This window comes from Desulfallas thermosapovorans DSM 6562 (assembly GCF_008124625.1).
In the GTDB taxonomy this organism is placed as follows: Bacteria; Bacillota; Desulfotomaculia; order Desulfotomaculales; family Desulfallaceae; genus Sporotomaculum; species Sporotomaculum thermosapovorans.
The window spans coordinates 1-57,671 of record NZ_VNHM01000012.1 but is presented as its reverse complement, the minus strand read 5'-3'; the positions used below and the strand labels follow the sequence as shown (position 1 = coordinate 57,671).

50 protein-coding genes, 1 tRNA gene and 1 rRNA gene (1 of these 52 running past the window's edge) are annotated in these 57,671 nt (G+C 49.5%); 32 read left to right on the top strand and 20 right to left on the bottom strand.

Going from position 1 to position 57,671, the window contains the following annotated elements:
• Positions 1-1,104 carry the 5' portion of a sigma-54 interaction domain-containing protein gene (locus LX24_RS10855; protein ID WP_243131711.1) on the bottom strand. Its footprint begins 285 nt before the window's first position, so 1,104 of the gene's 1,389 nt are visible here — the first part of the coding sequence; its start codon is at positions 1,102-1,104; its stop codon lies off the left edge, out of view.
• Positions 1,105-1,287: 183 nt separating this feature from the next.
• Between LX24_RS10855 and LX24_RS10850 the strand changes: the two genes are divergently transcribed.
• Positions 1,288-1,632 carry an Asp23/Gls24 family envelope stress response protein gene (locus LX24_RS10850; RefSeq protein WP_166512180.1) on the top strand — a complete coding sequence of 115 codons (345 nt, stop codon included), beginning with the start codon at positions 1,288-1,290 and terminating at the stop codon, positions 1,630-1,632.
• Positions 1,633-1,660: 28 nt separating this feature from the next.
• On the opposite strand, the gene LX24_RS15180 is transcribed toward LX24_RS10850, so the two are convergent.
• Positions 1,661-1,792: a hypothetical protein gene (locus LX24_RS15180; protein ID WP_279233211.1), complete on the bottom strand. Its 132-nt coding sequence runs from the start codon at positions 1,790-1,792 to the stop codon at positions 1,661-1,663.
• A gap of 418 nt (positions 1,793-2,210) precedes the next feature.
• On the opposite strand from LX24_RS15180, the gene LX24_RS10845 reads away from it, so the two are divergent.
• Positions 2,211-2,822: a tetratricopeptide repeat protein gene (locus LX24_RS10845; protein WP_166512179.1), complete on the top strand. Its 612-nt coding sequence runs from the start codon at positions 2,211-2,213 to the stop codon at positions 2,820-2,822.
• 6 nt (positions 2,823-2,828) lie between these two features.
• On the opposite strand, the gene LX24_RS10840 is transcribed toward LX24_RS10845, so the two are convergent.
• From LX24_RS10840 to LX24_RS10825, 4 genes are all read right to left on the bottom strand, one after another.
• Positions 2,829-4,016 (bottom strand): DNA polymerase IV, encoded by a 1,188-nt coding sequence (locus LX24_RS10840; protein ID WP_166512178.1) that lies wholly within the window; start codon positions 4,014-4,016, stop codon positions 2,829-2,831.
• 185 nt (positions 4,017-4,201) lie between these two features.
• Positions 4,202-6,637 (bottom strand): DUF3536 domain-containing protein, encoded by a 2,436-nt coding sequence (locus LX24_RS10835; RefSeq protein ID WP_166512177.1) that lies wholly within the window; start codon positions 6,635-6,637, stop codon positions 4,202-4,204.
• A 116-nt stretch (positions 6,638-6,753) separates the two neighbouring features.
• Positions 6,754-8,814: a 4-alpha-glucanotransferase gene (gene malQ, locus LX24_RS10830; RefSeq protein ID WP_166512176.1), complete on the bottom strand. Its 2,061-nt coding sequence runs from the start codon at positions 8,812-8,814 to the stop codon at positions 6,754-6,756.
• 289 nt (positions 8,815-9,103) lie between these two features.
• Positions 9,104-9,757 carry a nitrite/sulfite reductase domain-containing protein gene (locus LX24_RS10825; protein WP_166512175.1) on the bottom strand — a complete coding sequence of 218 codons (654 nt, stop codon included), beginning with the start codon at positions 9,755-9,757 and terminating at the stop codon, positions 9,104-9,106.
• Between the two features lie 167 nt (positions 9,758-9,924).
• Between LX24_RS10825 and LX24_RS10820 the strand changes: the two genes are divergently transcribed.
• From LX24_RS10820 to galE, 3 genes are all read left to right on the top strand, one after another.
• Positions 9,925-11,343: a vWA domain-containing protein gene (locus tag LX24_RS10820; RefSeq protein WP_166512174.1), complete on the top strand. Its 1,419-nt coding sequence runs from the start codon at positions 9,925-9,927 to the stop codon at positions 11,341-11,343.
• A 208-nt stretch (positions 11,344-11,551) separates the two neighbouring features.
• Positions 11,552-13,093: a phosphoenolpyruvate carboxykinase (ATP) gene (locus tag LX24_RS10815; protein WP_166512173.1), complete on the top strand. Its 1,542-nt coding sequence runs from the start codon at positions 11,552-11,554 to the stop codon at positions 13,091-13,093.
• Positions 13,094-13,496: 403 nt separating this feature from the next.
• A complete protein-coding gene (gene galE, locus LX24_RS10810) occupies positions 13,497-14,498 on the top strand; it encodes a UDP-glucose 4-epimerase GalE (protein WP_166512220.1) in 1,002 nt (333 codons plus the stop codon).
• 74 nt (positions 14,499-14,572) lie between these two features.
• On the opposite strand, the gene cotE is transcribed toward galE, so the two are convergent.
• Positions 14,573-15,091 carry an outer spore coat protein CotE gene (cotE, locus tag LX24_RS10805; protein WP_166512172.1) on the bottom strand — a complete coding sequence of 173 codons (519 nt, stop codon included), beginning with the start codon at positions 15,089-15,091 and terminating at the stop codon, positions 14,573-14,575.
• Between the two features lie 237 nt (positions 15,092-15,328).
• Here cotE and LX24_RS10800 point away from each other — a divergent pair, with 237 nt between their 5' ends.
• Positions 15,329-17,248, top strand: a complete 1,920-nt coding sequence (locus tag LX24_RS10800; protein ID WP_166512171.1) for an ATP-dependent nuclease — start codon at positions 15,329-15,331, stop codon at positions 17,246-17,248.
• Between the two features lie 73 nt (positions 17,249-17,321).
• Here the strand turns inward: LX24_RS10800 and LX24_RS10795 are convergent, their stop codons facing one another.
• The gene (locus LX24_RS10795) at positions 17,322-17,507 is read right to left on the bottom strand and encodes a hypothetical protein (protein WP_166512170.1); all 186 of its coding nucleotides are present in this window, start codon (positions 17,505-17,507) and stop codon (positions 17,322-17,324) included.
• Between the two features lie 342 nt (positions 17,508-17,849).
• Here LX24_RS10795 and LX24_RS15175 point away from each other — a divergent pair, with 342 nt between their 5' ends.
• The 12 genes from LX24_RS15175 to leuS all read left to right on the top strand — a co-directional run bounded on the left by LX24_RS15175 (position 17,850) and on the right by leuS (position 33,707).
• Positions 17,850-18,530 (top strand): response regulator transcription factor, encoded by a 681-nt coding sequence (locus LX24_RS15175; protein WP_166512169.1) that lies wholly within the window; start codon positions 17,850-17,852, stop codon positions 18,528-18,530.
• A complete protein-coding gene (locus LX24_RS10785; protein WP_166512168.1) occupies positions 18,508-19,911 on the top strand; it encodes a sensor histidine kinase in 1,404 nt (467 codons plus the stop codon). Before LX24_RS15175 ends, LX24_RS10785 begins: the two co-directional genes overlap by 23 nt.
• Positions 19,912-20,465: 554 nt before the next feature.
• Positions 20,466-22,382: a spore germination protein gene (locus LX24_RS10780; protein ID WP_166512167.1), complete on the top strand. Its 1,917-nt coding sequence runs from the start codon at positions 20,466-20,468 to the stop codon at positions 22,380-22,382.
• Positions 22,379-23,476 (top strand): GerAB/ArcD/ProY family transporter, encoded by a 1,098-nt coding sequence (locus LX24_RS10775; RefSeq protein ID WP_166512166.1) that lies wholly within the window; start codon positions 22,379-22,381, stop codon positions 23,474-23,476. The genes LX24_RS10780 and LX24_RS10775 overlap by 4 nt, the downstream gene beginning before the upstream one ends.
• Complete coding sequence (locus tag LX24_RS10770) at positions 23,469-24,728, top strand: Ger(x)C family spore germination protein (RefSeq protein WP_166512165.1); 1,260 nt, start codon at positions 23,469-23,471, stop codon at positions 24,726-24,728. Before LX24_RS10775 ends, LX24_RS10770 begins: the two co-directional genes overlap by 8 nt.
• A gap of 53 nt (positions 24,729-24,781) precedes the next feature.
• The gene (locus LX24_RS10765) at positions 24,782-24,961 is read left to right on the top strand and encodes a hypothetical protein (RefSeq protein WP_166512164.1); all 180 of its coding nucleotides are present in this window, start codon (positions 24,782-24,784) and stop codon (positions 24,959-24,961) included.
• A gap of 308 nt (positions 24,962-25,269) precedes the next feature.
• Entirely contained in the window at positions 25,270-27,189 is a 1,920-nt protein-coding gene (locus tag LX24_RS10760) for a methyl-accepting chemotaxis protein (protein ID WP_166512163.1), read from the top strand.
• Positions 27,190-27,733: 544 nt separating this feature from the next.
• Positions 27,734-28,300, top strand: a complete 567-nt coding sequence (yqeK, locus tag LX24_RS10755; RefSeq protein ID WP_166512162.1) for a bis(5'-nucleosyl)-tetraphosphatase (symmetrical) YqeK — start codon at positions 27,734-27,736, stop codon at positions 28,298-28,300.
• Positions 28,301-28,511: 211 nt separating this feature from the next.
• Positions 28,512-28,868: a ribosome silencing factor gene (gene rsfS, locus LX24_RS10750; protein ID WP_341473571.1), complete on the top strand. Its 357-nt coding sequence runs from the start codon at positions 28,512-28,514 to the stop codon at positions 28,866-28,868.
• A 223-nt stretch (positions 28,869-29,091) separates the two neighbouring features.
• Positions 29,092-29,167, top strand: a tRNA-Ala gene (locus LX24_RS10745).
• 123 nt (positions 29,168-29,290) lie between these two features.
• Complete coding sequence (locus tag LX24_RS10740) at positions 29,291-30,955, top strand: AMP-binding protein (protein WP_166512160.1); 1,665 nt, start codon at positions 29,291-29,293, stop codon at positions 30,953-30,955.
• 265 nt (positions 30,956-31,220) lie between these two features.
• Positions 31,221-33,707, top strand: coding sequence for a leucine--tRNA ligase (gene leuS, locus LX24_RS10735; protein WP_166512159.1), 2,487 nt, complete (start codon positions 31,221-31,223; stop codon positions 33,705-33,707).
• A gap of 156 nt (positions 33,708-33,863) precedes the next feature.
• Here the strand turns inward: leuS and LX24_RS10730 are convergent, their stop codons facing one another.
• Positions 33,864-34,586, bottom strand: coding sequence for an LCP family protein (locus LX24_RS10730; RefSeq protein ID WP_166512158.1), 723 nt, complete (start codon positions 34,584-34,586; stop codon positions 33,864-33,866).
• A gap of 557 nt (positions 34,587-35,143) precedes the next feature.
• On the opposite strand from LX24_RS10730, the gene hisG reads away from it, so the two are divergent.
• The 8 genes from hisG (at position 35,144) to LX24_RS10690 (ending at position 42,232) form a co-directional block, all read left to right on the top strand.
• Entirely contained in the window at positions 35,144-36,019 is an 876-nt protein-coding gene (gene hisG / locus LX24_RS10725) for an ATP phosphoribosyltransferase (protein ID WP_166512157.1), read from the top strand.
• Between the two features lie 206 nt (positions 36,020-36,225).
• Entirely contained in the window at positions 36,226-36,909 is a 684-nt protein-coding gene (locus tag LX24_RS10720) for a rhomboid family intramembrane serine protease (RefSeq protein WP_166512156.1), read from the top strand.
• Positions 36,910-36,948: 39 nt separating this feature from the next.
• Positions 36,949-37,149 (top strand): PspC domain-containing protein, encoded by a 201-nt coding sequence (locus LX24_RS10715; protein WP_166512155.1) that lies wholly within the window; start codon positions 36,949-36,951, stop codon positions 37,147-37,149.
• Positions 37,150-37,392: 243 nt separating this feature from the next.
• A complete protein-coding gene (locus LX24_RS10710) occupies positions 37,393-37,812 on the top strand; it encodes a DUF134 domain-containing protein (RefSeq protein WP_166512154.1) in 420 nt (139 codons plus the stop codon).
• Positions 37,813-37,848: 36 nt separating this feature from the next.
• On the top strand, positions 37,849-38,214 hold the full coding sequence (locus LX24_RS10705; RefSeq protein ID WP_166512153.1) for a NifB/NifX family molybdenum-iron cluster-binding protein: 366 nt from the start codon (positions 37,849-37,851) through the stop codon (positions 38,212-38,214).
• Positions 38,215-38,269: 55 nt separating this feature from the next.
• The gene (locus LX24_RS10700; RefSeq protein WP_166512152.1) at positions 38,270-38,557 is read left to right on the top strand and encodes a DUF5320 domain-containing protein; all 288 of its coding nucleotides are present in this window, start codon (positions 38,270-38,272) and stop codon (positions 38,555-38,557) included.
• Positions 38,558-39,066: 509 nt separating this feature from the next.
• On the top strand, positions 39,067-41,169 hold the full coding sequence (gene acs / locus LX24_RS10695; protein WP_166512151.1) for an acetate--CoA ligase alpha subunit: 2,103 nt from the start codon (positions 39,067-39,069) through the stop codon (positions 41,167-41,169).
• A 10-nt stretch (positions 41,170-41,179) separates the two neighbouring features.
• Positions 41,180-42,232: a phosphotransacetylase family protein gene (locus LX24_RS10690; protein WP_166512150.1), complete on the top strand. Its 1,053-nt coding sequence runs from the start codon at positions 41,180-41,182 to the stop codon at positions 42,230-42,232.
• Positions 42,233-42,302: 70 nt separating this feature from the next.
• On the opposite strand, the gene LX24_RS10685 is transcribed toward LX24_RS10690, so the two are convergent.
• A complete protein-coding gene (locus LX24_RS10685; RefSeq protein ID WP_166512149.1) occupies positions 42,303-42,542 on the bottom strand; it encodes a hypothetical protein in 240 nt (79 codons plus the stop codon).
• A 237-nt stretch (positions 42,543-42,779) separates the two neighbouring features.
• Here LX24_RS10685 and LX24_RS10680 point away from each other — a divergent pair, with 237 nt between their 5' ends.
• A complete protein-coding gene (locus LX24_RS10680) occupies positions 42,780-43,523 on the top strand; it encodes an HAD family hydrolase (protein WP_166512148.1) in 744 nt (247 codons plus the stop codon).
• Between the two features lie 2 nt (positions 43,524-43,525).
• On the opposite strand, the gene LX24_RS10675 is transcribed toward LX24_RS10680, so the two are convergent.
• Both LX24_RS10675 and LX24_RS10670 read right to left on the bottom strand, forming a co-directional pair.
• Entirely contained in the window at positions 43,526-44,866 is a 1,341-nt protein-coding gene (locus LX24_RS10675; protein ID WP_166512147.1) for an ATP-binding protein, read from the bottom strand.
• Positions 44,867-44,909: 43 nt separating this feature from the next.
• Complete coding sequence (locus tag LX24_RS10670) at positions 44,910-45,302, bottom strand: hypothetical protein (RefSeq protein WP_166512146.1); 393 nt, start codon at positions 45,300-45,302, stop codon at positions 44,910-44,912.
• Between the two features lie 145 nt (positions 45,303-45,447).
• Here LX24_RS10670 and LX24_RS10665 point away from each other — a divergent pair, with 145 nt between their 5' ends.
• The gene (locus LX24_RS10665; protein WP_166512145.1) at positions 45,448-46,353 is read left to right on the top strand and encodes an RluA family pseudouridine synthase; all 906 of its coding nucleotides are present in this window, start codon (positions 45,448-45,450) and stop codon (positions 46,351-46,353) included.
• A 57-nt stretch (positions 46,354-46,410) separates the two neighbouring features.
• Here the strand turns inward: LX24_RS10665 and LX24_RS10660 are convergent, their stop codons facing one another.
• From LX24_RS10660 to LX24_RS10635, 6 genes are all read right to left on the bottom strand, one after another.
• Complete coding sequence (locus LX24_RS10660; RefSeq protein ID WP_166512144.1) at positions 46,411-46,725, bottom strand: hypothetical protein; 315 nt, start codon at positions 46,723-46,725, stop codon at positions 46,411-46,413.
• 2 nt (positions 46,726-46,727) lie between these two features.
• Positions 46,728-46,988 carry a hypothetical protein gene (locus tag LX24_RS10655; RefSeq protein ID WP_166512143.1) on the bottom strand — a complete coding sequence of 87 codons (261 nt, stop codon included), beginning with the start codon at positions 46,986-46,988 and terminating at the stop codon, positions 46,728-46,730.
• Positions 46,989-47,004: 16 nt separating this feature from the next.
• Positions 47,005-47,187, bottom strand: coding sequence for a hypothetical protein (locus LX24_RS10650; protein ID WP_166512142.1), 183 nt, complete (start codon positions 47,185-47,187; stop codon positions 47,005-47,007).
• A gap of 54 nt (positions 47,188-47,241) precedes the next feature.
• Positions 47,242-50,019 carry a dynamin family protein gene (locus tag LX24_RS10645; RefSeq protein WP_166512141.1) on the bottom strand — a complete coding sequence of 926 codons (2,778 nt, stop codon included), beginning with the start codon at positions 50,017-50,019 and terminating at the stop codon, positions 47,242-47,244.
• A gap of 147 nt (positions 50,020-50,166) precedes the next feature.
• Positions 50,167-51,156 (bottom strand): putative PEP-binding protein, encoded by a 990-nt coding sequence (locus LX24_RS10640; RefSeq protein ID WP_166512140.1) that lies wholly within the window; start codon positions 51,154-51,156, stop codon positions 50,167-50,169.
• 43 nt (positions 51,157-51,199) lie between these two features.
• Positions 51,200-51,904 (bottom strand): hypothetical protein, encoded by a 705-nt coding sequence (locus LX24_RS10635; RefSeq protein ID WP_243131710.1) that lies wholly within the window; start codon positions 51,902-51,904, stop codon positions 51,200-51,202.
• Positions 51,905-52,035: 131 nt separating this feature from the next.
• On the opposite strand from LX24_RS10635, the gene murJ reads away from it, so the two are divergent.
• Positions 52,036-53,562: a murein biosynthesis integral membrane protein MurJ gene (gene murJ / locus LX24_RS10630; protein ID WP_166512139.1), complete on the top strand. Its 1,527-nt coding sequence runs from the start codon at positions 52,036-52,038 to the stop codon at positions 53,560-53,562.
• A gap of 71 nt (positions 53,563-53,633) precedes the next feature.
• Complete coding sequence (locus LX24_RS10625; protein WP_166512138.1) at positions 53,634-53,933, top strand: ArsR/SmtB family transcription factor; 300 nt, start codon at positions 53,634-53,636, stop codon at positions 53,931-53,933.
• A gap of 73 nt (positions 53,934-54,006) precedes the next feature.
• Here the strand turns inward: LX24_RS10625 and mnmL are convergent, their stop codons facing one another.
• Together mnmL and gap are read right to left on the bottom strand one after the other, a co-directional pair.
• Positions 54,007-54,981, bottom strand: coding sequence for a tRNA modification radical SAM protein MnmL/YtqA (mnmL, locus tag LX24_RS10620; protein WP_166512137.1), 975 nt, complete (start codon positions 54,979-54,981; stop codon positions 54,007-54,009).
• Positions 54,982-55,266: 285 nt separating this feature from the next.
• Positions 55,267-56,355 carry a type I glyceraldehyde-3-phosphate dehydrogenase gene (gene gap, locus LX24_RS10615; protein WP_166512136.1) on the bottom strand — a complete coding sequence of 363 codons (1,089 nt, stop codon included), beginning with the start codon at positions 56,353-56,355 and terminating at the stop codon, positions 55,267-55,269.
• 329 nt (positions 56,356-56,684) lie between these two features.
• On the opposite strand from gap, the gene paaI reads away from it, so the two are divergent.
• Both paaI and LX24_RS10605 read left to right on the top strand, forming a co-directional pair.
• Positions 56,685-57,092 carry a hydroxyphenylacetyl-CoA thioesterase PaaI gene (gene paaI / locus LX24_RS10610; protein WP_166512135.1) on the top strand — a complete coding sequence of 136 codons (408 nt, stop codon included), beginning with the start codon at positions 56,685-56,687 and terminating at the stop codon, positions 57,090-57,092.
• A gap of 475 nt (positions 57,093-57,567) precedes the next feature.
• Positions 57,568-57,671 (top strand): 16S ribosomal RNA (locus tag LX24_RS10605); the annotation flags it as partial.

Sequence of the window (57,671 nt, the reverse complement as noted above, 5' to 3'; positions counted from 1 at the left end):
ACCGGGCCAGTCATACTGCATAAACAACTCCATCACCTCTTTATCCAGTCCGGCAACGGTAGCGTTTAAGGATCTATTTAACTTGGCAATCAGGTGTTCTGTTAAAAAAGGTATATCTTCCTTACGCTCGCGCAGGGGCGGAATCTGGAGCAAAACTACATTTAAACGATAATATAAATCCGCCCGGAATTGCTGGCTCATAATCATTTCCTCCAAATTACGGTTGGTGGCCGCAATTACCCGTACATCCACCGGTACCGGTTTAGTGCCGCCGATGCGCTCAATTTCCTTTTCCTGTAATACCCGTAGCAGTTTGGCCTGCATAGACTTGTTCATATCGCCTATTTCATCCAGGAAGATGGTTCCGCCCTGGGCAATTTCAAATTTACCCAGCTTGCCGCCCCGTCTGGCCCCGGTAAAAGCCCCCTCATCGTAACCGAATAATTCGGATTCCAGCAATTCGGTGGGTATGGAGGTGCAGTTAACCCGTACAAAGGCCCGGTTGTTACGGGGGCTGGCGTTGTGTATGGCATGGGCGAACAACTCCTTGCCCGTGCCGCTTTCACCGGTGATTAATACAGTGGAAGAAGTTTTGGCCACTTTTAGCACTTTTTGCTTTAATCTAAGTACCTGCCGGCTGTGGCCGATAATGTCGTCGAGATGATACTTGGCCCGGCGTTCCTGGTCCAGTTCCGCCCGGTAGTTGGCCAGTTTATTTTCTAACCGTTCAATTTTTTTTACAAACTCCCGGGCCAGGGACATTTCATCCTTAAATATACTTTTACCCAGTACGCCGATGATCCGGCCATCTTTCTCGATGGGTAATCTGGTGACCGGAACCTTTTGGCCTTTATATTCCCAGATATCGCCGAACTGGGGTTGGCCGCTTTTTAATACATGCAGCAAGCGGGTTTGGGGTACTACTTCCTGGATATGCCGGCCAAGCACTTCATCCGGTGTATACCCCAGGAATTCTGCATAACCTTGGTTGATTAACCGAATTATGCCCTGTTCATCAACAAAAATTACCGCCTCATGGGGGTTTTCCACGATGGCCTCCAATATCTCTTCCTTGGTTAAAGAATTATTTTTTTTGGTATTCAATTGAGTCACCCCTTGATGTAACATTTCGATGACTATTACTTTAATCCTTGTTGGCGGAGAAACTAAAATACCCGGCACCGTGCCAATTATGGCCAACTTGTCTGCTTTACATGCAGTATAATTATGGTAAAATGGAGTAACTGATTGACCTGTATAATTTTTAGACCAAAGGAGAGTTTTTATATGAAAGCTTTTTCAACCGAGCAAAACGCCATGGGTGTCATCAGCTATAACGAAGACGTGCTCAAAACCATGACCGGCATGGCTATATCCAGGGTGGACGGTGTGGCCGGGATTGAAGGTTCGGGTAATATACTGACCCGAAAAAACCTGTCCCAAATCAATAAAATTTTTATGGAAGATAAAAAAGTAAACATTGACCTGTCCATTGTGGTGGAATATGGATTACCGCTGCGGGAGACAGCACAAAAGGTACAGCGGGAAGTCAGGGAAATGATTGGAACCATGACGGATTTAAATGTGGGTGCCATAAATATAACCGTTGCGGGGTTGGATATTAAAGATTAGCCCGCCGGGCGGGCCGGTCAGAACATAATCACGATACTTGCGGCCACCGGGTGTTTTTTGCCGTATTCGCTTCCTGAGTTTCCCGTGTCGCCTGGTCAAAATAATATTTGGCGTACCAGAATCCTCCGGCCGCCAGTTCCACCCGCAGTAATACCAGCAAAACCATACCCGGCAGTTGGCAACGACCGGTGTTTTTTTACCATGCGGGTTGTTCCATAACCACCACCTCAATGATTTTATTCACGTTTTAGGCGCATTCCCCTTAGACCGTCTGTTGCCAACGTACCAGCCTTTTGTATTATTAAATCTACTTCACCAAATCTACTTCACCGCCATATCCCATTTTCCCGCCCGGTTGCCGCATGGAAAGACAAATTAACCTCAAATCGTGGTTGATGTATGACTTGTGGCTGCTCAAATGTCAAAAACGGGGTTTATTTGACTTATAAAATATGCTTTTTGACCGGTGGTAAGGTTTGTTATGCAAAAGGTAGTATTTTTACCGTTCGGCGACATTTTATAACATACCGCTAATTTGCTGCGTATTAATGTGAAAACGATGGAGGTGAAAGTGGGTTATGAACAGGCATCTTTTTTTTATCATCACTGCTTGTGTGGTCACCGGTATTACTCCTCTGGTGTTTTCAGAAAGAAATAACATGTTGACTTTTGCTTTGGTAGCCCTGGCGGCGCTATTTATACAAGTCTACTGGCGGGATGTTGTAGTGCAGCTTTTAATTATCCGAGGGGTTTATGCCAATAAAGCAGGTGATCATCAAAAGTTAAAAAACTCTTACTTGCAAATTTATAAACTAATGCCTCACAGCTTTGCCGGTAAAATGGCTATGGGGGTTATATGTTCTTTAGAGAATAATTGGGCCCGGGCTGAGTCTTTTTTCCGGCAGGCTCTGTACTTGCGCCCGGGAAATATATATGTGTCTTTAAACCTGTCAGTGGTGTTGCTGAAAAGGGAACGATACCAGGAAGCGGTCAAACTGCTGAGTATGTTGTTATTTGCCTACCCGCGGTCAGTCATGGCTTATAAAATACTGGCCGAGGCTTACTATCGCTTGGGAGAACTTTATAATGCCAGGAACTGCCTGCTGGCGGCCAGGTTCATCCACCGGCACGACCCTGAGATTGAAGGTTTTTTAAAAACCCTGGAGGAGGAGATCAAAGAGGTGGCATGATGGTAACTATATTTTACTTATGCTTTCCTCTTTAAGGGAAACACCCCTCACAATGGCCCGCTCACCGAAGCGGTCCTTTATTTTATCGCACGCCCGGGCCAGTTTGGACAGGCGTGTTCTCCGGCCGAATATATCGGGTTGAAAATACTCCCGTTTGACCAGATTGCTCAGGGTTACGCCCACCAGACGCACCGCCCAGGCCTCGTGCCAGTGCTTGTATAAAATACGACAGGCAGTGTGATAAATTTCGTCGGGCAGGTCGGTATAATCGCCCATAGTCAGCGATCTGGATAAAAATCGTAGTTGGGTATCCCGCAATGTCAAAACTACGGTACGTCCTGCGTAACCGCCCTGGCGTGCACGCCGGGCCACCAACTCGCATAACTCCAGAAGCACCACTTTTATACTGGAGAAACCCACCAGATCCCGGGGAACCGTCTTTTGCTGGCCGATACTTTTGGAGGTATCCAGGGAAGTGGGTACCACCGGGCTTTGATCAATACCGTTGGCGCAAAGCCAGAGCATTTGGCCGTTTTTGCCCCACCGCTTTTGTAGAATGGGCAGTGGGAAATTGGCCAGTTCACCGATGGTGTGTATGTTAAGATAGTGAAGGTGTCTTTCGTACCTGGGACCGATACCGAATAATTCCCGCACCGGCCTGGGCCAGAAAACCCTTTTAAAGTCATCGTTGCTTTCCAGTATAGTTAAACCATCGGGTTTTTGCACCCCGGCCGCCATTTTGGCGGCCAGTTTGTTGGGTCCGATACCGATGCTGCACAATACGTTCACTTCGGATTTGATGCGCTCCTTTAGCTGGTTGGCGATGCTGCGGGGGGTGCCCCCCAGGTGCAGTATCCCGGTGAGGTCGGCAAAGGCCTCATCGATGGAGAATGGCTCCACCAGGTCTGTGATGTCCCGCATGATGCCCAGTATCCGGCTGGAAATATCTATATACAGCTGGTAGTCCGGTGGAAAGAAGTAACCGCCGGGGCAAAGCTGCCTGGCCTCCCGTACCGGCATACCGGTCTTTACCCCCCGGTCCTTGGCCGGGTAAGAGGCGGCCAGCACTATACCCGTTCTTTTTTCAGGGTCGCCGGCCACAATCACCTCTTTCCCTTGTAGTTCCGGCTGCAGGGCCTGGTGACAGCTGGCAAAGAAACTGTTCATGTCAGCCAATAAAATTACCCGTTTCATAGTTACCACCCAAACAAATGTTTGATTTAATTGTAAGGCCGCCCGTTAAAATAGTCAAGTGGGTATAATTGTCAGCCGGGTGGTACAGGGCTTGTTGGCATACAAAAGCCCAACGTGAAACGTTGGGCCGGGGCTGCTGACAAACAAGTAGATGTGCTTTAGAAACCAATCCTGTTAACTGCCTTTTAATTATCCCTTTGTATTTTCAGTTTTTCGCCCAGGGCGGCAAACCGGCCCACCCAGGCCCAGGTTTCCTCATCCCCTTGTTCCGCCTTGCGCCGCAAGTAGGGATACACTTCATGCAACAGCCGGTAATAGATGTTTTGCACCTTCCACAGATCCACTTCAATGGGCAGTGTGCGGGCCAGGCCGGTCATAGTGTCAAGGTTGCCCAGCAAGTTAAGGTTTGACGGGTCGGCATGCAGGCTTTCAGCCATTTTTTCCAATGTAATTCTGATGACATAGCCCAAGCTGGTGTCATCCAGTTTGATGTCCAGGGTTTTGGCTTCGTTAAACAGGGCATTGATATGCTCAATATCGGGTTCGCTCCGGGTGAAGGAACTGCGCAACTGGGCATTAAGGTTCAACTCGGTGGCGCACAACATGGCCTGGGGCAGGGGTATCCCCAGATCTTTCAAAAATCTCATTAAGGTGGCATGGCGCAGGTAAATCTGTTGGTACTGGTTTTCCAGCTCGGTCAGTGTGGTTTGCATTATTTTGCTTAATATTTTTCGCTGCCGGTCTCGGAAAAGCTGTTTTAATGTAAAAAGGGAACCATTTTTAAAATAACGGTTAAGTAGCAATATAACTTCGGGAAAGTCAGCCCGGTTAAAGGCATCGGTAATTTTTTGCACCAGATCGCGGTACTGTTGTTCGCTGTTAAAGACCTGCACGCTGCAGCTTACATTGTGGTAGGCGAAATAAATCGCCCCGTAGCACAAGATAGCCGATTCCCGGGTTACCATGGAAGTCACCCGCACTTTACCCACAGATAGTTTGGTGGTACCCGCTTTCAAGGTCCGGTTATCCAGTTTTTCTATGTCATAGCAAAAAATGCGGGTATGCTTGTCATAGTTTTCAAAAATGGAACAGATACCATAGTGACCGCCCACCTTGGGCAAATCCACCATGGCCGGGGTAATTTTATGATTATATATATAAGCACCGTCCCGGTATTGGGGATCGTTGCTTTTAGCCCGGGCCAGCATCTCCAAAAACAGGGGCTCCAGCGGGGTGTCGAAAAGATCCCCGGCCAACTGGATTACCCGCCGGGCGTATTGAAGCACCTGTATAGTTTCAATGCCCGATATATCGTCAAAAAACCAGCCGCAACTGGTAAACATCAGCATGGCATGCCGCTGCATTTCCAGCAGTTTGAGCGCCGTTACCTGTTCCTCTGCGTTCAGGGCACCTTTTTTGGCATGGCTGGCCAGAAACTGTTCCACGTTTTCCGGGGAGCGGTCCAACACCACACTGATATAGTCATTACGCGCCGCCCAGGGATCTTTGAACAGCCGGCCGGCGTGTTTTTCGTAGTGGGGGGTCATGGTGTCCCTGAGCCAGTTTAGCGCCCGGCGCAGCGGGGCCCGCCAGGTCTGGACCCAGCCCGGGCGTGTACCGCTGTGGCAGCCGCAATCATCCTGCCACCGGTCCACTCCGTGGGCACAGCTCCAGGCAGTTTGCTCCTTTATTTCCACCTCATGGGTCGGCGGGTGGAGGGCCAGAAACTCTCCATAGTTGGTGATCCGGGCCAAGCGGTTTGATTCTATGTATTCCAGTGCATAAGCCAGCGCCATTTCCCCGTGCCGGTGGTGGTGACCGTAGGTTTCACCGTCGGTGGCGATATGCACCAATTGGGGCCGGTCCGTATGCGGGGAAAAACCCCCCAGCAGCCGGTGGGCAAAACTTTCCCCGTTGGATAGCAGTCCTTCAAAGGCTACGGCCTGGGATATGGGGCCGTTGTAAAAAAATATACTTATCTGGCGCCCGCTTTCAGGTAGGCGTAGCAGATAAGGCATGGTGGGGTCAATACCTTCCGGCCCCACCTCCTGCCAATTACCACCTATAACCCGTACCCGACCGGCCTGGTAAGGTGTTAAAACCGTAAAGCGAATACCTTGCTCGGCCATAATATCAAGGGTTTCCAGATCTACAGCGGTTTCGGGCAGCCACATGCCCTCGGGCTCCCTGCCGAAGCGGTATTTAAAATCCTCAATGCCCCAGTATATCTGGGTATATTTATCTCGCCGGTTGGCCAGGGGCATGATCATGTGATTATAGGCCTGGGCCATGGCAGAACCGTGTCCGGAAAAAAATTGCTGGCTGGCCCGGTCTGCTTCAATGATGGCTTGATAAACCTCGGGATCGCTGGACTCCAGCCAGTCCAGCAGGGTGGGGCCGAAGTTAAAACTGATGCGGGAGTAATTATTGAAAATCTTTCTGATCCAGCCCCGGTCGTTTAAAATACGGGCTGCGGTGTTGCGTGCATAGCATTCCGCATTGATTCGCTCGTTCCAATCATGATAGGGATAAGCCGAATCCTGAAGTTCAACGGCTTCCAGCCAGGGGTTTTCCCTGGGTGGTTGGTAGAAGTGACCGTGAATACATAGAAATCGTTCCATCTCAAACCTCCATTGGGGTCAGGCTTAAAATTTATTAAAGCAACCATAATATTTGTATATATAAATAACTTTTAGGTGACTATAACCGGGAATTGATTCATACCGCAAGTACATATTTATCTCGGGATATGGTATTTTCTTTTTCTTAGCCCGTTTATTACCCGCAGTGCTTTAAGCACCCGGGGCATCCGGGTAAATTCCTCCATATCCGGAGCGGCTTTGCGCCGCCAATTGGGGTATTCGGTGGTGGTGCCCGGGATGTTTTGAGGTGCTTTCTCCAGCCACAAATCCTCCAGGTTTACCAGCAATACCCGGGCCCGGCTGGCGGCCAAATGCTTAAGACAGCCCAGTAATACTTCCCGGTCACTGGCGGTGGGAGCTTTAATCCAGCCTTTGCGGTATAAAAAGTGGGACAGGCCCGTGCGCCGGCGCCGGTTCTCCCTTTGCCAGTACGCCGCAAAGGGAGGCATGTCATGGGTGTTCAGGGCGGCCAGGGAGCGGGCCGGGGGTAAATGCGGCCCCCGGCGAGGTAGCCGGTGTATTTCAAAGGGTAAAATATGCATGCGATATAATTTATGCCGGTTCATTGTTGTGCGAACAACCGCCGGCACGGTACCCAGGTCTTCGCCCACCAGCAGCGTGCGCATACGATGGGATTCCAAGGCTAATATGGCGTAAAATTCCTCGGCCCGGTACTTGACGTACACGCCATCCCGGGCGGACATACCCGCGGGAATCCAGAACAGCCGGTGCAGGCCCATGACGTGATCTAAACGCAGTATGCCGGCATGCCGCATGTGATTGCGCAGGGAGGCGATATAATACCGGTAACCTTGCTCCCGGATGCCTTCGGGATGCAGAGGAGGGAACTCCCAGTTTTGCCCCGAGGTGTTCAGCGGGTCCGGGGGCGCGCCGCAGGCCGCCCCCCGGGCAAAGGCCCGGCCCTCACGCCACACGTCATACCCGGCGCGGTGCACTCCCAGCGGTAAGTCCAGGTATAATCCCGGACCCCGGTGGTTGGCCTGCCCGGCCAGCGCCTGTAATTGTTCATGGGCCAGCCACTGGACATAGGTATGGTAGCGCTCAGCCTCGGGTTCATAATCCCCGGGTTGCAACTCGCCGTTACGCATTCGTTCCGGCCACTTTTGCCAGGTGGCCTGCTGCTTTTCCATGGCGGCCCGAAACCGGGCATAATCCCGGACTGCGGGGTGCTTAATCACCCAGCTTTGCAATGCCTCTTCCCTGACCGGTGTTCTGGCACAGCACTGGGCCAGTAATTCTAAAATACGGCGTTTTACCGCCATGCCCCGGCGGTAATCCACCAGGGGGGCCCGGCGCAGTGCCGCAATCTCACTTTGGAAATCCGGTGCATTAAGCAGCTCCCTTGCTTCCGGGCATATTTTAAGTTCCGGGACGGCGGTGATATTAAGAAAAAACTCGTTCCAAAACAGGCGGCTGGCGGGTGAGTAGGGACTGGGAGAGAAGGGTTGGTCCAGAAAAGCGGCCAGCAGCGGCAGTGTGCCCACCAGACCCCCGCCCAGACTCTGCGTCCAGTGCAGCAGGTGTTCCAAATCCCCAAAATCCCCGGCTGCCCAGCTGTGCTCGGAACGCAGTGCATACAGGGGCAGGAAAACACCCCACACGCGTTTACCAGCCTCTCCCGGGGGCAGGTAGACATGCCTTGGTGCGGATACCAGCAATGTCCGGCAGCTCAGGCCGGGCACGGAAATTACACATTGATGATACCCCGGGGGTAGTTTGCCGGGCAGGGGCAGATGTTTGATTTGGTAAGTGATGCCTTCCAGTGTCGCAGCATTCACCGGGGGCAGTAAGGCCAAGTCGCACGTCCATTCCCTGGTGTCGCCCTGCTCCAGTTCCAGGCGGCACTGGGCCCTTTGGCTGCTGTGGTATGCCGGCAGGCGCAGCTCAATATAACAAAACCGGTCTTCCCAGGCCACCGTCACGGGTTCACAGCACTGCTGCCATTTTTTGAGCCGGCCCTGGCGCAAGGCACCGGGCACGTCGGACAGCCCGGCCACCGGGGCACCCAGTGCCTGCAGTGCAGCCAGCAGTGCTTGCTGCGACGCCTGGCGACGCTGTCCCCCGGCTTCATGGTAAACTGTTTGTAATCCGTACAAACGGGCCAGCTGGCTCAGCGTGTCATAGTGCTTATCCAATAATCTCCCCCCGCAGTTGATGGCATTGTCTGGTGTTACAGGCTGTGTCGCTGTGTTTAATTATGAAAACTATCGATTATTCTGTGCATTTTTACTATCTTTATTATAACTCCGTCGGAGAATACCTCCAGAGTTGCTGGAAAATCTGACAATAGAAAAATGACTGTGGTTTGTGGCTATGCAAATAACAATGTTAAGGACAAAAAAACATTAAAACCCAAGAAAAAGCGCGTTGTTATGCTTTTCCTTGGGCTGTTGTTTGAGGGAACTGATTATCTATGTTCGGCAATTACAGCACGGCCTTTTTGAACTCTTCAATGCCGATGCGTTCGATGAAGCGGGCCGTTCTTTCTCTTTTCTTGGCGTTGGCGGTGTAATAATCAAAACATTTCTTGGCCAGGGCAATGGCCTCCTCGGTGCTTAAATTTTCCGCTATAACGTCACCGATACGGGGGCGACCGCCCGAGTTACCGCCGAAGGTGATGGTCCAGCCTGATTTTCTGCCGAAGGCGCCGAAATCTCTGACATAGCTCTCACCGCAATTCATGGGGCAGCCGGATATACCTATCTTGGTTTTAGCGGGCATGTCCACACCCACAAACATTTTTTCCAGTTCCCCGGCCAGACCCAGGGAATCCTGCTGGCCGAAGCGACAAACCGTGGTGCCGGGGCAAGCCTGCACGTAATGCACACACAGTCCCACGGCCGGTCCCACATACAGCCCCAGTTCCTGCCATACCTCATCAACAATTTCCGGCTTCATGCCCACCAGTGCCAGGCGCTGGGCCGAGGTGATTTTTATAATAGGGATTTGATGCTTCCGGGCTACTTTGGCCACGTTTTCCAGGATATCGGGGGTTATTAGTCCCATGGGTGTTCTGGGCACTATGGCGTAGGTTGCTTTATCGCGCTGAAGAATGGCTCCCTTTGGTTCGTCCGTCATAATTATTCCTCCTTATTTGATATTTAAACTTACGTGTAACTATGATATATTCCAGGTAAGATGTATTTTCCCTGCCCGGTTGATGGCATTTTTATTTGGGATAGAACCTCTGGTGTCGTGTTACATTTGCATCATACTTAGCAGTTTATTTTTAAGTGGGGGATAAAATGGTTGAGACAGGAGTAATGTACACCGGTAAGGAAATAACGCCGGGTGAATTTTTTGGCCAGTTGGCTCGCTTTGTGGCCGTGCTGCGCAGCCTGGGTCTGAACACCGGCACCGCGGAGCTAAGCGATGCAGCCCGGGCACTGGCTGCGGTGGATGTGCTGGACCGGGAACAGTTTCGCCTGGCTTTGCGGGCCACCCTGGTTAAAAGACAGCGGGACGTCCGGGCTTTCGACTTGGCCTTTGATTCTTTTTTTGTCCCGGAAAAGGTTAAAGAACAGCGCCGGCAGCAGGAGGCGGAGGAAGCGGCCCGGCTGGAGCAGTTAATGGAAGACTCCGCCAATGAGTTAAAGGAAGGGGTATCCCGCAGCGGCGGTGATTGGGCCGGTGGGGCTGCCGAGCAGCTCCAATTGACCGGGGAACAGCTTAAAACCTATGCCCGCTTACCCGAAAAGGAGCGGCAGAGAATCAACGACTTGTTGGAAAGCTACCGGGGCAACCCGGTGAACGATCCGTCCAACCTTATTGCCCAGGTAGTGGAGGCTTCCCTGGATTACTGGCGCTATCACCTGAACAGGCGGGATGAGGAACAGGGTCTGGTCACGAGACAGCAGCAGGTGCAGTATACCGGTGATGAAAATGTGGATGAGGTGGTACGTGCAGTATCCCGGGAGCTGGCCTCAGAGCCCGAAGAGTCTTTGCTGGAGAGGGACATGCGTTCCATTGGCGAACAAGATATGCCCCGGGTTACCGTGCTGCTGCGCAAAATGGCCGTCCGGTTGGCCACCGGCCTTTCCCGCCGCTACCGCAGCAGTCGCAAGAAACAGGCCATTGATATCCGCCGTACTGTGCGGGGCAGTGTGCAGTACGGCGGTATTCCGCTGTACCTGCGTTATTGCAGCAAGCGGGTGCAAAAACCCCGGCTGCTACTGATATGCGATGTTTCCGCTTCCATGGCCATGTATGCCCGGCTTATCGTGCAGTTTTTGTACGGTCTGGCCGATGTGGTACGGGATATTGAAACCTTTATTTTTTCCGAGGATTTGGAACGGGTCACTCCCCAACTGCGCAAAAACCTGGGATTTGCAGGCACCATGTCCGCTATTATGGCCCAGAGCGGCCAGTGGGGTAAAACCACCAATCTGGCTCAAGCCCTGCACACATTTTGGGGGCGTTATCATAACCTGCTTACTAAAAATACCTATGTAATTATCGTCAGCGATACCAAGACTCAACAAGCCGAAGACACAGTCCGGCATTTGGCGGAAATGAAAAGACATGTGCGGGATGTGCTGTGGCTTAATACCTTGCCCCGCAGCAAGTGGCGCGACGTAAGTACGGTAGCCCTGTTCAGCCGGGAGGTGCGCATGCTGGAAAGCAATACCCTGTCTCAGCTTGAACGTTCACTGCGCAGCTTATAACTAAAAACGCCGGCATAAATTCGCGATACATGTATACTTAAGTGAAAGGTATGCCAAGCCCGGTGGTGGTAACGCTTTGAGCATTATCACCACTCGTTTTTTACGTATATTATGAATGGTGTATACAATTTTTACCCTATTAGCAGGAGTAAGCATTTATGTGCAGAATTTCATTTATATATAAATAACACCGAGGTGAAATTCGCAAATGAGCTTTTCAAGGAGACCCGTAGTAGCTGCTAAAACCATTAACAACCCCAGTCATCAGGAGTTAAAAGCCCTGGCCCGGGAAGGTAATAAAACTACCAAGTATAATAGTGCCAGTTTTATTTCCTCCGTGCGTAACCGGAGCGCTAAAAAAACCTACATTGTCGAAGACGGGGTGCCCCTGGGTGTAGACCAGCAGGGCATTTCCATTGAGGAAGCCAACCGCATTGCTGATGAAGTGCACGAGTATTTGAAGAAGCAAGAGGTTATCAGGCTGGACCGCCAAATGGGAATGCACCCCGATTTCAGCCTGCATTGCCGTCTGTACATCACCTCCAAATTTGCCCGCATTCCCCTGAAATGGAATATTATGCTCTTCCCGCCGGCCAATCCCGATGCCGAACCTGATTTGGTCAGTATTTATGTGCCCGAATGGCCGGAAAGAGTTATATTTTGCCACCCTCTTTCCTACACCACTTACATTTTGGGTACCGATTATTTCGGTGAAGCCAAAAAATCTTTCCTGCGTATGGCCATGTTCCGTGCCAAAAAAGCGGGCGGGCTTGGTTTTCACGCCGGTAGTAAAGTATTGCGGGTAAAATCAGCGGATAATTCGTTGAAAGATGTGGGTTTCCTCCTATTTGGCCTGAGCGGAACAGGAAAAACCACGCTAACTATGCATGATCATAATTTAACGCCGCCGGAGCAAGCCATCATCAGGCAGGATGATGTGACGATGATGAACCCCCGGGGCTATTGCTATGGTACCGAAAACGGTTTTTATATCAAAACCGAAGGTCTGGACGAGTCCCAGAAGGTATTATATCAAGCGGCACTGAGCCCCGAGGCGATTTTTGAAAACGTAAAGGTGAACGACGACGGCTCCATTGACTTTGACAATAGCGAACTGACTTCCAATGGCCGGGGCGTTATTCGCAGGGAAGATGTTGCAGGTGTTGATAACAGTATCGACCTGGACAAAGCCCACCGCCTGATATTTATCACCCGTCATGACAAGATTGTTCCGCCGGTGGCTAAACTGGATCCCCGCCAGGCGGCAGCTTTTTTTATGCTGGGCGAGTCCGTTGAAACCTCGGCCGGTGACCCCACCAAAGCAGGACAGTCCAAGCGGGAAGTGGGCACCAACCCGTTCATCGTCGGTCCCGAGGGAGAGGAGGGCAACCGCCTGCTGGAAATCCTGGAAGCCAACCCCGACATGGAATGTTATTTACTTAACACCGGCAGCATTGGCATGGGGGGTAACCGTCCGGGGGTTAAAATCAGCATTCATGCCTCCACCACCATTCTCAAGCATATTGCCACCGGCGAAATAAAATGGAAAACAGATCCCGATTGGGGTTACCAGGTGCCGGAATATATCCCCGAACTTGATATGGCCGTTTACGATCCCCGTTCTTATTATAGCGAAGAGGAGTTTGGGGCAATGGTGCAGCAACTAAGGGAGGAAAGGGTCCGGTGGTTGGAAAAATACCCGGAATTAAAACCCGAAATTGTGAACACCATTAAGTGCTTGAATAAATAGCCGGCCGGGTGCGGAAGCCAAAAACTCGTGTATAACATATAGATAAATGAGGAGGGGAGACAGTTGGGTGACATGCATAACTGTCTCCTTATTTTTCCGCTGTGGAACGTTCACCGGTTGCTGTTTGAAAAGCCCGCGTGAGATATGCTTATATATCCACTGGCTTTTTACGGCGCTCACGCGGTTGACATTACACAGGTGCTGGGTGTTGACTTTAGCACCCGCTTTGTCATTATACATAAAAGCAAAAGGCATGAATAATCGACTAATACCAGCGGTTAATTTGGAGGTTTGCATGTCGTTATATTTCGCGGCGATTTAATTCACAGCTGTTCACCAAGCGGCAAGGAGGTGTGTTGTCTGGTTTGGCCTTGCGAGCATGAGGTAAACCGGATTGTTTATGATGAATGTGTTGGTAACCGGAGGTGCCGGGTATATCGGTAGCCATGTGGTAAAAGAACTGCTAAAGCGGGATTACCTGGTGGTCACGCTGGATAATTTGAGTAAGGGTCACCGGGACGCTGTGACCGGCGGGGTGTTCGTGCAGGGGGACTGCGGCGACAGTGTGCTGGTTGGTGAACTGGTCAAACAATACCGAATTAACGCTGTTGTGCACTTGGCTGCGGATAGCCTGGTGGGGGAATCCATGACCAGGCCGGATAAATACTGCCGGAATAACCTGAGTAACGGTGTGGAATTTCTTACTGCTCTGGTGCAGGCGGGGGTGCGGCAGTTTATTCTGTCGTCCACGGCCGCGGTTTACGGCGAACCCGAATATACACCCATTGATGAAGCCCACACCACCCGCCCGATAAATGTTTACGGCGGTACTAAACTGATGTTGGAGCAAATACTGAATTGGTATGAGCAGGCATTCGGGTTGCGTTATGTTGCATTGCGTTATTTCAACGCCGCCGGTGCCGACCCCGAAGGCAATATCGGCGAAGACCACGATCCGGAGACGCATTTGATTCCTTTGATAATGCAGGCGGCTCTGGGCAAACGGGACAAGATAACAATTTACGGCACGGATTATCCCACCCCTGATGGCACCTGCCTGCGGGATTACATTCACGTTTCCGATTTGGCCGTAGCCCATATACTGGCGCTTCAGGCACTTGAGGCGGGCGCCGCTTCCGCTGTATATAATCTGGGCAATGAACGGGGCCACTCGGTGCGCGAAGTGGTGGATGCCGTGCGACGGGTAACAGGGCAAGATTTTACGGTGGAGGAAGGGCCGCACCGGGAGGGCGACCCTGCCGTGCTGGTGGCCAGTTCGCGCAAAATAAAGGAATGTCTAAACTGGCAACCGCGTTACGGTGAACTGGAGGATATCATACGCACAGCCTGGGCGTGGCACAGCAGTCATCCCGGCGGTTACCCCAAAAACAAACCTGGTCGCTAAAACGGCCGGGCATTGTATATAAAAACCGGGTACCGATTCTCCCCAGGAGAATCGGTACCGGCAATCACAACTCATCAAGGCCTTGGCACAACCTTCACACAGAGTTTTGTTTCGCTTATTAACTCAGCGCAAATACGCAGTTCAATGTCCAGTTTGATGCGGTCGTTTTCGATCATGGCCGAAGCCGAAACCAGGGGTTTTTTCCCTGTTATTATTCTAACCTCCAGATTGCCGGTATTGGGGCAATTGAAGTTATCCAGGGGTAATAATTCGTCAAAGTTAAACGGGTATTGCAGCACACTGGTTTCTTTGCCATGTTCGCGTATATACCACATGTGAATTTGGCAATGTCCTTTGGCCCGCAGGGAATTTACCCCGGTACCGGATTCTTCCACCTCCGGTTTTTGCAGTCTTAACCCGATAACCGAACAGCCCATAATCTGGTTGGGCACGCAAACCCGGGGTAGATCAATATAACGGATATATTTAAACGACTTTTGGGCCGTACCGCATACGGTTTTGGTGAAAATCTCCCGGCAGGTATTCCTGGAGCAGGTTATGGCTTTTGCTTCCGTCCCCGCAGCCTCGCTCACCTTTATCCCTCCTGTAAAAGTATTGGTTTTAAAACGTTCAATACGGTATAGATCCTTTCTCGTTGTCCAATTATTCCCTTGTCAAAATATAATATGTTAAAGGCTGTTTAAGTGTGCGAAAACGGGGTGGTAAATACGATTGTGGGCAGGAACGATGAAAAAAGATGTGGAAATTGTATCACAATTGCTTTACCAGTGATAATGTATTAATAGCAGCTTAGGCGGGGAGATGGTTTATTGGATAAAATTGATCTGTTATTGCCAGACGGCGGCACTTATCAAATAGATAACAAACCGGGCCTAACTTACATTATCGGGCCCAATGGTACCGGCAAATCCTATGCACTGAAAAGGTTTGCCCGGGAAAACCTTGATGAGGCGCTTTATATACTGCCCACCCGGGACGATGTGCGGCGCAATTTGGCTCCTGTGGTCAGGCGGGAAGAGGAAGATTTTTTCAGGGAATGGCTGGTCTATGATCAAATTTGCCGGTACTGGAACCGGGCGGTCAAGCAGCCCGGCCTTTTGGCTCTGGCCTTCTCCTTTCTGGAAAGGCTGGGTGTACCCCAGCGGGTATCGGTGAGCGTGGAGGATGGTGAGGTCAAGTTTTGCATGTCCGGCGAAGACGGTTGTAATTTGCCCGCCCGTGATGCCCCTGGATTACTTAATCTACCCCTGCTGGGCATTGCGGTTTATGACCCGGAACGCAAGCTGGTAATCATTGATGAACCCGAGCAATCCCTGCATCCCCAGGCCCAGCATATTTTTGTGCAGGTTTTACGTGAGGTGGCCCGGCTGCAGGATAAACACTTTATTTTAATTACCCACTCGCCCTCTATGGTGGATTTGCGTGATGCCAAAGATTTGGCCAGAATGGTGTTTTTCAGACGCCCCAAAAATTACCTGGTAGAGCGCAAGGTTTTCCAGCTCAGCCCCGAGGACGCCGGACAATATGCCGATCTGTTGCCCAGTTTAACCACCTATAAGAGGGAAGTGCTGTTTGCCGATAAAGTGATTTTAGTGGAAGGCCAGCATGACCGCGATGTATTGACGGCATTGATTGAGTCCGGGGGTTTTCGGGTATCTCTGGCCCGTACCAGTGTGTTGCCCCTGGGCGGGGTGGGTTATATGGCCAGGTACACGGCCTTCTTTAAAGAAATAGGTGTTAAACCCTTTGTAATTTGCGACCGGGACGTGGTATACCCCACGTCGGCCATTCGCTGGTACTGCGGGCGTATGGAGGGAGATAGTTTTGACTGGCGGGGATGGGTTAGCCTGTCTAAAGCCAAGGCCCATGCCCGGGGTTTGCCGGTGGCGGATCAGGGTGACCGGCCCAGTTGGCAGCCCGGTGAGTTTGATATTTTGGACCGCCTGGCCGGTGCGGTGCGGAAGTTGATGAAAAGGGCACTGGAACGGGTGGAGGAGTTTAAGGATGAACTGGTGCCGGTGGAGTCAATGGCCGGTTTACTGGGGGAATTACATAAAAAATGTTCCCCCGGCGGTGATTACCGGGAATACCGGGCCTATCACCTGCTATTGTCCGTTGCTTTGGGTCCCGTGGATTGGCAAAAAACCCCGGTGGCGGATATTTTCAGCCGGTTACGGGAGGCCTATGAACAACTGGCGGAGCAGGCTGACCGCCTGGATATTCTGATCCTGCGGTCCGGGCGGCTGGAAGATATTTATATACACAGCGGGCGCCAGGATTGGTCAAAAACGGAAAAGTCGCTGCGCGAGGCAGCGGACATTCGTACCTATTACCAGGGCAGGCAGGAACAAATAGACGTGGATTATGCGGAGCTGATTGAGCCACTGTTGAGAAAGCGTTTTATCATGCGTTTGAACAATGGTATACCCCACGAGGCCGCCGCCGTGCTATCGGGTAAAATTCACGAAATTTATGACTTTTTGTTTGGAGCGGGAGAGCTGTTCAGGCGTATCCAGCGCCTGGAAAACAGCGGCAAGTTGGAGGAGATATCCCCCGGGGCGCGGGTGGTGTCATATGATACCAAGGCCAGCCCCCCCGAGGTGACTATACAGATACCCCTGCTAAAGGGATACTTATCGCCTGACGGCAGCATTACCTTGAAGGCGGGTGTGCGGCCCGAGGTGTTTAACTTGTTGTATCAGGGACCGGTAAAGAGAGAACCGGTATAAACAGCAACAAACGGCCGCAAGCACTTCGGTAACTGCTACTGTCCGTTTATACCGGCCTTGAATAAATTAATATTTATGCACCGGTATAATAAACTTGAAGCGGCTGCCAAAAACCGTCAACCAGCTGCTCAATGCTGACTTGTTTCCCCATTTGCCGGTAAGTTTGCAAGTAAACCTCCGCCAACCACCTGGAATGGAGGTGATACTGCCGCGGGTTGTCACCATCTATGGTTATTCTGTAGATATTATTCGGTTTCATTATATCCACCTCCGGTTGTTTATATTATACATATTATACATGTAATTATTTAACCGGGCAACTTAATATTTAATTTTTGTGTTTGTCTTAAAGAATGCCATATAGGAACGGGTATGCCATAAATCAGGTACAGCCACGTGCTTTTGGATTGGTAACCGGGGCATTATAAAGGCAGGCTTTTGAGATTTGGGCGGCATTGCATTAAAATATAACCAGCGCGTTAATTTATGTTGAACAGGCCTTGTTAACTATCTGCCGGGTGCCGCAACGGGTAACCGGTGATTTATATTAATATGAAATATATACCTTTCATTTGCCCGGAGGGGCTCGGGGGGCACTACCGTGAAAAAAATTTTTGTGGTGGACGACGACGCTCATATAACCAAAATAATACGTGATTATCTGGTCCGGGAGGGGTTTTCCGTCTGCGTTTTCCCCGGCGCGGACAGCCTGCTGGCGGAACTGGAGCGCGGGATGCCCGATATGTTTATACTGGACATTATGATGCCCGGCATGGATGGGCTGGAATTGTGCAGGGAAATCCGCCGCCGGGGGAATGTACCCGTGATATTTGTTTCCGCCCGGGGTGAGGAAATGGACCGGGTGCTGGGCCTGGAACTGGGCGGTGATGATTATTTGACCAAACCCTTTTCCCCCCGGGAACTGGTGGCCCGGGTGCGAACCGTGCTGCGCCGGACAGGTACGGGAAAGCGCCCGGCGGTGGAGGATGAGGTGCGGGTGGGTGACCTGGTGATTTACCCGGGCCGCCGGGAAGCTGCTGCCGGGACGGAAAGGCTGGAATTAACGGTCAAGGAATTCGACCTGCTGCACCTGCTGGCGGCAAATCCCGGGCAAGCGTTTAGCCGTGAGCAAATCTTGAACCGGGTGTGGGGATACGACTATGTGGGGGACAACCGGGCGGTGGACGACGTGGTTAAGCGGTTGCGGCGCAAGATGAAGGATAGCGGAACCCGGGTCAGGGTAAATACGGTGTGGGGTTATGGGTATAAAATTAACGATTAGGCGAAAAAGTATTGCATTGCGGATAGCGCTTGGTTACCTGGCGGTGATATTGCTCACCGGGCTGCTGGTGGCTTCCTCCTTTTGGCTGCTACTCAGCAGGCACCTGGAGCAGGCGGCCCGGGAGAACCTGCAACGGGATGCCCAAAATTTAGCAGGTGTTATGGATGAGCACCCGGGGGAAGGGTCCGGGCAGCGGGGCATGATGATGCACCGTTTTATGACCTATCACATGCTGGGCCGGGTTATCCAGGGGGAATACCTGCTGGTGAACCGCCGGGGTGTGGTGCTGGAAAGCAGTATTAACGATGAGTTTGTGGGCCATGCACTGGACCCGGAGATGGTGGCGGAGTTGGCTGCCGGTGTTTATGAAGGCCAGGTAACCATGGGTCGGGAACGCTACGTGGCGGTGGCTCGTTACCTGGGCGGTGCCGCCGGTCAGGGCGGCGCGGTGGTGCTGCTCACCAGGGTGGAGAGCCTGGAGGAAATTCAACGGGAGTTACTGGCCCTTTTACTGGCCAGCCTGGTTTTGCCTGTGCTGGTGGCCCTGGGGATTACCGTGTTTTTAGCCCGGCACATTTCCCGCCCGCTTGATTTACTCAAGGAAAAGGCGCAGCTGGTGGCCAGGCGTAACTTTGGCTGGCGGGTGCCGGTGGATACCGGTGATGAAATTGGTGAGCTGGGCCGGGCCATCAATGCCATGGACGAACAGCTGGCGGAATATGACCGCGCCCAGAGGCAGTTTTTCCAAAATGCTTCCCATGAGCTAAAAAGTCCGTTGATGTCAATTCAGGGTTATGCCGAAGGGATACGTGACGGAGTTTTTCATGGTGAAGAAGCGGAGCGCGCTCTGGAGGTTATCGCGCGTGAAACCGGGCGGCTGAAAAAATTGGTGGAAGAGCTGCTTTACCTGGGTAAATTGGAAAGCGACTCGGAGGTTTACAAATTTGAAGACATCGAGCTTGGCGAAGTGCTGGAACAGGCTGCTCAGGCTCAGCAGGTAGTGGCACTGGAAAGAAATATCAAGCTTGTAATGCAGAATTACCCGGATGTCCACCTGCGGGGGGATGGCGAAAAACTGGTGCGGGCTTTTGTCAATTTAATTGCCAACGCGATACGTCATGCCGCGTCCCGGGTTGAGGTGCTGGCCTTGGAACAGGGGAAAGCGGTACAGGTGACCGTGCTTGATGATGGTCCGGGGTTTACCGGTGAAGATTTGCGCCGGTTGTGGGAGCGGTTTTATAAAGGTCCCCGGGGCGGCAGCGGGCTGGGATTACCCATTGCCCGGGCCATTATTGAGGAACACGGGGGCACTGTCCGGGCCGGCAATGCCCGCTGTGGTGGAGCCGAATTGGTGGTGACACTGCCCCGGGCCGGTAATTAACCAAACCTTTACAATAAGTTGTTTGAATTTTTACACGGGGCATATATAATAAGCATATAATTAATATTGTGGCATATATTTATTGAGTCACAATAAACGAGGAGGATTGAGATATGACCAAAGACTTGATTGACCAAATTCTGCGTGACATTGGCCTGGAGAAAATTGAAACAGAGCCCGACGAAGCCAGGCGGGAAGCCCTATCCGAGGGCGGGGAAAATAAAAAATAGGAGGGATTATCGTGTACATCGAAAATAAGTAGCCGGGGGCCGGTTGTAGTATTAAACCGCCCCCGGTTTTATATTTTATTGGGACACCCATACCGCTAACGCGGCACCAGCAGAGGATGAAAATTATCTAGCGCTATTTTCAGATATAGCAAATACATTGCAGGCAATATTGTATAGTCACCCACCGTCAGCTCGGCCGAGGCTGCCCCCGAACTATTCCGCTCAGAATTAGCCACATAATCCACTAACTGCCAGGGTATACTTGATTTGTATCCTTACTGTGAAACGGTGCTATTAAATGTCCCTGATTGCGGAGGTTAGAATATGTTATGGTGGAAAAGGTTGTCCAAGTATCTTTTATACCAGGAACCTCACCCCTATAAGTCCCTTTTTGAGTCCGGTGCCGAGGACCGGGCGGAAAAAGGGGTCGGGAATCAGCAAAAAAACACTGATGCGGCGCCTGAGCAATCGGAACGGGAAGAGATCCCCGGTAGCGAATACGCAGAGCAAAGTAAGTCGGAGCGGGCCGAAAATGCAAAGCCCCGTCGCAATGGCAGTAATGTTCCCAATGGCCGGCGATCCACGCGAAAAAGATCCCGGGGTAGTACTGTCATGCAAGATAAACCTGCCGGTCGGGTGTCTGAAAACCAGGATATAGATGCCATTATACATGAAAAGGTGGAACTGGTTTACGATCTGGAGCAAAACAGGCAAACGCTGGCTAAAATATTCCGGGTGCCCCGGAACAAGGATGTTGTATTCCGCAGCTTAACCATCGGTATTGACCCGCCCGTCAAAGCATTACTGGTCTTTATTGACGGTATCACCAACTCCCAGGTGCAAAACATGGCCATACTGCAGCCTTTAATGCTGTTGTCCGGTATCTTTGTTCATGGCACCGGAGGTGAAACCGGGCCCCGGGTTGATACTTTTTTTAAAGACACCTTTGACCGGGCCAAGGAGGCACTGGTGCCCAACAATCAGGTGACTGTTACCCATACCTATGCCCGGGTGGCGGAAGACGTGCTGGGCGGTAACTCCGCATTGCTTATTGATGGTTATAACCAGGCCCTGTTGTTGGAGACCAAGGGATGGCAGTATCGCAGCGTTACTACCCCCCAGGTGGAGGCTGTCATCCGGGGTCCCCAGGAAGCTTTCACTGAGCAGATCAGGGTCAATACCTCACTGGTGCGGAAAATCATTCACCGCCCTTCCCTGATCACAGAATTTATCAAGGTGGGCAACTCAGCACCCATGCAGTGCGCCATTATGTACCTGGACGATTTGGCCAATCCCGATCTGGTACGGGAGGTCAAGCACCGCCTGGAGTCCGTGAGCGGGGATTTTATGCATGAAACCGGTCTTTTAGAACAAATGATTGAAGACACTCCCTGGTTATTGGTGCCGCAGATACTCACCACCGAGCGCCCTGACCGGGTGGCCGCCAGCTTGCTGGAAGGACAGGTGGCAATACTGGTGGACGGGAACCCCTTTGTTATGGTGGTACCCTGCACATTTTTTGCACTGATGCAGGCGCCGGAAGACGCGTATATCAGGTGGCCGCTGGGTTCGTTTGTGCGCATAATTCGCTATCTGGGATTATTCCTGACGCTGCTGCTGCCCGCCCATTATGTGGCTATAATTGCCTATCACCAGGAGTTTATTCCCACTGACCTGTTGCTGGCCATAACGGGGTCAAGGGAAAAAGTACCCTTTCCCTCTATTGTGGAGGTACTGATAATGGAACTATCCTTTGAGCTGATTCGGGAGGCCGGAATCAGAATACCCGGCACCGTGGGTACAACCCTCGGCATTGTTGGAGCTTTGATTTTGGGACAGGCAGCGGTGGCTGCCAACATCGTCAGCCCAATACTAATTATTGTGGTGGCGGTGACCGCCCTGGGTTCCTTTGCCATACCGAACTATTCCTTTTCCCTGACCGTGAGAGTGCTGCGGTTCTATTACATTATTTTGGGGTCATTTCTAGGTCTTTTGGGTATAATGGTGGGCTTTTTTATCCATCTAGGTGTTACAGCTACCCTGAAATCCTTTGGTGTGCCCTTTTGGGCTCCTGTAGCACCGGTGACCCGCAAAGGGAACGATTATTTTTTGCGAGGTCCCCAGTGGCGGCAGAAGTCCCGGCCCGATTATCTTGAACCCCTGCAAATACAGCGCCAGCCCAAAAAAAGCCGGGGCTGGCGGTATGATAAAGAACCCTGGGGGGGGGCAGGGGCAAATTGAGTCGGCAAAAACCCGTGGTTGGGGTATCCGAAGCGGTGACGTTATTATTCGTTGTTATTTCTGCTAAAATTTTTTTAACCCAGTCCATATTCCTTTACCACAGAGGGATGAATGCAGCCTGGGTAATTCCCATTGTTCTTATGTTTGTCGGCCTGGCCGGTGTGCTGCTATTGGTTGCACTGCTCAACCGGTTTCCCGGCCGGGATTTGGTCCAGGTGGGGGAAGAACTGACCGGGCCTTATATTAACTTTTTCTTTGGTCTTTTTTACCTGGCTGTGTTTGTGCTTGGTGCCGGATTTACCCTGCGGGCGATCAGTGAACACATGGTGGCCGGTTTTTTCCCTGATACGCCCATTAGTTTGGTGGCCGGTTCCTTTATATTAGCCACTATGGTGGTTAGTTACCTGGGCCTGGAAGCGGTGGTGCGTACAGCCAGGCTACTGGTGGGTATACTGCTTGCCACCGGACTGGCGCTGGTGGCGCTAACCGCTCCCCTGTGGAGTTTTGCCAGTCTGTTTCCCATTTGGGGTGCCGGCCCGTTGGAACTTTTCAAGGGCGTCCTGGAAAACACCGGGGTCTATGTATCCATACTGTTACTGGGTATCATTTATCCCTTTTTGCCCGGCAATACGGGAAAAAAGATTGGCTTTTGGGGAGTGGGTATTACGGGAATCATTTCTCTACTGGGGGTGCTGGTACCGATTCTGGTTTTTACATATCCCACGGTTACCGAACTTACCCTGCCCTCCTTTGAAATGGCCAGGATTATAAATATCGGTCGTTTTGGCCAGCGGATGGAAGTGGTTTTTTTACCCATGTGGGTTTTTGCCAATATGATTTACCTGTCGGCTTCACTATATGGCGGTGCCGCAGTACTCTGCCGGCTTTGCGCCCTGGATGATTACCGGCCCTTTGTATTATCCATGGGGGTATTTATCACGGTGGTGGCCTTTATAACCCAGAACGCCCCCCAGGCCACTTACTGGTATCAGGATTATATAATTCGTTATAGTTTTGCTATATTAACCGGTATTGTGTTGTTATTGCTATCAGTGGCTTATTTAAAGTCGCGGGGAGGTGGGCGCGGTGCATAACGTCGAATTGCTTAAAGTACTGCGCAAAGCCCTGGTGGTAATTATGCTTGGTGCTGCATTGCCCCTGGCCGGTTGCTATGATTATTCCGAACCCGATGAAAAGGCCTGGGTACTGGCCATAGGTGTTGACAAGGGGCGGGAAAACAAGCTTACAGTTACGTCGGTGATAGCGGTGCCCAAAAATATTGCCGGGAGTGGCGAACAGGGTGCCTCCGGGGGGGACGGCCAGGGAGTTTTTTTTACTGTTTCCATAGATTCACCTACTGTTTTAAGTAATCTGGAACTAGCCAATACCGTGGTGGACAGGCGGGTTAGCCTCAGTCATATCAAATGGATAGTTTTTTCCCGGGAGCTGGCCGAGGAAGGTATCGGGGAGTACGTGGCCCCGCTGGTGCGTTTTCACCAGTTCCGTCGCTCCTCCCAGTTAATTATATGTGAAGGTCGGGCCGAGGATTTTTTATCCAAAGGGATGCCCAAGATGGAAGACAATGTGGGCAAATTTTACGAGCTTATGCAGCGGGGCTGGCGATTTACCGAGTTTATCCCCTTTGACTCGTTCCATCAATTTTATTATAAATCGGAATCACCGGGGGTGGAACCTATAGCCCCATTGGCCGCCCTGGGTAGTGAGGAACCTGTTTACCCGGATAATTCGCCCAAGCCCAAAGGGCAATACCTGGCCGGGCGTTTACCACGCAAGGGGGGCAGTGAAATAGAAATTATGGGCGGTGCGGTATTTAAAGAAGGCCGGATGGTGGGTACTCTAAACGGTGATGAGGTGGGGGTGCAAAAATTGTTTTTTGGTACTTTAAAACGTACCATTCTAGATGTTCCCGATCCCAATCACCCGGACAATTATATCATAGTCGATGTGGTACCCAGGGAAAAGCCCCGGGTGGATATTACCATTGCCGGGAACCGACCACAAATTAGCATAGATATTAAATTGGAGGGGGGAATTATTTCCCTGCAATCCGGAGAAGACTACGAAATACCGGAACGGTTGCATATCGTGGAAGAGGCTGTGCAAAGGGCCTTTACAGAGGATATAAACAATACCATAGCCAGGAGTAAACAATTAAATGCCGATTTTTTGGGCTTTGGTTTACATGCCCAGAAGCTATTCCCAACCTGGCCGCAGTGGATTGCCTTTAACTGGGAGGATAAGTACCAGGAGGCCGAAATTGTTGTTAATGTTGATTACAGGCTGCGCCGCACCGGCCTGGTACATGAAATGCAACCGCTGAGATAGTGCCCGGGCCTGGTGTGGGCGGAAATGGTGATTGTGCATGGAGGTATTTATCAATGTTTGACCTTTTAATACTACTGGCGGTGACTTTGATTTCAATACATGTGGCCAGCTACGGCTGGTATGCTCTGCATAAAGAAAAAAAACTGCGTGGTGCAGTGGGGGCCTTTGTGGTTGCCGGTGCCACCCTGGCAGCACCGGTGTTGCTAATGTTGTATTATGCCCTGGCCGGCTAAAAAAACCTGTGCCCGGCGGCACAGGTATTTTTTTGGTGAATAAGAAGGAATTAAGAGTTTAATGTCGAAAGATGGCAAATTAGATTGAAATTAGCTGGATAATTTAGGTAGCGGTTAAGCCGGGTCATAATAGGAATTGCCATTTAAGTTAACCGTTCAAGGGGAGGGTTACATGCCGGGGGATAAGTTAAATATGGATTATAAATGACAAAATTCGAAACATAGATTGTATCTAACATTGTACATAGGTTTGTGAGTTATAATGGTTGTTTATAAATATTAATAATGGAAGAGGAGATGTTGGGGACATGAATGTAAGTTTGAAGTTGAAATTAATGATGGTCATAGGTGTTTTATTGTTTGTGGCAGTGGCGGTAGTGGGATATTCTTCAATTTCTGTCATGCGCGATAATTTAAAAACGGAAGCGCAATTGAAGCAAAGAATGTTGGCGGAGGCTTTTGAAAAGCAGGTTGAGCAGTTTCTCTACGATGCCATGGGTATGGTAAAAACAACGGCGCAACTGCCGGATGTTAAAGACGTATCCTCCATACCATTGATTCAGGAGGAGTTTATGGGTGTTCCTTTGGAGGTGGACCGTGAAAAAAGAGATATTCTCAATTTTATTATAGATAATTACGGATATTTTGCTTATATGGAACAAATTACTGCGCCGGGCGCGGGCTATAACATTGTTCTTGAGCCGTGGGAATATCAATTGGACCTGAAACAATTGGACTTTGGTCACCGTAACTGGGCCCAGCAAGCCATATCCAAAATGGATACCCATGTTTCCGAAGTCTATATCAGTTCTTCACTGCAAAAACCTGTTGTCGCCATATCCCACCCGGTTACCGGTGCCAACGGTGAACTGACAGCCGTATTAATGGGCGCTTTGACATTGGAGCGTTTAAGTGAATTTACCAACCAGTTAGTATACGGTAATACAGGCCAGGCTTATTTGGTGGATCAAAACGGAATTATCGCGGCACATAAAAATGCTGCCTATGTGCAGGAAATGAAAGACGCTTCCGGTGTGCCAATGGTCCAGTTGGCCATGCAGGGTAAAACCGGGGAGGGTGAATTTGCTGATCCTTTAACCCAAAAACAGGTTTACGCACATTATATGCCGGTGGCGGATACCGGGTGGAGTTTAGTGGTGCAGCAGGATATTGATGAAATGTATGCTCCCGTACAAGCTGCAATTAATCGTGCTCTATTAATATGCTTGGTACTATTGGCGATAGCTGCTGTTGTTGGCTTTTGGGTAACCAACAATATAACCAGGCCAATTATCCAGTTAAAGAATGAAGCCGGTATTATCGCCCAGGGGGATTTAACGCTGGAATTGAATACAAGCGGTAGCAAGGATGAAATAGGCTCTCTTAAAATAGCGTTTGCTGAAATGGTGAACAACCTGAAAAGCATGATAGTTAATGTTCGAGATAATTCTGATCGATTGGCATCACATAGCCAGGAACTTGCTTCTTCCAGTGAGGAGGTAAGCGCCACCGTGGAGGAAGTGGCCAGCACTACCAGTGAAGTTGCGGCCACATCAACCCAAGGGGCGGAAAATGCCGAAAAAGCAACCGGAGAATCGGAACAAATGCAACATTTAGCCGAGGAAGGAAACCAGGCAGTCAAGGATACGGTGACTAAAATGCATGCTATTTCCGAAGCATCAAAAAATGTTGCCTCAGCCATTAGAAATCTTGGTGAGCAATCGAGCCAAATTGGGGAGATTACCAGCGTGATAACCAATATAGCAGAACAGACCAACCTCTTAGCCTTAAACGCTGCCATTGAAGCGGCCCGGGCCGGGGAACAAGGCCGGGGATTTGCCGTGGTAGCCGAGGAAGTGCGCAAGCTGGCGGAAAAATCAGCGGTAGCCGCCAATGAAATTGCCGGGTTAATAGAAAAAATACAGGTGGGAGTCGGGCAAGCTGTAACCGCTATTGAAGGTAGTGTGGAAGAGGTTAAAGAAGGGGTGCAGGTGGCCAATAACGCCGGTGCTTTACTGGACCAAATTATCAACGCCATACAAAATAATACACTGGTAATTAAAGATATCGCCGGCGGGGCTCAGCAAACTAACGAGGGCATGCAGCAACTGTCCGCATCAAACCAGCAGATAGCGTCCACTGTGCAGCAAGTGTCCGCTGCGGCTCAAGAATTGGCTAATATATCAGCGGAATTGCAAAATACTATTTCGAGATTTAAAATAAATTAGTTATAGATTGTCACAATCCTTAATGGGAACCGGATCAAATTGAAACTAAAGTAAGTTTTGATCAGTTGTTAATTAAATAGTTCTCCTGCGTGGGTTTTTTACATCAAGCCCACGCTTTTTATTCCGGTGGCAGAACGCAGGTCCTGTGGATAACTCTTGCCGCCCTAAAAAGCGTATTTATTCCTCCGCGCAGGTACGGAACAATGAGCGGTTGGCCGGTAACCCGGGTTTATACACAACCATAAACAGTTTATCCACAGGTTTACCCACATTATCAACACCCCGGTATTAAAATTATCCACTTCCCGCGCCGGCGGTTAACACGGCACCTGCGTAAGCAGCGCAAAAAATCAGTTAACGTTGAAATTATAAGTGGATTTTAAGAGGCCTTTCGAACAGCCCGTTCAAGTATAAAGACAATATAATTAAATATGATATAATTTTTATAATCTCAACGGTTGAGCCATCTAATGACAAGCACCGGCACCTCCCGGCTTAAATAAATCATCATTTATTTGATTAAACTTAACAAATGGGGGAAAAAATGCTGCAGCGGGGTTATTTGGAACGGTTACGGGATATGCTTAGTTATAAAAGGTTAAAACACTCGCTGGGTGTACGGGATACTGCGGTTAAGCTGGCCCAGTTTTATGGTGCCGACAGCCGAAAGGCCGCCCTTGCGGGCTTGCTGCACGATTGCGCCCGGGATCTACCAGGGAAGAAATTATTGCTACTGGCCCGGCAGAACCATATACCCGTTGACGAAGTGGATGAGGCCTTGCCGGTTATTTTACATGCTCCTGTGGGGGCATTACTGGCCGGGCGACAGTTTGGTGTGCAGAACCAGGCCGTTTTACAGGCTGTTGCTTTGCATACGCTGGGCGACAAGGATATGACATTACTGGATAAAATAATATTTATTGCAGACAAAGCTGAGCCCGGGCGTGCTTTTCCGGGTGTACAGGAACTGCGGGAAATTATGTGGCGGGACTTGGACCGGGCTATGCTGTGGTGTTTGGACGCTACCATAACAATGTCACTGCGCAATGGTGAATTAATTCACCCCAAAGCTGTAAGTACACGTAACTGGATTAGACTTAAACTATCTTAACAATAGCGTTAGGTAATTTCCATCCTTTTTGCTGGTGTCGGGTTAGCGGCACGGATGTCTAAATTAAAGAAAAGCCTGTTTAGCTTTGGGCTGTGATAAAAGGATGCCTGTTTTACTTGTTTTCTATCACCGGGCAGGAACTTTCAGAACCGGGGCGAATATCAATTATAATACGAAAAAGTATACGAATAATTTTTAGGGGGATTGCTTGTTGATAATTGAACCTGGTGTTCTTGTGCAGTTGGCTGTAGAAGCGGCGGAAGGTAAAAGGGCTATGGATATCACCGTGTTAAACATCGGTGGGGTTTCCGTGGTGGCGGAGTACTTTGTTATTTGCAGTAGTAGATCGCCGGTACATGCCCGGGCCATTGCCGATGCAATTGAAGATAAATTACAGCAGCACAGCGTTGGTCAACCACGCAGGGAAGGGTTCAGGACGGCGCAGTGGGTTTTACTGGACTACGGTTCGGTGGTAATCCATATTTTCCAGGAGGAACAACGCCGTTTTTACAATCTGGAGCACTTGTGGGGAGACGCCCAGGTAGTAAAATCCCCGTTAAGTATGTAACTAATTTGGCGTTGACTTTCAATATTTATTATTTTATAATTATGGTCAGTTCAATATGCTAAAAACTGTGAAGGGGAGTAGTAATATCGCTGTTTACCCCCAGAGAGCCGCCGGTTGGTGCGAGGCGGTGGGTAAGGTGAATGAACTCGCCCCGGAGTTGCCCGGTGGAAAAAAGTACACCGGGACGGCAAGTACCGTTAACACACCAAGTGGTTAAAGTCATGGGGATGTAGCTCAGATGGGAGAGCGCCTGAATGGCATTCAGGAGGTCAGGGGTTCGATTCCCCTCATCTCCACCAACGGCTTTATCAATTAGGGTGGTACCGCGAGAAATACCTCTCGTCCCTTACCGGGATGAGAGGTTTTTATTTTAAATTTTCAGCTTTAATACGTTAATCAGACAAAGAATCAGGGGTGATAACATGAAAAATTTACAGAGTCAAATTACCATGGGCGAGTTGCTGGATCTGTCAGCAGGAAGGTTCCCCCATAATGAAGCACTGGTTTACCCGGACAGGGATCTAAGATATACATACCGGCAGTTTCAGCAGCAATGCAACCGGGTGGCCAAATCATTAATGGCCCTGGGTATTAGAAGGGGCGAACATATTGCTCTGCTGGCCCCCAATATACCGGAATGGGTCATATTGCAATTTGCCTGTGCCAAAATGGGAGCGGTATTGACGTCGGTAAATACCAATTACAAAGTTTTCGAGCTGGAATACTTACTCCGCCAGTCCGATTCCACCACTTTGATTTTTTCCAGCGGTATAAAAGATTCGAACTATGTGGACATGGTATTTGAATTGTGTCCGGAACTGCAGGACAACATGCCCGGGCGGTTGAATTGCAAAAGACTGCCGATACTGAAGAACCTGGTCTATATAGGTGAAGAGAGTCTTCCGGGTGTTTTTAACTGGCGGGATGTATTGGCCATGGGCGATGAAATCACCGATGAAGAACTGGGAGCCAGGCAATCGTCCCTGCAGCCTGGTGATGTAATCAATATGCAGTATACTTCCGGAACCACCGGTTTTCCCAAAGGAGTTATGCTAACCCACAACAACCTGGTGGGTAACGCTTTAAGTGTAGGCAAGTGCATGAACCTGGGTCCCGATGACCGCCTTTGTATACCTGTGCCCATGTTCCATTGTTTCGGCTGTGTTCTGGGCACGCTGACCTGTGTTTCCTATGCCGCCACCATGGTAATGCTGGAATCATTCAACCCGGTGAAGGTGTTGGAAGCGGTGGAGAAGGAGCGGTGTACTGCGCTGCATGGAGTGCCCACCATGTTTATTACCGAGTTGGACGTGCTGGAAAAACAACCCTTTGATACATCCTCCCTGCGCACCGGTATCATGGCCGGATCACCCTGCCCAATTGAAGTGATGAAGGCTGTGGTGGAAAAAATGGGTATGCGGGAAATAGTCATTACTTACGGACAAACCGAAGCGTCACCCGGCATTACCATGACCCGCACCGGCGACCCGCTGGAACTGAGGGTGGCCACAGTAGGAAAAGCGCTGGAAGGGGTGGAAGTTAAGATCGTTGACCCGGAAAACGGCGAAGAGGTGCCCGCCGGTGTCCAGGGTGAAGTATGCGCCCGTGGATATAACGTTATGAAAGGTTATTATAAAATGCCTGAAGCCACGGCTGCTGCCATTGATCAAGAGGGGTGGCTGCATACCGGTGATCTGGGCATTATGGATGAAAACGGTTATCTTAGAATAACCGGCCGGATTAAAGACATGATTATTCGGGGTGGTGAAAATGTTTACCCCCGGGAGATTGAGGAGTTTTTATATACCCACCCGCAGGTTAAAGATGTGCAGGTAGTGGGCGTACCCAGTGAGAAGTACGGGGAAGAAGTTATGGCCTTTATCCAGTTAAAAGAAGGCTCCCGGGTCAGCGTCGAGGATATTAAAAAATATTGTTCCGGCAAAATCGCCCGTTATAAAATACCGGCATATATTCATTTTGTTGATGGCTACCCCACTACGGCCAACGGCAAAGTGCAAAAGTTCAAGCTGCGGGAAATGGGTATCAAGGAATTATCCCGCTATGATAATACGGCAAATCCACTGTAGGGCAGCTTTTAAGCTCCTTAAAGAGAATGTTTAAAAAGTAGGCTTTGGTGCCAGGTGCTCCCAAGGTTGAAGGATTAAAATCTTTCAACTTTGGGAACCACCTAGCACCCGTGTGGGCATCGCAAAAGCCAGCCAACGTAGAAGTTATAAGTGGACAGCCCGGGCTATTTGAACAGCCCCTAAAACTTTCATTAAAGAACATAGTGTGATAATATTGAAATATTGTTGTTATATTACTAACAGTTATAACGTACGGGAGGAAGCAATGAAGGACCGCTATGAATTCAGGGAAATAGAAACCAGGTGGCAGCAAAAATGGGCGGAGCAGGATATGTATGCCGTGCCCGACTTTAGCGATCGCCCTAAATATTATTGCTTGGAAATGTTCCCTTACCCTTCGGGTAAACTGCACATGGGCCACGTGCGCAACTATTCCATAGGCGATGTGGTGGCCCGGTTTAAAACAATGCAGGGATTTAATGTGCTGCACCCCATGGGTTGGGATGCCTTTGGCCTGCCGGCTGAAAACGCGGCCATAAAACACGGCGCACTGCACCCCGCCCGGTGGACCATGGATAACATTGACTCCATGCGGGCCCAGCTTAAGCAATTGGGCATCAGCTATGACTGGAACCGGGAGGTGGCCACTTGCCACCCCGGTTATTATAAATGGACCCAGTGGTTGTTCTTACAGCTTTATCACCAGGGACTGGCCTATAAAAAGAAATCTGCTGTAAACTGGTGTCCTTCTTGCGCCACCGTGTTGGCCAACGAGCAGGTAAAAGAAGGTTCCTGCGAGCGTTGCTCCAGTGTTGTGGAAAAAAGGGAATTGGAGCAGTGGTTTTTCAAAATTACCCAGTATGCTGACCGGCTGCTGGCCGATCTCGATAAACTGGATGGTTGGCCTGACAAAGTTAAAATTATGCAGGAAAACTGGATCGGGCGCAGTGAAGGGGCCGAGATTACCTTCCAAATTGAAGGCATGGATGAAACCATCACGGTATTCACCACCCGCCCGGATACTATTTACGGTGTAACCTATATGGTACTGGCACCGGAGCACCCCCTGGTGGAAAAATTGATCGAGGGTAAACCCCAGGCCGGTGAAATCAGGGAATTTGTGCAAGAGGTGCGCAATTTAAGCGAACTGGCCCGTACCTCCACCGAGGCTGAAAAAATAGGTTTGCTCACCGGTGCATATTGCATTAACCCGGTAAATGGTGAAAAGGTGCCCATACTGGTGGCCAATTACGTGCTGTTGGAGTACGGTACCGGCGCCGTGATGGGGGTCCCGGCCCATGACCAGCGGGACTTTGAATTTGCTCGCAAGTATAACCTGCCCGTGCGGGTGGTTATAGAGCCTGAAGGGGTTACCCTGGATCCCGCCACTATGTCCGAGGCTTACGCCGGCGAAGGATTAATGGTTAATTCCGGACCCTTTAACGGTACCCCGAACCGGCAGGGTATTACTGATGTAATTAAATACCTGCAGGAAAAAGGAGTGGGTGCCGGCCGGGTCAACTACCGCCTGCGGGATTGGCTTATCTCCCGGCAGCGCTACTGGGGCGCCCCCATTCCCATTATTTATTGTGACAAGTGCGGGGTGGTACCGGTGCCTGAAAAGGATTTACCGGTGCTCTTGCCCATGGACGTGGCCTTTAAACCCACCGGTCGTTCTCCGCTGGAGGACCATGCCGGTTTTGTTAATACCACCTGTCCCGCCTGTGGTGCCCCGGCGCGACGGGAAACCGACACCATGGACACCTTCATGTGTTCTTCCTGGTATTACTATCGTTATACCAGTCCCAGGGACGAGGACAATGTTTGGGATCCCGGCAAGGTAAGGTACTGGCTGCCGGTGGATCAGTACATCGGTGGGGTTGAACACGCTATCCTACATCTGTTGTACAGTAGGTTCTTTACCAAGGTGCTGTACGACATGAAATTGATTGATAATGACGAGCCCTTTACCAACCTGCTTACCCAGGGCATGGTGCTTAAAGACGGGGCCAAGATGAGCAAATCCAAGGGTAATGTGGTAAGTCCCGAGGATATCGTGGCCACTTACGGTGCTGATACCGCCCGGCTGTTTATCCTGTTTGCTTCACCCCCCGAGCGGGATCTGGAGTGGAGCGACCAGGGAGTGGAGGGTTGCTACCGCTTCCTTAACCGGGTATGGCGACTGGTGGCGCCGCTGGGCGATACACTTACCTCCGCTGCGCCCCCGGACCGGGCCAGCAATTTGGTGGGGATTAATAAGGATATGCGCCGGGTGACCCACCTGGCCATTAAAAAGGTAACTGAAGATGTGGGCAACCGGTTTAATTTTAATACAGCGGTCAGTGCCATCATGGAACTGGTGAACGCCATGTACCAGTACCGGGATTTACCCGAATGCGACCGCAATGACGGGGTACTGCGCGAGGCGGTGGACGCCCTACTGCTGCTCTTGGCTCCCTTTGCCCCCCACATCACCGAGGAGTTGTGGAATTTAACCGGTCATGAAGGCAGTATTCATGCCCAGCCCTGGCCCCGGTACGATCCCGAGGCCATTGTTGAAGATGAAATCACCATTGTGATACAAATTAACGGTAAGGTTCGGGAACGACTGTTGGTACCTGCGGACATTAAGCCCGATGCTATGCGGGAACTGGTTATGCAGCAGGAAAAAGTAAGGGAACTCATCGGTGACAAAAAGGTGGTTAAGGTGATACCGGTGCCCGGTAAGCTGGTCAATATTGTGGTTAAATAATATCCGGTGGTTCATTTGAGTTCACTATATATGGTTTATGCAATAAAATATGACAATATAAGACGGGTGATATAATACTGAGAAGGGCGGGATTGCTCAAAAAAGCAACCCCGCCCCCTTGACTTTAATAGCGGTAATTTATTTAAAAACTTTATGTCACGAAGTTACATCCATTAAAGTCTGCTGCCATGTACCGGGGGATACCCGGCGATATTTGCGGTTTTCTATTACACAGTCTTGACCCGGCACGGCCTTTTTTTGCAGTACATCAGGTCCCCGGTGTCTAATTACCCGGTAAAATGCCGCTAAATGTTGCGGTGTGATATTGCTGTCCACTTCTTTGCAAAACACCCAAATGATTTCGGGTACTTTAATTAACACGGCAGGTGTCAGCAAGGCACCGGCCAATTGTCTTATTTCGTCCTGCAGGTTTACCGGGCCATCCACATAATTACCCTCAAATACGTCCATTAAAGTTGTGTGCCGGCCAGCCATATATATGGGACCGATAACATTGCTAACGTTAACCAGCGCCTTTTGGTCAATAATAATATAGGCAGTGATGGAACTGCCAAACAATGTTTCCATGCGCCGGATAAGTTTTTGGGGGCCATGCTTTAGATAGTATTCAGCCACAGTAGTCGATTGTCTGGAGTCCAACCATGTGTATACCGGCACCGATATAATGCCGATGGGACCGTCCCGGTTCAACGAAAAAGTTAAGTTGACTGCCTTTAATCTGGTGCCGTCGGTCCAGAAAATGATCACGCTTTCAGGTGTTTCATCGTTATCTTGTCTGGCCAGGGCGCTACCAGGCTTACTTGTGTTAACACAGAGCAACACAAATAGCATCACCGCTAAGGCTTTGATGGGTTGCAAATATCAATATCCCCTTTGCTGCAAAGATCTTGCGCTTCATAATCGGTCCTTTTGAACAGTCTTTGCAAAATAATGGCTGATATTAATATTTATGTGTTTTTTTTAATTTTTTATGCCGGGATAATCAGGTGAAAAACTGAACCGGGGGGTTGGAACTAAAATTTTTTGTACACTGGCCTTTTGAGGAGCGAAACAGGTCCTTGTATAAACGGTCAAAGTCATTGATGGACATGCATATGTAACCATCTGTATTGGCCAGAGAACCATTGACAAAGAAGTTAAAAAAAACATGGTTTTTAGTCAGTGTAACTATGGAAAGCTGGTATTTGTTGGAGAGCATATAGAATCACTCCCTATAAAATATTTTGAAATATTGTTCACTTTATTATTTTATTTTAGTTCATAATAGCCAATTAGTCCATAGTTATTTTAAATAAGTTCAAAATAATTACTGATTAAAATGGCCTTGACACTTTCTTGGCCCGCGTATATACTATTTAAAGTTGCTTTAATATGCTAAATAGATAACGAGGTAAAGTAGGGAGGTTTTTACTGTTATGAGTGCTAAATTGCGACTGGGGTTACCCAAGGGCAGCCTGCAGGAGTCCACGTTCCAGTTGTTTAAAAGGGCGGGGTTCAATATTTCAGTGCGCAGCCGCTCTTATTATCCGTCTATAGATGACCCGGAAATTGAAGTGGTGCTGATGCGGGCACAGGAGATTCCCCGCTATGTAAATGAGGGGGTACTGGATGCCGGCTTAAGCGGGCTGGATTGGATTTTGGAAAATGAGGCCGATGTGGTGGAAGTGGCCGATTTGGCCTATTCCAAACAGACCACCAACCCTATTCGTGTGGTGGTGGCGGTGGCGGAAAATAGCGGTATAAAAACTATAAAAGACCTCGAGGGGAAACGCATAGCTACCGAGCTGGTGCGGCTGACCCGCAACTATCTGGCAAAAAACGGTGTTACGGCCTCTGTGGAATTTAGTTACGGGGCCACAGAGGTTAAAGTACCGCAATTGGTGGATGCCATTGTTGATATTACCGAAACGGGTAGTTCCCTGCGGGCAAACAAGCTCGAGGTGATTGACACCATTTTAGTGTCCACCACCCGGCTGCATGCCAACCACAAAGCTTGGGCCGACTCCTTCAAAAGGGAGAAACTACAGAACCTGGCGGTGCTGCTGCTGGGTGCGCTGCGCGCTGACTCCAAAGTGGGTTTGAAAATGAATCTCCCCAAGGATAAACTGGAAGATATACTGGCTATACTGCCAGCTATGAAACACCCCACGGTATCGCAGCTTATCAACAGCGATTGGGTGGCTTTGGAGGCCGTGTTGGATGAAAAACAGGTGCGCGAATTGATTCCGGCGCTGCGCCGGGGGGGAGCCCAGGATATTATCGAGTATCCACTGAACAAAGTCATTCCTTAAGGATATATCAATGGACGTACTGATAAAGTACAGAGGAGGAGTTTTCATGTCCTTCTCTGTTTTTTTATTGCTTAATATATTAAAATAAAATAGAGAAGTGGTGGAAAAATAATAAATATAGCTTAAAAATGCAATTCCAACTTTCAACTTTCAACACCCGGCACCATAAATTAAAGTAAACTTTTAATCAAAGGGGAGTAGTACATTTGATTCCGCTCAGGGACAGCGTTAAATCACAGTCATTTCCCATAGTGAATTTGACCATCATAGCTCTAAACGTGCTTATTTATCTTTGGGAGGTAAGCATGGAACCGTACCTCCTAAACCAGGTATATTATACCTTTGGTCTGGTGCCGGTCGAAGCGTTAAATGCCGTTTTTACCGGGTCCTCCTTGACACCGGTATTGGTTAGTTTTGTCACTTCCACCTTTATTCACGGTGGCTGGCTGCATGTGATCAGCAATATGCTTTTTCTATGGGTATTTGGCGACAATGTAGAGGACCGGCTGGGACATTTTAAATACCTGCTGTTTTACCTGGCGGCCGGGTTTGCAGGCGGTCTGGCGCATATAATCAGTGACCCTGTTTCCACTGTTCCCGTGGTCGGGGCCAGCGGTGCGGTGGCCGGGGTGCTGGGCGCGTACATTATAGCTTTCCCCCGCTCCCGTATACTGGCCCTGGTGCCCATTATAATTATTTTTACTCTAATGGAAATCCCGGCGGTGGTTTTCATTGCCATCTGGTTTATTTTGCAGTTGTTCAACGGTGTGGCTTCCCTGGGTGGCACCGCCGATACCGTGGCCTATTGGGCCCATATAGGTGGCTTCATCATAGGGGCGGTATTGATAAAAACCATGTCCCCACGGGTACGGGGCTATTTCCGTCCCTAAATATCAAATTCGGCATTTCATTTAAGGAGATGATGTTTTTTGGCCAGACAAATTAGACGTTTATATCGTTCCAGTCGCAATGCCATGCTGGGTGGTGTTTGCGGCGGTTTGGCGGAATACCTTGGTGTGGATGCCGCCCTGGTGCGGTTGGTTTACGTGGTGGTTTCCATAGCTTCCGTTGCGTTTCCCGGTATCCTGGTTTATATAATTGCTTGGCTGGTTATCCCCCGGGATTTCTAACCCTCACCCTTTTTGAAAACACCTTGTAACTCCTTTCCTGTATAGTGTTTCCCAATAAATTACTATTATATCAAATCTTACCATGTCCTACCGCATGCCTACAGGTAATATGCGGCATTTGTTATTTGAATTATGAACAAATGCTTAAAAAATACTTGACATATGTTTATAACTCTATTACTATATTAATCATAAGGGGTATATATTCAAAACAGATTTGGAAGATCAGGAGGGGATAGCGTTGTGCCGCGGCCGCGTAAAAGACGACGGGTAGGGTTTATGCCGAAGGTCACGTATTTCCAGCCGGTGGGGCTTGATGAACAAATCCGGGAAGAGCTCATTACTGTGGATGAAATTGAAGCCTTGCGATTGAAAGATGTGGAGGGGCTGGACCAGGAGGATTGTGCTGAACTTATGGGCGTTGCCCAGAGTACTTTTCAAAGGATTTTAACAGCGGCCAGAAAAAAGCTAAGTACAGCTATTTTGAATGGCAAAGCCATACGCATAGAGGGTGGGGATTATAAACTGGTCCCTTATAAATTGGAGTGCCGTAATTGTGGCCATGACTGGATGAAAACCAATTGGTCCTCTGCAGATAATGCAGCCAAATGTCCCCGGTGCGGTGGCAAAGGAAAAGGATGGCGGGGCCGTTGTAGTGATTAGCTACACTACAATAAATTAAATTAGGAGGCAATCAATATGAAAATAGCAATCGCAGCAGACCAGGGCCGGGTAGCCCAGCACTTTGGCAAATGCCGGGAGTATGCTGTTTTTGACGTGGTGGACGGGCGTGCGGGAAATTTATCCTATATTCCCAACCCGGGGCACCAGCCCGGATTTTTGCCTAAATATTTAAAGGGACTTGATGTGGATTGTATCATTGCAGGGGGTATGGGGCAAAAGGCTTTAAACTTATTTGCCGAAAACAATATCCAGGCTATTGTGGGTATTTCCGGCGAAGTTAAACAGGTTGTGGAGGATTACGTAAATGGTAAGCTGGTGCCGGGGGCGAGCTTGTGCACCCATCCAGATGGCCGGCACCATAATTGCGACGGCCATTGTTAGTCCAAAAGGTTAAGTAAAATTATAATCTACATCTCATGAAAGGAGGTGAAACTTAATGCCAAGAGGTGGTTTTGGTTTTGGACCCGGTATGGGCTTTGCGAGGGGGTCTGGTTTTGGCCGCGGTACCAGGGGCAATTGGGGTGCCAACTGCCGTGTATTCCCGTGGATGCCCCGGCGCTGGTGGGCAGGCTATAATTTTCAAGCCGACACCCCAATGCCGGTGGCGGTAAATTCCCCGCAGGAAAGTGAATATTTGCAAAACCAGGCTCAATTTTTAAAGGCCCAACTACAAGCCGTTGAAAAGCGTCTGGAACAATTGGTTAAAAAGGATGCCGAAAAATAATATATAATCGTGCGTGGTGTATGTAGCTATGACTAACCTGGTTTTCTTATGAACAAGCCGCCTGATAAACTGGCGGCTTGTTATTTAGTATGTATAATTATATGGTTTGGAGGTGCATGATATGGGTAATCAAGCTGTTTTTTTTTCGCGATGGTAAAAAAATGAAGCATACTAATAAAAATCAACAGACTAAAAATATTATCGAAGATTAAGTTAAAGGGAAATAAAAAGTTAATCAGTTTTTAGAAATTATAAATTGCTACGGTAACATTAAAGATAAAAGTAAAAATAAAGGGTAGTTATTTGATAATTATATAATATTCACAGTATAAGTAAAATTAAAGTTTAGAATTATTTTAAAAGATTCACTTTGTTGTTTTAGGTTTACGAAATTTAAGGTAAAAGATATAATGTACATAATCAATACTAGCAATATTTTCAAGGGCAATTAAAAACTACAAGTGTTTTACGATTATTGAGCACATTAGTCAGATGGCGAGGTGAGGATAGTGATTGATCTCACAAGTATGAGCAAGCCACAATCTGTGGCGGTGGTGGGGGCTAGCCCAAAACCAGGGAAAATCGGCCATACTATTTTAAACAACGTAATCAGCAGCGGGTATGGCGGAAAAATATTTCCCATCAATCCTAAGGAAGAGGAAATAGCAGGTTTAAAAGCATATGCCTCTGTTTCCGAAGTGCCCCAACCGGTGGATTTGGCGGTTATTGCCGTACCTGCGGCCCGGGTGCTGGATGTGGCCCGTGATTGCGGGCAGGCCGGGGTAAAAAGCCTGGTGGTAATTACAGCCGGCTTTAAGGAAGTTGGTGCCGAGGGTCTGGAACTGGAAAAACAGTTGGTGGAAACCTGTCGTAAACATGGTATGCGCATGTTGGGACCGAACGTTGTGGGTATTATCGACATGCATACACCGTTAAATGCATCCTTTTCAGCCACATCCCCCCAAAAAGGCGAAATTGCCTTTTTATCCCAAAGCGGTGCTATGCTGGTAGCCATTTTGGACTGGAGCACACAGGTGGGACTTGGTTTCAGTAAGGTGGTAAGTTTAGGTAATAAAGCTGATTTGTCTGAAATTGAGTTTATCGAAGACGCTGCCGCCGATCCCAATACCAAAGTAATTTTATGTTATATTGAAGATATAGTGGACGGGCCGCGATTTTTAGATGTAGCCGCCCGGGCTGCGCGTCAAAAACCTGTAATTGTAATTAAATCAGGAACCAGCCAGGCCGGTGCCCAGGCAGCGTCATCCCACACCGGCGCGCTGGCGGGAAGCGATCTGGCCTATGACGTGGCTTTTCGGCAGTGCGGTATCATCAGAGCCCACAGTATGACGGAGTTGTTCGATCTGGCCGTGGCCTTTGCCAAGGCACCTGTGCCAAAGGGCAACAGGGTGGCTATCGTTACCAATGCCGGCGGCCCGGGGATTATTACCACGGACAATGTGGAGGCCAAGGGACTGCAAATGGCCCGTTTTGATAAGGACACCATTGAGGAGTTACGGGCTAACCTGCCGGCGGAGGCAAATATTTATAACCCTGTGGATGTGTTGGGCGACGCCAAAGCGGACCGGTATAGGTTTGCACTGGAAAAGGTTTGTGCCGACCCAAATGTGGATAGTGTGGTGGTGTTGGTTTGCCCGGTGGGGGTCACCCAGCCTGTTGAAACCAGTGAAGCCATACTGGAAATGTGTAAAAAGTTCCCCGAAAAACCAATTTTTGCAGCATTTATGGGAGGTGAAAGCCTGGCCGGCGGTGCTTCCATGCTGGCTAAAGCAGGTGTACCTTGTTTTACGTTCCCCGAGCCGGCTGTTGCTTCCATCAGCGGTTTGGTCAAGTATAACGAGATACTGGAAACCCCCCGGGATGATGGTACCAATGGTTTGCCCAGTTTTGATTGTAAAGGTGTCAAGGCCATATTTTACGATGTTATTAAGGATAACCGGTTAGTGCTGCTGGGCAGTGAAGCGGCGGAGGTAGCCAATTGTTACGGTATCCCGGCGGCGCCGGTGGTATTGGCCACATCCCCGGAGGAAGCCGCCGAGGAAGCCGATAAAATGGGGTATCCGGTGGTATTGAAGGTAGCCTCGCCCAAGATATTACACAAAACTGATGTCGGCGGGGTAAAAATCGGCCTGAAAACGGCGGAGGAAGTACGCCAGGCTTTTACTGAAATAATGGATAATGTGCACGGCTATATGCCCCAGGCAGTGATATACGGTATCGAGGTACAAAAAATGATGCCCAAGGGAACCGAGTTGATCATTGGTATGACCCGGGACGTTCAGTTCGGGCCACTAATTGGCTTTGGATTGGGTGGGATTTATGTAAACCTGCTTAAAGATGTTACTTTCCGCTTGGCACGGGGGCTTAATACCCGGGAGATTGAACAGATGCTGCGGGAAACCAAAGCCTATACTTTGCTGCGGGGGTATCGCGGTGAAAAACCCCGGGATATAGAGGCTTTAGTGGATACTATCAGACGGGTGGCGGCCCTGGTCAATGATTTTCCGGAAATCGCTGAAATGGACATTAACCCGGTATTTGCTTACGAAAACGGGCTTTCTGCCCTGGATATAAAAATCACCATATCGTGAGGTGTTTGTGATGAAAAACCTGTTTATCATGGGTAATGCCGACAGTGGTAAAACAGCGGTTACCCTGGGCCTGGCGCAGAAGTTTAAGGAACTGGGCCACCGGGTGGGCTACTTTAAGCCGATAGATAACGGCAGAAAAACCGCCACCGGAAAGATGCCCGGCGGTGATGCTGTCCTGATGAAAAACGTGCTGGGTTTGGAAGCGACCCTGGGGGAAATTAACCCGGTTAAAGCGGGACCATCCTATCTTGCCGGTGCGGATAGCTCGTTTAACATGCAGGAAATAAAAAAGGCTTATGAGGAAGCCGCCCGTAATTGTGACATTATGTTGATTGAAGGGGCTGTCCACCCTTATGTTCTATCTGCAGTGGGGTTGGATTCGGTAACTTTGGCCGGAGAATTAAATGCCCCGGTGATTACGGTGCAAAAGGTACACGACGATTACAGCTTGGACATGGCCGTTTTTTACAACCGTTACGTTACCGGTCGTCAAGTGACTCTCCTGGGTACAGTTTTTAACAATGTACAGCGCCAGATGCTGGCCAAAACCGAGGGAATTTTTTGCCCGGCCATGGAGCAGGCGGGTTTTAAAACCCTGGGTATTATACCCAGCCGGCCGGAGATATCTTCTCCCACTGTGGATGCGTACCGGGAGACGCTAGGCGGTGAAGTTTTGGTTGGTAATGAGCACATGGACCGGCTGGTGGAAGATGTGGTGGTGGGAGCCATGACCATGGATAGCGCACTCGCTTATTTCAGGCGATCGGCTAATAAAGCCGTAGTTATAGGCGGGGACCGTTCGGATTTGGCCCTGGCTGCCCTGGAAACCCATACCTCGGCGCTCATACTCACCGGTGGTCTTTACCCTGACGTGCGGGTGCTGGCCCGGGCGGGTGAAAAGGGCGTACCCGTTATACTGGCCTATCAGGACACATACACCGTTATTGAAATGATCGGCCAGGTAGCCAGGCACTTAAAACCCAGCGACCGGGAAGGAATAGCTATAACTTTGGACAACATTAACCAATACTGCCAGTGGCAGCATATAATGGACGCTTTGTAGAATTACGGTTAATATTTCAGGCCCCCTTTGCTTTAAGGGGGCCTGAAGTGTTTTGGGGGCTTGCGCCTTTTTACCGCCGTAGTTGATTGATGTGGTTTTGGGCGGCTTCGGCAATTTGTTTTTGCACCTGTTCTCTGGCCGGTGCCGGTATGTTTTCATTAACTGGGATGTTGTTATAGTTAGCCTGCCGGTTATACTCCACCACGCCGTCACCCAGCAGGCGCCCGCTTTCTACTACCCGGTAATGCACGATATAGCTGGGATCCGCGGAAAGGTCTTTATCCACCCTGGTTTCAATCTTCAAGGTCACTTTTATAACCCCCGTTTTTTTGACATTATTATTTACCCGTCATGGCATGTTTATAGGTATGCTTTGAATCATTACAATCACAACCTTTGGTGCCGGGTGTTTTCAACACCCGGCACCAGCGGAGATACTGGAAATAGTAGAAGGATTGAAGAAATGGCAAAAGGATTGGAGTGTCTATTGTAGAAAGCTAATACCGGCAAGAAAATAATTTTATATGTTGATAGAGGGGGATACAAATTGCCTTTACTGCGGGCTGAAGGTAGGGAGTTTGATTGCGATGCCATACTGCTGGATAAGGACGGTACTTTACTCGATTTTAAGACAATGTGGCTCCAGTGGTCCGGGTACGTAATTGAGGAGATTTTAACCGTCTTGCGTAACGGTGTACAGCGCAAGGATCTGGAGCACGCCATGGGTATAGATTTAACTGCGTGGCATGTGGACCCGCACGGACCGCTGGCCGGGGGCACCATGTCCGGTTTAGGCAAGGCTCTGGTGCAAGTTTTGCGGAATTACCGTGTGGCTGAAGCAAGTGCCCGGGATTTGGTGGCCCGGGTGTTGGAGCGCTCTGAAACGGCCATGGATTGGGGGTCCCTGGCCAAACCGCTGCCCGGGCTGCAGGAACAGCTTAAGCGGCTGCAAAGTAACAAATTCAAACTGGCGGTAGTAACTGCAGATCTGACCCAAAGGGCTAAAATCTCTCTGGTTTCACTGGGGCTGATTAAATATTTTGATGTTGTTATCGGGGCTGATTTAGTGGCTAAAACCAAACCCGCTCCGGACATGGCGCTTTTGAGCTGCCGCTTGCTAAACGTGGCACCGGAACGGGCGGTGGTTATCGGGGACACCCCCCGGGATATACAAATGGCTAAAGATGCAGGGGCCAGCGGTATCGGGGTGCTGTCGGGAGTATGTATCCGGGAGCAACTCAGCGCCGCCGGTGCTGATGCGGTAATCAAGGCTGTGACCGATTTAAGATAAATTTAAGCCCCGTTTTCCATGGCCAGTTGTCCCTCCAGTTGATCCACAAACTGGCGGGCCGATCGAGGTGAACGCCCATTTTGCCACATGGACCAATGCAGGGCACGCTGGCGCAGTTCCTGTGGGGGAAGCGGCAGCCCGCGCTGCTCGGCCAAACCAACGGCAATTTTTAAAAAGGTCTCCTGGTCCGGGGTGGGGAAAATAACGGTAATGCCAAAGCGGTCAGCCAGGGACAGCTTTTCCTGCACCGAGTCCATGGCATGGATTTCCCCACCCGTGTTGTTTTTCACCCGGTCGGCAAAGGTTTCTTTAATTAAATGCCGCCGGTTGGATGTAGCATAGATAAGCACATTGCCGGGCCTGTCTTCAATGCCCCCTTCCAACAATGCCTTGAGGTCTTTAAACTCGGTTTCATTTTCTTCAAATGACAGGTCGTCCACAAACAATATAAAACGGTGTTTATTATGTCTCAGCTCTTGAACAATGGAATGGTAATCCGGCAATTGCTTTTTGGGTACTTCCACCAGGCGTAGCCCCTGGGACCAGTATTCATTGAGTAGCGCCTTGACAGTTGATGATTTACCGGTACCCCTGTCGCCATAAAGCAGCAGGTTGTTGGCGGGGTAGCCATTTAAAAACTGTCGTGTATTTGCAATTACTTGTTCACGGATATCGGTGTATTCAAATAAGCCGTTTAATTTAATGGGGTCCGGTCTATCCACCCCCTGTAAAATGCCGTTTTGCCATTTAAAGGCGATAAAACGGCCGAAGATACCGCAGCCGTAGGTGGCATAATAATGGGCCAGCTGTTCCGCCAGCTTGTCCCACCGGCGGGCGGCCGCCAGTTCCCTTTTCATTTGTACGCGCCGGTTATGTAAGCCGGATTGTTCCCCGGCCGGTGGACGGGGGGCCGTCCACCGGGGTAACGGGGGCCGGTGGGTTACCGGGAAGCAATTGTCCAGTACCTCTATAGTGGCGTTGTGTATATCTTGGACGCTAATTTCAAACAAGCACTGCAATATGGATAAATCCCAGTGGACAGCGGCTTTAAATACGGTATAATCGCCCCCCGGTGTATAGGCCGCCCGGCTAAAGGGATTAACGTCGCTCAGGATTAGCTCCAGCAGGTGATTTTGCCAGGCATCGCTACTGGTCAAGGGGTTCTGGGTCATGGCCAGCATGTGGTACACCCTGCCATAACTGTGGACGGGGTGGATGGTGCCGGTTGGATTGGCCAGTGCCAGAAGGTGTTCAATTACCGATTTGACTATAGGATCTTTTAAAATATTTCGGTAAACCGTCAAGCCTGGTAAAGCTTCAATGACTGGTTGAAAATTTAACATGATAAACCTCTTTTCACTCCGCACCGCGGATTAAATAACTGTTTCAGAGAAAGCCCCTTTTATTTTTCCAATAACGGGCGTATTGTTCAAAATGAACGCCTCCGGGGCGCCATTCCCGGTTGCTTTGTTCCTCGGTTTTATATATATCACTCCATAACCCCAGCTCATCCTTGATGATTTGTCTTACCTTTTCGTCCCGGGGGATATGGGTATATACGCATAGCACCGAGTGTTTTATATAAGGGCATGGATCATGGCGGGGATTTTTATTGGCGAATTTGGCCATATTAATTTTGCCCTGATCGGCCAGTTTATTTAATTGGGGGGAGAGATCCCGAAAAAGACCGGCACTTCCCTCGTAAATCCACTTGCCGGCTACTTTATTGTTTACGTTGGGTGCAAATATGTAGGTCCAAACGGTGCCCACCTGGATCATTGATATTCCCCTTTTTATAGCAATACTTTACTTAATTATATTATAAAGACATTTGTCAAGTGGACTGGTGACAATTCCATTATACAATTCCCGCATTATTAAGGGATGATGGCAATATAAAATTAAATAATGGTGAGGAAAGAAATTGAATGGTGTTGATAACAATTTGATCATTAATATCGGACCTGGTGAAGCCGGGTGTACGGTGGAAAACCTGTTGCGGAAAAAAAGGGGATTTTCCCGCGCGCTGGTTCGCGGACTTAAAACGCGGGGACAGGTGCTGGTTAACGGTGTTCGGGTGTATATGCGCGACAAGGTGAAAGCCGGCGATGTGCTGACCGTGTGTTTTCCGAAGGACGATAGTACGGAATTGGAACCCGAAAATATACCACTGGAAATCCTCTATGAGGATGCCGACGTGCTGGTTTTAAACAAGCCCGCGGGGATGCTCGTGCACCCGGTGCGCCATGAACAGCACGGCACCCTGGCTAATGCCGTACTGTTTCACTGGCAGCATAAAGGGGTAAAGGCCCGTTTCAGGCCGGTTTATCGCATAGACAGGAATACATCCGGCATTGTGCTGGTGGCCGGGAACAGCTATGCAGCTCAGCAGTTGGCCCGGCAGCTTGACACCGGTGTGCTGCGCCGCCGCTATCTTGCTGTGGCAGAGGGTACGCCGCCCCGGCGCCGGGGAACCATTGATTTGCCACTGGCCTTAAAACCGGGCAGTGCGGCCAGGTGGACCGTGGATCCCGGTGGTAAGCAGGCGGTAACGCATTTCCAGTTGATCAGCAAACTTATGGGGGCGTCCCTGCTATGTCTGGAATTGGAAACCGGGCGTACGCACCAGATTCGGGTGCATATGAGCCATATAGGATGCCCCCTGGTGGGTGACGAACAATACGGTGGTGACACCGAAAGGCTTGGCCGGCAGGCTCTGCATGCCGCAACCATTGACTTTTGTCATCCCCGTACCGGCGTTCCGGTGCGCATAAACTGCCCGCTTCCAGCGGATATGCGCGGCCTTATCAAAAGCCTGTCAATAAATTGAAATGAAAGAAGCCTTAGTTGTCTTGATAAGTGCCAGGTGTTAGTACCGGCCCAACCGCTAGTACCAATTAAATAAAAATATTAAAGTTACCGTAATGCCCACCAGGCAGGTAACGGATAATGCAGCACCAATACGGAACAGCTTTTTTAACAGTACAAGCTCGTTTTCTAAATTATTGAACCTTTCGTTTACCTCCAGGGAAAGTTTTTGGGTATCCAGTTCAACTGCCTGTTTTAATGCAGCGATTTCCTTTTCCAGGGAACCAAATTTTTTTTCCGTTGGCGCAAACAGCCCGTTTTTGAGGGATCGAGCCAGTGATTGGGTTACTTCCCCGGGGGCTGCTTCTTTGTTCAAGTCATAAAGCTTGGCCATGTTTACGCCTCCCCGGCGGCCTGGTTAATGGCATCTCTGAGGGCGGAAAGAACCAGTAAAGGGATCTCTTCAATTTTTTGTTCCAGGCGGTCAACCCGCTCCTTTAAATCCGCTATGCCTTCCCGGTCCTGTTTTTTTAGCTCCTCCAGTAAATTCAGCAGCCGGCTGTTTTCGTCCAGTACCGGCTGCACAAATTTACCCCGCAAACCCGCCAGGATGTCGGTTAAAATTTTTTGCATTTCATCGTTTTGACCTTTAAGCATAAACCTTCCCCCTTCTTTATATTTTTTTCAAGGCCCGGTTGAAGGTCTCCAGAAAATTATATATTTCCCTGGCTCTGTGCTCGTTGACCATCCGGGCCAGCTCTTCAATCAGGTCGCGTTTTATTTCCTGACCGGTGCTGTCGCTTATTTCCTTGATTATTTTGCGCAGCCTTTCGTCCAGTGCTCTGGCGTTTTGCATCCTTGCTCCCTCCCGGGTTAGGGCACAATCCACGGGTGCAGGTGTTCATACCTGTCACCGCTGGATGTTGCCGAAGATGTCATTTTCTAATTTATTAATTTCAGTAATATAACGATGTGCAGCCATTAAAGCCGCAGGGGATACCCCGGGGTGTCCGGGTTTTGGTGCATGTAACTTCAGTTGGCTTTCAATGTGGTGTTCCATTTTTTTAATGGCTGAATAAATATACTTCTCCTCTTCAGTAATGTACTGGTTTAGGATTTTGCGGGCCCGGTTTAAATTGAACTTTTTGTTTAGCAGTTCCATAGTGCCATTTTTCAAGCCGGTGGTGTCTAACCCGGCAAAGGTGAACCCGTCCGTGTAAGCGCTCCACCTGGCCAGAAAACCGGTTAAAGACGAGTTTATGCTCGCGAACATGTCCCGGCAGGAAGGTACGGGCACAGATTTGCGGGATAACCCAAAAAAACCTTTCCTGATTGATTTTTGCCCCTCCAGAAATCCGCGAAAATCTTCCCGGGTATCAAAAGAAGCTATTTTCCCTCGCCAGTGTTCGATTTTTTGCTTTATTTCCAACTGCAGGGTTTGAACTTCTTTTCGCAGCGCGGTCAACTGCCGGTCCGTGTCGCTGCCGGATTGATTTGTATTTTGGAGCACTGTGCCGGGCAGGGCGTTTCTAAATGCCAGCAAAAACTCCCGGTAGTTATCGGTACAGCGAAGCTCCCAAATGCGTTCTTTTAAATGCTGTATCAAGCGGGAAAAGTTTGTTTTGTCACGCCCGTTCAGGCTGTTCAGGGCGGAAAGGAAATGAATGCTGCCTGATGCCGCTTTGCCTGAAGCGACCAGGTTTTCCTGCAGGTAGTCGGATACTTTATTCCTTTCCAGATCGGTTAGCATATCGACAAAATTAACTACGATAAAGGTTTTACGGTCAGAGTGGTTTTTGTCTTGTATAGCCCGGCGAATCATTTCCCAAACGCCCATGTCGGGTTGAGTTAGAATATGTTTACCGTTCAAAAAAAAGAGGAAGCAATCCGACATTGGCAGGTAACGGGAAGCTATTTCCCGGTGGTGGTGGTAAACCGAATCCAGTCCCGGTGTATCCACGAAGGTGGCCAGGCGTAAGGGCTCCGCCGGGTGCTCTATGACAATATCCGCAACCCGCAGGGCCAGATGGGAGCCCAATATTTCAGCCAGTGCAGTTTGCCCGTCCGGTGTTTCCAGTGCCAGCACCCGGCTTGCCTCGTCCTTGAAATGAATAATGAAGTAATCAGCCAGTTGACTGGCCAAAAACTTTTGCCTGGAAATCTTTTTAAACAAGGATTTCCAGGGACGCCTGTGACCCGGAAATTCCCTTTTAACCCGGGCGAAAGATTTTTTTAACAGTTCTATTTCATCCAAAAGTTCCTCCGCTGTAACCTTTACCAACCGGCCGGTTTTACCTTTTTCCAGTGCATATATTTCTCCCAATAGCTTTGGGCTGGTTAGCCAGTGCTCCAGAGCGGCTAATTCATGTCTGCATAGTATGGCCTGGCCGTCTTCAAGGCGGTGGGTGGGTATAACCACCTGCCGGGAGTAGTTGATGGTGGCTTTCTTATTGTGGCCGTGTTTTAGCAGGGTGATGGCGGAAGTGGTGGGACGGTTTTCCGCGGGTAATATGGCTTCACCCATTAAAGCGTTAAAAAATGTGGACTTGCCGCTGGAAAAACCCCCTGCGGCGGTAACCAGGTAATTTTCCTTTTTCAGCCGGCCGTGCAATGACTCCAACTTTCTGATAGATGCGGAATATGGCGTAAAAGTCGGGTCGGCTATGGCCTGTTCCAGCAGCGTCAAAATTTTTTCCCGTATTGCCACCGGATCATGCCGGGGGCCGGTGCTGCTGTAAACCACCGGAGTGCCCCCGGGGTCAACTGCCGGGCGGACCGGTTTTTCAAGCAATGATTCTATCTGCTGTGTCACCGGAGGCAGAGTTTTGATTATGTTTTGACTGTGTAAGATTTGGCGTGCATGTTCCGCAGCCGGCCAAAATTGCACTAAAAAGTAGGTATCATTGTTTTCCCGCATGGACCGGTTAATAATGTCCGGTATTTTGCGGTCCAGCTCTTTTAGTTTACCGGTAATTTTTTGCAGGTTTAAAACCGCTGCCCGGTTTTCGATAAACAGGCGGAATTTACTAATATCTCCGTGGTCCAGGGTGTTAATGAAATGCACTGTTACTTCACTGCCACAGATTTGGCGCAAGACCCGGCGGGATTCCTCCAGCGATGTACCGTCAAAAGGACCCAGATTGCAGTTTAGCCAAAAAGAAATTTCCCCCGGGCGGTTGTTGGATAATAATTTTTGTATGTGCTGCCGGTCTGTTTCGTTAACCCCCCTTTGGTGCATTAAATACACAATATGGTCCAGGGCAGGAAAGCCCCCGGGCAATGATGAAGCTTCCTGCAAGGCATCCATGCCCGGTGTATCAATAATGTGCATTTTTTTTAACAGTTGGTGCTTGTGCCGTACCTCAACCCTGGTAATTTCAGACCCGTGGGGGGCTTTACGGGTCAAAAATCCGGCCAGTTCATCTACCGTTAATGTATGCAGCTGCCGGTCGGTAAAATATACCCGGGCCAGAAACCGCTTACCATAGCTGAATCTAACCGGTACCGGGGTGGCGGGTATGATATCCACCGGTGAAAGATTTTGCTCCAACAATTGATTAACCAGGGTGGACTTGCCGGAATTATAGGGTCCCATTACTGCCACGGTGGGCACTTCTTCCGGGGTCAGGTGGGTTTCGGCCAATTTGCCGGCTCCTGCTAAAAATTGTTCTATATTTTGACTTCGCATAGTAACCCTCCCTGATAAATATCCGGGAAAATATTACTTGCCCCGAAGGGATGTCCAAGCCTCCCTGTTGGAATATATTAATTAACGCAGAAAATTATGACTGAAAAAACCCGGCGAGATAAGCCGGGTTTTAATGTGGGCAATTCTTTATAACAAATTATTGGCGGCACCGGGTGCAGGGTACGGTATTAAGCGGGACAAAGATTCTTCCGCGTAGCGCTGTATTTCATCCGGGGACCAGAAAGACATGGCTTTGGAGGCTGTCAATTTAGCTCTGGGCATGGTTAGCCGGGCGATAATTTGCCGGGCTTGTTCCATGCGTTTAGGCGGCATCACCAGTTCATTGACTCCCATGGCTACCAAAAGCGGTATGGCCGGTAAAAGCCCGGCCAGCGGTGCCGTTACCGCTAAAGATTTGCGTCTTTTGCGCACCGCTCCGGCCAAATTGCTGATTTGAAATAAAAAGGACGGAGCGTAGTGGTGGAGCAAATCATTATTGCCACTGTAGCCACCTTCTTTGGCCATCAGTGTGTGCTGCTGCAATTTTTTACTGACGCTGAAAAACGATACCTCGAAGGAAAGCACCGAAGCCATTACCACCGCTGCCGGCACTTCCAGTTCAACGCCCAGGTCGGGCGAGGAACAGTGGATATTCCGGGCGGCAAAATCATGGTGTATGGTTCTTATAATATCCTTTACTTTAATGACCTCGGCCACATCGGCCACCATGGGCAGCAGCAGGCGAAAGTTCCCTTCGGCACAAGCCCTTACTATAGCTCGCAGTTGGGTTTCCAAAATGTCCGGCCGGGCCAGGCCCAGGCGCACGCCCCGGCAATCGTCCGGCAAACCGGCATTGCCCAGGGCGGTTATCATGCTTGGCGGGGCTTGCAGCAGCCGCACCGTCACCGGCCGGCCGCCCATTAAGCGACTGACCCGAAGCAGTGTGGCCAATTGTTCTTCCTCGTCAGGTAGACCGTCGCGGTCCATGTACATAAAATCCGTGCTTAGCAATCCGATGCCGTCTGCGTTTGAAGAGGCAATTATTTCCGCATCATCCACGGAGTAAGCGGGGGCATTTATTAATATGACCTGTCCGTCTTTGGTGTGCGTGTTTGGCCCGGTTGCGGTTGAACTCAAATGGAATCACCTTCCTGGTTAATTATGTGCTGCATATTTTATATCAATAACTTTCTAATTCGTCCAGCTGTCTTAATACATTGTCCTGGGAATAGTTAAAAAAGTCGGCCAGGTCATCTTCCACCTGCTCGGCGGCGATTTCTATCAGACGGGCTACCTTGTCTGTGTTAATATTAATGCGGTGCCTGGCGTACATTTGTATGCGGTACTTATCGGCCAGTGATTGGGCAGTGGCCTTGAAGACCTCAATATACCCGGGAAAGCCGGCGATTCTTGTTTTAAGTCCCTCTCCGCTGTAACCGGTTAGCCCGGTTAACAAATCTACAACTTGATCAATCAATTCCCGGTTGCCAAAGGCCTGGCGAATTGCACTTCCATAAGCGCCACGATTGCTGATACGCAATTCTATGCCCATTTCTACAATGTTATGTGCTTTCCACCAACCCATCTCGGGTGCGATATTACATGCCTCGATGGTTTGCTCTACCAGCGGGCGACCTTTTTCAAAGCAGTATCCGCGCTCGCAGCCAGGGTACTTTTCATCACCGAAATAATCAAGACCTTGAGGGGATATGCCGTGGGTGATAATGCCCCGGGCGAAATCGGCCAGGGCGTGATTTTCCTTCACCACGTGCAGCATTTTCTTGCCTAAACTGTGTGCCATGGTATGATTTATCCGGGCATTAATAATCATATCGGGGAAAAGACTGCCCAGGGTAATGGCGTCAGAGGTGCGTCCCAGCACCATTTCTGCGAAAAAAACATGAGTTTGCGGGAAAATAGTAATCTCCCCCCTTACTATAAAATGTGCTAATATAGTAATTGTTGTAAAAACAAACTTGTACTATATGGGTAATATATTTACGGAGGCATTGGCGTATGTCAAAGCAAACTTTTTTAAAGGCTTCCACAGTTCTAATGGTGTTGTTTGTGGCCAGCAGGGTGCTGGGCTTTGTCCGGGAGCAAGTGATTGCCGCCCTGCTGGGCACTACACTGCAGTCCGATGCCTTTGTAGTAGCAGCTACCATCCCCTTTACCCTTTCCACTATCATTGGCACTTCAGCGGGTAATGCCCTGCTGCCCCTGTATACAGATCGTTTACAAGATGACAAACGGGCTTATTTGGCTTCCACGGTCCTGTATATTGTGGGTGCCCTGGTTGCGGTACTGGCGTTGCTGGGTATGATCTTTACCCCGCTGGTGGTGGATTTGCTTGCTCCCGGCTTTACCGGCGAGGCCAGGCGTACCGCATTGTTATGTACTCAAATAATGCTTCCTTCAACAGTATTTCTCACCATGGGCTTTATAGCCAAGGCAGTGCTCAACGCTCACCGGGAATATGCCGTACCCGCCATGGCACCGGTATGGCAAAACGTGATTTTTATATTGCTAGTTTTCCCACTGGGCGGGCTTTTGGGACCGGGTCTGGCCTGGTGCACCCTGGCCGGGGCACTGGTATTTTACCTGTATAATTTGCCGGCCATGGTGCGGTTTGGTATCCCCTGGCGTCCGCTTTTGAACACCGGTGACCCGGATGTGCGCAGAGTATTGTTAATGTCCATACCGGTAATTTTAACCACCCTGGCCAACCGGGGCTTTATATTTGTAGATCGCTGGTTCGGTTCCCACCTGGTGGAAGGTAGTATTGCCGCCTTGAATTTTGCCAACCGGATACGGGAACTGCCCTATGGTTTATTTGTCGCCGTGGTATCCTCGGTGTTGTTTCCGGCTCTGGCAGCGGCCGTCAAACGCAGGGACGGGCGGTTGCTGCGGGACAGAACAGCCATGGGCCTGCGCCTGGTGGCACTGGTAACCTACCCCAGTATAACGCTGCTGGTGGTGCTGGCTGTACCGGTGGTGCGGCTACTTTTTGAACGCGGTGCCTTTGATGCCACCGCCACCGCCGCCACCGCCATGGCACTAGGTTATTACGCCTTTTCCGTAGCCGCCATGTCGGCAAGCTCGGTGCTTACTTATACATTCTTAAGCATGCGTGACGCTTTGTTACCACTCTGGGGAGGGCTGGCCGGACTGGTAGTTAATATACTGCTGGATTACCTGCTGGTGGACCGGATGGGTCATGCCGGCCTGGCATTGGGTAATACTGTGGGGTCCTTTGTTACCGCTGCGCTTTTCCTGTTATTTTTATACCGCCGTTTACCGGGTTTTGACTGGACCCGGCAATTTGTGGACCAGCTAAAGATAGTCGCCGCCACACTGGTTTTTGCCGGTGTATTGTGGCTGGTCAGCGGGTATGCCGGGTTGTTTAATGCGCATTTGTCCCTGTTGGAGCAGCTTTTAGGTATGGTGCTGGCAGTGGGGGCTGCGGGAATTGCTTATTTGGTGTTGTTAATATTACTGAATGTGGAAGAGACTGCTCCGCTCAGGCAAAAGTTTATTAAATAATAAAATGGTATTGTGCAAAACATAATATTATAATATAGTATTTTGCAAAAAACACTTGGGGGATATGCAAATTGAAAGAAACATCAAAATATGAAGAACCCGCAAGGTTATTAAAGGCGCTTGCTCATCCCACCCGCCTGTGTATTGTAGCCGGGTTAATAAATGACAGCTGTAATGTTAACAAAATGAAAGAATGTTTGGAACTGCCGCAATCAACGGTATCCCAGCAATTGGCCATATTGCGGGCCCAGGGTATTGTAGACGGGGAACGCCACGGTACCGAGGTTTTTTACAAAGTGGCCAATGAACAAGTAAAGGAAATAGTTAAGGTTCTACTGGGTGAGGATGTTATCAATTTTAAGCAGGTTTAAATAAATCTTTATATCCGAATTTATCATTGTTTTTATTATAGAGATGAATTTCTAAGCCGGGTTGCCTGCCTGGTTAATTTTTAGCTGTGGGCCAAGCCCGGCTTAGGGCATTTCCATTCAAATAACTGAATTTTTTGCCCTGCCAGGTATCCTCCGCTTCGAGCAATCGTTCAAGCTCAGTTTTTATCTTCCACCAGCTGGTATCCCAATTGCAAAAAAGTACTTCGCTGCGGGGTCCTTTGCCCACCAGGCGCTGGATTACGGTATTCGGGTCCAGGTATTCCAAAAAGGTAATAATACGTCTAACGTATTGTTCCAAAGTTATCAATTTAATTTCACCGCGTTCATACATGTTGCCCAGTTGGGTGCCGCGGACAATATAAAGTGAATGTAGTTTGACGTACTGGATACCCAGGGCGGATATAATTTTAGCGTTTTCAATTACATCATGCATATTATCCCAGGGTAAATTCAATATCAAATGGGTGCATATTTCAAAATTGCGGCGGTGGATACGCAGCACCGCATCGATAAATTCAGCCAGGGTATGCCCCCGGTTGATCTTTTGCAGTGTATGATAGTTAACCGTTTGCAACCCCAGTTCGATATTAATGTCAATATTTTTATCGGCCTGTACCTGGGAAAGTATATCCAGATATTCTTCGCTGATACAATCGGGCCTGGTGGACACTGAGATGCCCACGATGTCATCTTCTGCAGCCGCACATTTAATGTTGGCGGCAAATTGCTCCGGGGGCAGGTAGGTGTTGGTGAAGGCCTGGAAATAGGCAATATATTTATTCGCGTTAAACCGCTGGCGGAAATACTCTTTATTCTGTCTTAGCTGCTCTGTGACCGACAGTTTATTGGGCAGGGCGTCAAATCCGGAGCCCTGCTCGTCACAAAAAATGCAGCCGCCGTATCCAAGGGTTCCGTCCCGGTTGGGGCAAGTGCCCGGTAAATTAACCGGTAGTTTATATACTTTTTGTCCGAATTTCTTGATTAAGTGCCGGGAATATATATTATACCTGCTGTTTTCTTTGCACATAAGATTCACCGTTTTATTTGGGTCTTGATAATTTACCCAAATTTTATCACATGCATGGCAAAACCAAAAGGAGCAAATAGGAGTAAATAATGTGCAAAAAAAGCCGCGGAAAACGCGCGGCTTTCTTAGATACCACTCGAAAAAGTACGTATAATTAATATCTCGGTGGTGCCAGGTGTTGAGAGGTTGAAAGTTTTTTTATTTTGAGCCTTTCAACACCTGGCACCAAACCTTGATTTTCAAACAGTCTCTATTAATAAAGACGTATGCTATTATTCAGGAACTTTAATCCGCTACATAGGCTGCGGTAACGCTGCGGTACAAGTTATCCCGGTTTATGCCTGTCCAGGTGATTTTAGGCACGCTGCCGGATTCCCGCTTGGCCATGTACAGCACCAGGTCCAGCACCCGGCAGGAGTAACCCCACTCGTTGTCGTACCAGGCCAGTACTTTAACCAGCTTGCCATCCATCACAATGGTGGAAAGGGCGTCCACAATTGAAGAATGGGAATCGCCGTAGTAATCTTTGGATACCAAGGGTGCATCGCTGTAAGCCATAATTCCTTTCAATTCGCCTTCGGCGGCCCGCCGCAGCGCGTCGTTGATCTCTTCAACTGTGGTGGACCGTTCCAAGACGGCTACAAAATCTACTACGGACACGTTGGGGGTGGGCACCCGCATGGCCAAACCATTTAACTTGCCCTGCAGGTCGGGGATAACCAGCCCAACGGCTTTGGCGGCTCCCGTGGTGGTGGGTATTATAGACATACCAGCGGCCCGGGCCCTGCGTAAATCCTTGTGGGGCAAGTCCAGTATCTGCTGGTCGTTGGTATAGGAATGCACTGTGGTCATCATACCGTTTTTAATTTTAAACTGCTGGTGCAATACTTTAACCACCGGTGCCAGGCAGTTTGTGGTGCATGAGGCATTGGAGACAATATTGTGTTTATCTGGATCATAATCATTATGGTTAACCCCCATGACAATGGTGGCATCCACATTTTTACCCGGCGCGCTGATGATCACCTTTCGTGCTCCGGCCCGCAGGTGCGCGGCTGCATCTTCCCCCTTGGTGAAACGCCCGGTTGATTCAACTACCATGCCCACGTTTAAATCGCCCCAGGGCAGGGCTCCGGGATCCTTTTCCGCCAGAACCTTGATTTTCTTGCCGTTTACGGTAAAGCCGTCCTCTATGACTCTTACGTCGGCATCCAGGACGCCGTGTACAGAATCATATTTTAACAGGTGGGCCAGCGTTTTGGCATCTGTTAGATCGTTAACCGCCACCACATCCACTTCCGGGTTGTCGAGCGCCGCTCGGAAAACATTGCGACCGATGCGACCGAAACCGTTGATACCTATTTTGATGGTCATAAATACGGCAACCCCTTTCTCTTTACCTAAAAATATTTTACATGCAGCTAGTTTTTCCGCCAGGCTAAAAGGTATGAATGTCAAAGTGTTCTCATGGAAGCGGGCAATTCCGCAGTATCCTAATGCCGGCAAAGTGTTATATTTCAGCCTCTGGTGTTTTTTATTATAAGTATAAATTATATTATATTTATTGAAAAGTAAATGACATATTTCACAAACCGGAGTTTGGTTATAGGGAGGTTACCGTTATAATAACTATTATTCTTTTCAGTTTATTTGGTATAATATAGTTGTTTTTTCAGTTAACACAAACTAGAGGGGGATAAATAATGGCGGATATTAATCTCAGTGATGAAATTGCTGTAAAAATAAAGGACGATCCTTTCCCCAACTATCTGGGGGTGGAAATTATCAAGGTTGCGCCTGGTTACGCCAAGGTATCCTTAAAGGTGCAGGAGCATATGACCAATATACACCGGATTACCCACGGCGGTGTGGTTTTCACTGTTGCAGACGTGGCACTGGGCAATGCCAGCAACTCCCACGGGCCGGCGGCGGTGGCTATGAATGTTAACATAAACTACATGCGGCCCAGTAAACCCGGAGATGTTTTAATAGCCACTGCGGAGGAGGTTCATTTGGGCAGGCGCACGGCACACTACAGAATAACTGTAGAAAATGAGCAGGGAAAACTGGTTGCTACAGTGCAAGGGTTGGTGTTTAGGGAAAACAAATAGGCCAGTAGTTATAATAAACTATTTTTGCTCCCATCGCTTATAGTGATGGGAGTTAAATATGAGTACACTTTCCGTTTAGTTGGAAAATTATTACTTTATTTCATCTAATAAAATATACCTAAATTTACCTGTTGCATCAATGCCCCCAAAATGATAACATAACAAATGTCGCCTCTACGGCGGCGGCGTAAAAAACTAAGTCAGGGCAATGGTGGCAACGGCAGTAGAACTACCGAGCTAACCACAAATTGCCATTGACACGAACGGACAAAAAGTGATACAATACAATTCCGGTCGCGAAAACGACCACACGGTCCTTGAAAACTAAACAGTGCAAAGAGATGTAAAACGGACGCTGGTCGCAGTTGGTCAAAAAAGACCGAAAAAGCGACGGCGGCCAAACCAAACCTCGTCAAGCGAAAGCTTAAGCGAGTAATTCATTAAACGAGTCAAAGATTAAATTTTTCATAAAACTTTTATGGAGAGTTTGATCCTGGCTCAGGACGAACGCTGGCGGCGTGCTTAACACATGCAAGTCGAACGGGGTTTAACGAGAAGCTTACTTTTTGTTAAACCTAG

What these genes read in the sequence shown, in the direction of transcription:
- LX24_RS10850 (WP_166512180.1), top strand. Translation starts at nt 1,288, where the DNA reads ATGAAAGCTTTTTCAACCGAGCAAAACGCCATGGGTGTCATCAGCTAT.
- LX24_RS10845 (WP_166512179.1), top strand. Translation starts at nt 2,211, where the DNA reads ATGAACAGGCATCTTTTTTTTATCATCACTGCTTGTGTGGTCACCGGT.
- LX24_RS10840 (WP_166512178.1), bottom strand. Translation starts at nt 4,016, where the DNA reads ATGAAACGGGTAATTTTATTGGCTGACATGAACAGTTTCTTTGCCAGC.
- LX24_RS10835 (WP_166512177.1), bottom strand. Translation starts at nt 6,637, where the DNA reads ATGGAACGATTTCTATGTATTCACGGTCACTTCTACCAACCACCCAGG.
- LX24_RS10825 (WP_166512175.1), bottom strand. Translation starts at nt 9,757, where the DNA reads ATGACGGACGAACCAAAGGGAGCCATTCTTCAGCGCGATAAAGCAACC.
- LX24_RS10820 (WP_166512174.1), top strand. Translation starts at nt 9,925, where the DNA reads ATGGTTGAGACAGGAGTAATGTACACCGGTAAGGAAATAACGCCGGGT.
- LX24_RS10815 (WP_166512173.1), top strand. Translation starts at nt 11,552, where the DNA reads ATGAGCTTTTCAAGGAGACCCGTAGTAGCTGCTAAAACCATTAACAAC.
- galE (WP_166512220.1), top strand. Translation starts at nt 13,497, where the DNA reads ATGAATGTGTTGGTAACCGGAGGTGCCGGGTATATCGGTAGCCATGTG.
- LX24_RS10795 (WP_166512170.1), bottom strand. Translation starts at nt 17,507, where the DNA reads ATGAAACCGAATAATATCTACAGAATAACCATAGATGGTGACAACCCG.
- LX24_RS10785 (WP_166512168.1), top strand. Translation starts at nt 18,508, where the DNA reads ATGGGTATAAAATTAACGATTAGGCGAAAAAGTATTGCATTGCGGATA.
- LX24_RS10780 (WP_166512167.1), top strand. Translation starts at nt 20,466, where the DNA reads ATGTTATGGTGGAAAAGGTTGTCCAAGTATCTTTTATACCAGGAACCT.
- LX24_RS10765 (WP_166512164.1), top strand. Translation starts at nt 24,782, where the DNA reads ATGTTTGACCTTTTAATACTACTGGCGGTGACTTTGATTTCAATACAT.
- LX24_RS10760 (WP_166512163.1), top strand. Translation starts at nt 25,270, where the DNA reads ATGAATGTAAGTTTGAAGTTGAAATTAATGATGGTCATAGGTGTTTTA.
- yqeK (WP_166512162.1), top strand. Translation starts at nt 27,734, where the DNA reads ATGCTGCAGCGGGGTTATTTGGAACGGTTACGGGATATGCTTAGTTAT.
- LX24_RS10740 (WP_166512160.1), top strand. Translation starts at nt 29,291, where the DNA reads ATGAAAAATTTACAGAGTCAAATTACCATGGGCGAGTTGCTGGATCTG.
- leuS (WP_166512159.1), top strand. Translation starts at nt 31,221, where the DNA reads ATGAAGGACCGCTATGAATTCAGGGAAATAGAAACCAGGTGGCAGCAA.
- hisG (WP_166512157.1), top strand. Translation starts at nt 35,144, where the DNA reads ATGAGTGCTAAATTGCGACTGGGGTTACCCAAGGGCAGCCTGCAGGAG.
- LX24_RS10705 (WP_166512153.1), top strand. Translation starts at nt 37,849, where the DNA reads ATGAAAATAGCAATCGCAGCAGACCAGGGCCGGGTAGCCCAGCACTTT.
- LX24_RS10700 (WP_166512152.1), top strand. Translation starts at nt 38,270, where the DNA reads ATGCCAAGAGGTGGTTTTGGTTTTGGACCCGGTATGGGCTTTGCGAGG.
- LX24_RS10690 (WP_166512150.1), top strand. Translation starts at nt 41,180, where the DNA reads ATGAAAAACCTGTTTATCATGGGTAATGCCGACAGTGGTAAAACAGCG.
- LX24_RS10675 (WP_166512147.1), bottom strand. Translation starts at nt 44,866, where the DNA reads ATGTTAAATTTTCAACCAGTCATTGAAGCTTTACCAGGCTTGACGGTT.
- LX24_RS10670 (WP_166512146.1), bottom strand. Translation starts at nt 45,302, where the DNA reads ATGATCCAGGTGGGCACCGTTTGGACCTACATATTTGCACCCAACGTA.
- LX24_RS10660 (WP_166512144.1), bottom strand. Translation starts at nt 46,725, where the DNA reads ATGGCCAAGCTTTATGACTTGAACAAAGAAGCAGCCCCCGGGGAAGTA.
- LX24_RS10655 (WP_166512143.1), bottom strand. Translation starts at nt 46,988, where the DNA reads ATGCTTAAAGGTCAAAACGATGAAATGCAAAAAATTTTAACCGACATC.
- LX24_RS10650 (WP_166512142.1), bottom strand. Translation starts at nt 47,187, where the DNA reads ATGCAAAACGCCAGAGCACTGGACGAAAGGCTGCGCAAAATAATCAAG.
- LX24_RS10645 (WP_166512141.1), bottom strand. Translation starts at nt 50,019, where the DNA reads ATGCGAAGTCAAAATATAGAACAATTTTTAGCAGGAGCCGGCAAATTG.
- LX24_RS10635 (WP_243131710.1), bottom strand. Translation starts at nt 51,904, where the DNA reads ATGGTGCTGGGACGCACCTCTGACGCCATTACCCTGGGCAGTCTTTTC.
- murJ (WP_166512139.1), top strand. Translation starts at nt 52,036, where the DNA reads ATGTCAAAGCAAACTTTTTTAAAGGCTTCCACAGTTCTAATGGTGTTG.
- mnmL (WP_166512137.1), bottom strand. Translation starts at nt 54,981, where the DNA reads ATGTGCAAAGAAAACAGCAGGTATAATATATATTCCCGGCACTTAATC.
- gap (WP_166512136.1), bottom strand. Translation starts at nt 56,355, where the DNA reads ATGACCATCAAAATAGGTATCAACGGTTTCGGTCGCATCGGTCGCAAT.
- paaI (WP_166512135.1), top strand. Translation starts at nt 56,685, where the DNA reads ATGGCGGATATTAATCTCAGTGATGAAATTGCTGTAAAAATAAAGGAC.